Annotated in this window: 55 protein-coding genes and 1 pseudogene (1 of these 56 running past the window's edge); 25 read left to right on the top strand and 31 right to left on the bottom strand. The window is 40.3% G+C overall.

Annotated features, from left to right (window positions below):
- Positions 1 to 522 carry the 5' portion of a transcriptional regulator LldR gene (gene lldR, locus A7P55_RS12590; RefSeq protein ID WP_016653319.1) on the bottom strand. Its footprint begins 231 nt before the window's first position, so 522 of the gene's 753 nt are visible here — the first part of the coding sequence; the start codon lies at positions 520 to 522; the stop codon falls past the left edge of the window.
- Between the two features lie 19 nt (positions 523 to 541).
- On the bottom strand, positions 542 to 2,209 hold the full coding sequence (gene lldP / locus A7P55_RS12585) for an L-lactate permease (protein ID WP_171552349.1): 1,668 nt from the start codon (positions 2,207 to 2,209) through the stop codon (positions 542 to 544).
- A 382-nt stretch (positions 2,210 to 2,591) separates the two neighbouring features.
- Here lldP and A7P55_RS12580 point away from each other — a divergent pair, with 382 nt between their 5' ends.
- Positions 2,592 to 3,962: a phosphomannomutase CpsG gene (locus A7P55_RS12580; protein ID WP_171552348.1), complete on the top strand. Its 1,371-nt coding sequence runs from the start codon at positions 2,592 to 2,594 to the stop codon at positions 3,960 to 3,962.
- 52 nt (positions 3,963 to 4,014) lie between these two features.
- Here the strand turns inward: A7P55_RS12580 and galE are convergent, their stop codons facing one another.
- From galE to rfbB, 15 genes are read right to left on the bottom strand one after another with little or no spacing between them, the layout of a single operon-like run.
- A complete protein-coding gene (galE, locus tag A7P55_RS12575) occupies positions 4,015 to 5,031 on the bottom strand; it encodes a UDP-glucose 4-epimerase GalE (protein ID WP_171552347.1) in 1,017 nt (338 codons plus the stop codon).
- Positions 5,024 to 6,697 (bottom strand): glucose-6-phosphate isomerase, encoded by a 1,674-nt coding sequence (gene pgi, locus A7P55_RS12570; RefSeq protein ID WP_171552437.1) that lies wholly within the window; start codon positions 6,695 to 6,697, stop codon positions 5,024 to 5,026. The genes galE and pgi overlap by 8 nt, the downstream gene beginning before the upstream one ends.
- Positions 6,698 to 6,699: 2 nt before the next feature.
- Positions 6,700 to 7,959 (bottom strand): nucleotide sugar dehydrogenase, encoded by a 1,260-nt coding sequence (locus tag A7P55_RS12565; RefSeq protein ID WP_171552346.1) that lies wholly within the window; start codon positions 7,957 to 7,959, stop codon positions 6,700 to 6,702.
- A gap of 16 nt (positions 7,960 to 7,975) precedes the next feature.
- Entirely contained in the window at positions 7,976 to 8,851 is an 876-nt protein-coding gene (gene galU / locus A7P55_RS12560; RefSeq protein WP_171552345.1) for a UTP--glucose-1-phosphate uridylyltransferase GalU, read from the bottom strand.
- A 32-nt stretch (positions 8,852 to 8,883) separates the two neighbouring features.
- Entirely contained in the window at positions 8,884 to 9,501 is a 618-nt protein-coding gene (locus tag A7P55_RS12555) for a sugar transferase (RefSeq protein ID WP_171552344.1), read from the bottom strand.
- 27 nt (positions 9,502 to 9,528) lie between these two features.
- Entirely contained in the window at positions 9,529 to 10,356 is an 828-nt protein-coding gene (locus A7P55_RS12550) for a glycosyltransferase (RefSeq protein ID WP_171552343.1), read from the bottom strand.
- Positions 10,356 to 11,402, bottom strand: a complete 1,047-nt coding sequence (locus A7P55_RS12545; protein WP_354667323.1) for a glycosyltransferase family 4 protein — start codon at positions 11,400 to 11,402, stop codon at positions 10,356 to 10,358. Before A7P55_RS12545 ends, A7P55_RS12550 begins: the two co-directional genes overlap by 1 nt.
- Positions 11,377 to 12,606, bottom strand: a complete 1,230-nt coding sequence (locus A7P55_RS12540) for a hypothetical protein (RefSeq protein WP_171552342.1) — start codon at positions 12,604 to 12,606, stop codon at positions 11,377 to 11,379. The genes A7P55_RS12545 and A7P55_RS12540 overlap by 26 nt, the downstream gene beginning before the upstream one ends.
- 2 nt (positions 12,607 to 12,608) lie before the next feature.
- Positions 12,609 to 13,265, bottom strand: coding sequence for a glycosyltransferase (locus A7P55_RS12535; RefSeq protein WP_171552341.1), 657 nt, complete (start codon positions 13,263 to 13,265; stop codon positions 12,609 to 12,611).
- Positions 13,262 to 14,107 (bottom strand): glycosyltransferase, encoded by an 846-nt coding sequence (locus A7P55_RS12530; RefSeq protein ID WP_171552340.1) that lies wholly within the window; start codon positions 14,105 to 14,107, stop codon positions 13,262 to 13,264. The genes A7P55_RS12535 and A7P55_RS12530 overlap by 4 nt, the downstream gene beginning before the upstream one ends.
- Before the next feature lie 2 nt (positions 14,108 to 14,109).
- Positions 14,110 to 15,366, bottom strand: coding sequence for an O-antigen translocase (locus A7P55_RS12525; protein WP_171552339.1), 1,257 nt, complete (start codon positions 15,364 to 15,366; stop codon positions 14,110 to 14,112).
- Position 15,367: 1 nt separating this feature from the next.
- Entirely contained in the window at positions 15,368 to 16,486 is a 1,119-nt protein-coding gene (locus tag A7P55_RS12520; RefSeq protein ID WP_171552338.1) for a DegT/DnrJ/EryC1/StrS family aminotransferase, read from the bottom strand.
- The gene (locus tag A7P55_RS12515) at positions 16,483 to 17,340 is read right to left on the bottom strand and encodes a WxcM-like domain-containing protein (RefSeq protein WP_171552337.1); all 858 of its coding nucleotides are present in this window, start codon (positions 17,338 to 17,340) and stop codon (positions 16,483 to 16,485) included. The genes A7P55_RS12520 and A7P55_RS12515 overlap by 4 nt, the downstream gene beginning before the upstream one ends.
- On the bottom strand, positions 17,337 to 18,212 hold the full coding sequence (gene rfbA / locus A7P55_RS12510) for a glucose-1-phosphate thymidylyltransferase RfbA (RefSeq protein ID WP_171552336.1): 876 nt from the start codon (positions 18,210 to 18,212) through the stop codon (positions 17,337 to 17,339). Before rfbA ends, A7P55_RS12515 begins: the two co-directional genes overlap by 4 nt.
- A complete protein-coding gene (rfbB, locus tag A7P55_RS12505; protein ID WP_171552335.1) occupies positions 18,212 to 19,270 on the bottom strand; it encodes a dTDP-glucose 4,6-dehydratase in 1,059 nt (352 codons plus the stop codon). Before rfbB ends, rfbA begins: the two co-directional genes overlap by 1 nt.
- Positions 19,271 to 19,774: 504 nt before the next feature.
- On the opposite strand from rfbB, the gene A7P55_RS12500 reads away from it, so the two are divergent.
- From A7P55_RS12500 to A7P55_RS12485, 4 genes are all read left to right on the top strand, one after another.
- The gene (locus A7P55_RS12500; RefSeq protein ID WP_005319938.1) at positions 19,775 to 20,884 is read left to right on the top strand and encodes a polysaccharide biosynthesis/export family protein; all 1,110 of its coding nucleotides are present in this window, start codon (positions 19,775 to 19,777) and stop codon (positions 20,882 to 20,884) included.
- Between the two features lie 78 nt (positions 20,885 to 20,962).
- Positions 20,963 to 23,089, top strand: a complete 2,127-nt coding sequence (locus A7P55_RS12495; protein WP_171552334.1) for a GNVR domain-containing protein — start codon at positions 20,963 to 20,965, stop codon at positions 23,087 to 23,089.
- 206 nt (positions 23,090 to 23,295) lie between these two features.
- Positions 23,296 to 24,003: an FKBP-type peptidyl-prolyl cis-trans isomerase gene (locus A7P55_RS12490; protein ID WP_004801786.1), complete on the top strand. Its 708-nt coding sequence runs from the start codon at positions 23,296 to 23,298 to the stop codon at positions 24,001 to 24,003.
- A 48-nt stretch (positions 24,004 to 24,051) separates the two neighbouring features.
- Positions 24,052 to 24,735: an FKBP-type peptidyl-prolyl cis-trans isomerase gene (locus tag A7P55_RS12485; protein WP_171552333.1), complete on the top strand. Its 684-nt coding sequence runs from the start codon at positions 24,052 to 24,054 to the stop codon at positions 24,733 to 24,735.
- 47 nt (positions 24,736 to 24,782) lie between these two features.
- Here A7P55_RS12485 and murJ read toward each other — a convergent pair whose 3' ends face one another.
- From murJ to A7P55_RS12465, 4 genes are all read right to left on the bottom strand, one after another.
- Positions 24,783 to 26,333, bottom strand: a complete 1,551-nt coding sequence (gene murJ / locus A7P55_RS12480; protein WP_171552332.1) for a murein biosynthesis integral membrane protein MurJ — start codon at positions 26,331 to 26,333, stop codon at positions 24,783 to 24,785.
- Between the two features lie 82 nt (positions 26,334 to 26,415).
- Positions 26,416 to 26,979: a 1,6-anhydro-N-acetylmuramyl-L-alanine amidase AmpD gene (gene ampD, locus A7P55_RS12475; RefSeq protein ID WP_171552331.1), complete on the bottom strand. Its 564-nt coding sequence runs from the start codon at positions 26,977 to 26,979 to the stop codon at positions 26,416 to 26,418.
- Between the two features lie 61 nt (positions 26,980 to 27,040).
- Positions 27,041 to 27,454, bottom strand: coding sequence for a hypothetical protein (locus tag A7P55_RS12470; RefSeq protein ID WP_171552330.1), 414 nt, complete (start codon positions 27,452 to 27,454; stop codon positions 27,041 to 27,043).
- 56 nt (positions 27,455 to 27,510) lie between these two features.
- Entirely contained in the window at positions 27,511 to 27,807 is a 297-nt protein-coding gene (locus A7P55_RS12465) for a hypothetical protein (protein WP_171552329.1), read from the bottom strand.
- 349 nt (positions 27,808 to 28,156) lie between these two features.
- Here A7P55_RS12465 and nadC point away from each other — a divergent pair, with 349 nt between their 5' ends.
- A complete protein-coding gene (gene nadC, locus A7P55_RS12460; protein WP_171552328.1) occupies positions 28,157 to 29,002 on the top strand; it encodes a carboxylating nicotinate-nucleotide diphosphorylase in 846 nt (281 codons plus the stop codon).
- Here the strand turns inward: nadC and A7P55_RS12455 are convergent.
- Positions 28,999 to 29,190: a hypothetical protein gene (locus A7P55_RS12455; RefSeq protein WP_171552327.1), complete on the bottom strand. Its 192-nt coding sequence runs from the start codon at positions 29,188 to 29,190 to the stop codon at positions 28,999 to 29,001. The genes nadC and A7P55_RS12455 overlap by 4 nt on opposite strands.
- Positions 29,191 to 29,385: 195 nt before the next feature.
- On the opposite strand from A7P55_RS12455, the gene A7P55_RS12450 reads away from it, so the two are divergent.
- Positions 29,386 to 29,625: a hypothetical protein gene (locus tag A7P55_RS12450; protein WP_171552326.1), complete on the top strand. Its 240-nt coding sequence runs from the start codon at positions 29,386 to 29,388 to the stop codon at positions 29,623 to 29,625.
- Positions 29,626 to 29,693: 68 nt separating this feature from the next.
- Here A7P55_RS12450 and A7P55_RS12445 read toward each other — a convergent pair whose 3' ends face one another.
- The 4 genes from A7P55_RS12445 to A7P55_RS12430 all read right to left on the bottom strand — a co-directional run bounded on the left by A7P55_RS12445 (position 29,694) and on the right by A7P55_RS12430 (position 35,212).
- Positions 29,694 to 31,874 (bottom strand): phosphocholine-specific phospholipase C, encoded by a 2,181-nt coding sequence (locus tag A7P55_RS12445; RefSeq protein WP_171552325.1) that lies wholly within the window; start codon positions 31,872 to 31,874, stop codon positions 29,694 to 29,696.
- Between the two features lie 311 nt (positions 31,875 to 32,185).
- Entirely contained in the window at positions 32,186 to 32,902 is a 717-nt protein-coding gene (rph, locus tag A7P55_RS12440) for a ribonuclease PH (RefSeq protein WP_004801766.1), read from the bottom strand.
- Between the two features lie 108 nt (positions 32,903 to 33,010).
- The gene (locus A7P55_RS12435) at positions 33,011 to 34,153 is read right to left on the bottom strand and encodes an acyl-CoA desaturase (RefSeq protein ID WP_171552435.1); all 1,143 of its coding nucleotides are present in this window, start codon (positions 34,151 to 34,153) and stop codon (positions 33,011 to 33,013) included.
- 33 nt (positions 34,154 to 34,186) lie between these two features.
- Positions 34,187 to 35,212: an iron-sulfur cluster-binding domain-containing protein gene (locus A7P55_RS12430; RefSeq protein ID WP_004801763.1), complete on the bottom strand. Its 1,026-nt coding sequence runs from the start codon at positions 35,210 to 35,212 to the stop codon at positions 34,187 to 34,189.
- 313 nt (positions 35,213 to 35,525) lie between these two features.
- On the opposite strand from A7P55_RS12430, the gene A7P55_RS12425 reads away from it, so the two are divergent.
- Positions 35,526 to 36,176 (top strand): TetR family transcriptional regulator, encoded by a 651-nt coding sequence (locus A7P55_RS12425; RefSeq protein WP_004801762.1) that lies wholly within the window; start codon positions 35,526 to 35,528, stop codon positions 36,174 to 36,176.
- 107 nt (positions 36,177 to 36,283) lie between these two features.
- Entirely contained in the window at positions 36,284 to 36,919 is a 636-nt protein-coding gene (locus A7P55_RS12420) for a TetR/AcrR family transcriptional regulator (protein ID WP_004801761.1), read from the top strand.
- Positions 36,920 to 36,971: 52 nt separating this feature from the next.
- Here the strand turns inward: A7P55_RS12420 and A7P55_RS12415 are convergent, their stop codons facing one another.
- Entirely contained in the window at positions 36,972 to 37,592 is a 621-nt protein-coding gene (locus tag A7P55_RS12415) for a thiol:disulfide interchange protein DsbA/DsbL (protein WP_004801760.1), read from the bottom strand.
- Between the two features lie 178 nt (positions 37,593 to 37,770).
- On the opposite strand from A7P55_RS12415, the gene ubiG reads away from it, so the two are divergent.
- The 11 genes from ubiG (at position 37,771) to A7P55_RS12360 (ending at position 47,976) form a co-directional block, all read left to right on the top strand.
- A complete protein-coding gene (gene ubiG, locus A7P55_RS12410) occupies positions 37,771 to 38,487 on the top strand; it encodes a bifunctional 2-polyprenyl-6-hydroxyphenol methylase/3-demethylubiquinol 3-O-methyltransferase UbiG (RefSeq protein ID WP_171552324.1) in 717 nt (238 codons plus the stop codon).
- Complete coding sequence (locus A7P55_RS12405) at positions 38,484 to 39,182, top strand: HAD-IA family hydrolase (RefSeq protein WP_171552323.1); 699 nt, start codon at positions 38,484 to 38,486, stop codon at positions 39,180 to 39,182. Before ubiG ends, A7P55_RS12405 begins: the two co-directional genes overlap by 4 nt.
- A gap of 30 nt (positions 39,183 to 39,212) precedes the next feature.
- Positions 39,213 to 39,959, top strand: coding sequence for a YciK family oxidoreductase (locus A7P55_RS12400; protein ID WP_004656765.1), 747 nt, complete (start codon positions 39,213 to 39,215; stop codon positions 39,957 to 39,959).
- 181 nt (positions 39,960 to 40,140) lie between these two features.
- Positions 40,141 to 40,524, top strand: coding sequence for an RcnB family protein (locus tag A7P55_RS12395; RefSeq protein WP_171552322.1), 384 nt, complete (start codon positions 40,141 to 40,143; stop codon positions 40,522 to 40,524).
- Between the two features lie 112 nt (positions 40,525 to 40,636).
- Positions 40,637 to 41,992 (top strand): amino-acid N-acetyltransferase, encoded by a 1,356-nt coding sequence (gene argA / locus A7P55_RS12390; RefSeq protein ID WP_171552321.1) that lies wholly within the window; start codon positions 40,637 to 40,639, stop codon positions 41,990 to 41,992.
- Positions 41,993 to 42,307: 315 nt separating this feature from the next.
- Positions 42,308 to 43,300: a sulfonate ABC transporter substrate-binding protein gene (locus A7P55_RS12385; RefSeq protein ID WP_171552320.1), complete on the top strand. Its 993-nt coding sequence runs from the start codon at positions 42,308 to 42,310 to the stop codon at positions 43,298 to 43,300.
- A gap of 12 nt (positions 43,301 to 43,312) precedes the next feature.
- Positions 43,313 to 44,299, top strand: a complete 987-nt coding sequence (locus tag A7P55_RS12380) for an aliphatic sulfonate ABC transporter substrate-binding protein (protein WP_171552319.1) — start codon at positions 43,313 to 43,315, stop codon at positions 44,297 to 44,299.
- Between the two features lie 32 nt (positions 44,300 to 44,331).
- Positions 44,332 to 45,507: an FMNH2-dependent alkanesulfonate monooxygenase gene (gene ssuD / locus A7P55_RS12375; protein WP_171552318.1), complete on the top strand. Its 1,176-nt coding sequence runs from the start codon at positions 44,332 to 44,334 to the stop codon at positions 45,505 to 45,507.
- Positions 45,504 to 46,307 carry an aliphatic sulfonate ABC transporter permease SsuC gene (gene ssuC / locus A7P55_RS12370; RefSeq protein WP_171552317.1) on the top strand — a complete coding sequence of 268 codons (804 nt, stop codon included), beginning with the start codon at positions 45,504 to 45,506 and terminating at the stop codon, positions 46,305 to 46,307. Before ssuD ends, ssuC begins: the two co-directional genes overlap by 4 nt.
- Before the next feature lie 13 nt (positions 46,308 to 46,320).
- Complete coding sequence (locus tag A7P55_RS12365; RefSeq protein WP_171552316.1) at positions 46,321 to 47,121, top strand: ATP-binding cassette domain-containing protein; 801 nt, start codon at positions 46,321 to 46,323, stop codon at positions 47,119 to 47,121.
- A gap of 243 nt (positions 47,122 to 47,364) precedes the next feature.
- Complete coding sequence (locus A7P55_RS12360; protein WP_171552315.1) at positions 47,365 to 47,976, top strand: TetR/AcrR family transcriptional regulator; 612 nt, start codon at positions 47,365 to 47,367, stop codon at positions 47,974 to 47,976.
- 254 nt (positions 47,977 to 48,230) lie between these two features.
- On the opposite strand, the gene A7P55_RS12355 is transcribed toward A7P55_RS12360, so the two are convergent.
- The 3 genes from A7P55_RS12355 to A7P55_RS12345 all read right to left on the bottom strand — a co-directional run bounded on the left by A7P55_RS12355 (position 48,231) and on the right by A7P55_RS12345 (position 50,524).
- Positions 48,231 to 48,518, bottom strand: a complete 288-nt coding sequence (locus tag A7P55_RS12355) for a hypothetical protein (RefSeq protein ID WP_171552434.1) — start codon at positions 48,516 to 48,518, stop codon at positions 48,231 to 48,233.
- Positions 48,519 to 48,761: 243 nt separating this feature from the next.
- Entirely contained in the window at positions 48,762 to 49,328 is a 567-nt protein-coding gene (locus tag A7P55_RS12350) for a 5'-nucleosidase (protein WP_171552314.1), read from the bottom strand.
- A gap of 62 nt (positions 49,329 to 49,390) precedes the next feature.
- Positions 49,391 to 50,524, bottom strand: a complete 1,134-nt coding sequence (locus A7P55_RS12345) for a TDT family transporter (protein WP_171552313.1) — start codon at positions 50,522 to 50,524, stop codon at positions 49,391 to 49,393.
- 206 nt (positions 50,525 to 50,730) lie between these two features.
- Here A7P55_RS12345 and ribF point away from each other — a divergent pair, with 206 nt between their 5' ends.
- From ribF to A7P55_RS12320, 5 genes are all read left to right on the top strand, one after another.
- Positions 50,731 to 51,732: a riboflavin biosynthesis protein RibF gene (gene ribF / locus A7P55_RS12340; protein WP_171552312.1), complete on the top strand. Its 1,002-nt coding sequence runs from the start codon at positions 50,731 to 50,733 to the stop codon at positions 51,730 to 51,732.
- A gap of 88 nt (positions 51,733 to 51,820) precedes the next feature.
- Positions 51,821 to 54,658 (top strand): isoleucine--tRNA ligase, encoded by a 2,838-nt coding sequence (gene ileS / locus A7P55_RS12335; RefSeq protein WP_171552311.1) that lies wholly within the window; start codon positions 51,821 to 51,823, stop codon positions 54,656 to 54,658.
- On the top strand, positions 54,651 to 55,193 hold the full coding sequence (gene lspA / locus A7P55_RS12330) for a signal peptidase II (RefSeq protein WP_005186355.1): 543 nt from the start codon (positions 54,651 to 54,653) through the stop codon (positions 55,191 to 55,193). The genes ileS and lspA overlap by 8 nt, the downstream gene beginning before the upstream one ends.
- 1 nt (position 55,194) lies before the next feature.
- Complete coding sequence (locus A7P55_RS12325) at positions 55,195 to 55,677, top strand: peptidylprolyl isomerase (protein WP_005320012.1); 483 nt, start codon at positions 55,195 to 55,197, stop codon at positions 55,675 to 55,677.
- A 107-nt stretch (positions 55,678 to 55,784) separates the two neighbouring features.
- Positions 55,785 to 56,327 (top strand): NAD(P)H-dependent oxidoreductase, encoded by a 543-nt coding sequence (locus tag A7P55_RS12320; RefSeq protein WP_171552310.1) that lies wholly within the window; start codon positions 55,785 to 55,787, stop codon positions 56,325 to 56,327.
- A 217-nt stretch (positions 56,328 to 56,544) separates the two neighbouring features.
- Here the strand turns inward: A7P55_RS12320 and A7P55_RS12315 are convergent.
- Positions 56,545 to 56,852, bottom strand: a pseudogene (locus A7P55_RS12315) (ankyrin repeat domain-containing protein); the annotation flags it as partial.
- Between the last annotated feature and the right edge of the window lie 819 nt (positions 56,853 to 57,671).

Here is a 57,671-nt window from a genome sequence, read left to right as displayed (position 1 = left end):
TTGCAGCAAATCAAACAAGCTGCGCATCATTTGGATCAGCACAATATTGTGTGACGCTTCGGCAATCGCCAGGTGAAATTCAGCATCCGCCACTGCCGCCCGAGCTGAATCGCCTGCATTTTGATAACGGCTGATCTCATCAAAACAATGATGAATTTTGGCACGGTCTTCAGCAGTTGAACGCAATGCGGCGTACCATGCAGTGCCGCCTTCAAGCAACAAACGCGCTTCTTGTACATCAAAACGGTACAACGGATCTTCTTCAATCAAATGACTGATCGGATTGACGATGAGCTGTTGCGGCCATTGCTCAGGCAACTGTTGGATATAGGTCCCATCACCACGGCGGCTACTGAGTACACCTTGGCTATTTAGCTGTTGGATCGCTTCACGTAAGGACGGACGAGATACGCCTAAGCTGGTCGCCAGTTGACGCTCGGCAGGTAAGCGATCACCTTGTTTCATCTGGCGTTGCTCAATGAGCGCCTGTAATTTCATGACCACTTGATCGGAGATTCTCATCACATTTCCTTGATTAGCGTTATGGAATCATCCACGGCACCAGATAAGCCTGAACCGTGACAATGATGCCGACAAAGACAGTAAATATGATGCTATGTTTTACCGTGAAACGAAACAAGTCCGATTCTTTTCCAACCAAACCCACCGCGGCACAGGCAATCGCAATCGATTGCGGTGAAATCATCTTGCCCGTTACGCCCCCACTGGTATTGGCAGCCACCAATAACACTTCTGGAATACCGATTTGCTGTGCCGTAGTCGCTTGCAAAGCCGAGAACAGCGCATTGGATGAGGTATCAGAACCCGTCAGGAAGACACCGAGCCAGCCCAAGAAGGGCGAGAAGAAAGTAAAGGCATGCCCCGTATGCGAGAGTGCCAAAGCCAAGGTCGCAGACAAACCGGAATAATTGGCAATAAAAGCAAAGGCCAATACCATTCCGATCGAATAAATCGGGGTTTTTAACTCATTTAATGTTTCAGCAAAGGTAGTAACCGCGTCACGGGTTTTCATTTTCAGGAATATGATGGTGATGATGGCCGCAATAAAAATAGCCGTACCTGTGGCAGAGAACCAATCAAATTTATAGATCGCTTCATAGGCTGTAGTTTCAGGCACAATCGGCGCCATTTTTTCTACCAGCTTATGCAGATACGGCACTTCAATTTTAAAAATCCAGTCCGCCAAGGCACCATCTTTGGCAAACAGCACTTTAAATGGTTTCACACTCCAAATGGTCACCATCACGGTCAAAATCATAAACGGCGACCATGCTTTGGCAATCTGAGCAATGCTATAACGCTGTTGTGATGAGGCCGCATGGCTGGCTGCTTGTTCATCAGTCATTTCAAAACGGAAAATATGCTTCGGTTTCCAAACACGGAACAACAAGGTCAAACTGACCAATGAGGCAATCGCAGCGGTAATATCAGGCAGTTCGGGTCCCAAAAAGTTCGAGGTCAGATATTGTGCAATGGCAAAGGCACTACCACCGACCAGTACCGCAGGCCAAGTTTCTTTCACGCCACGCCAACCGTCCATGATCGCCATAATCCAGAACAGCACAATGATGGTTAAAAAAGGCAGTTGGCGACCGACCATCTGGCTGATTTCCATAGTATCGACACCAGACACCTGTCCAGCCACAATAATCGGAATACCCATGGCACCAAAGGCCACAGGAGCCGTATTCACAATCAGACAAAGCCCCGCAGCATATAGTGGTTTAAAGCCCAAGCCGACCAATAGGGCTGCTGTAATGGCGACTGGTGCACCAAAGCCTGCCGCACCCTCTAAAAAGGTTCCAAAGGCAAAACCTACCAATAGCATCTGTAATCGCTGATCTTCAGTAATCGACAAAATACTGGAGCGAATCACATCAAACTGCCCTGTTTTGACCGAAATTTTATACAGGAACACCGCTCCGATAATAATCCATGAGATCGGCCATAAACCGTAAAAAAAACCATAAACCGCGGAAGCAAATGCCATCTCAGCTGGCATTTGATAAAAAAACAATGCAATCAGCAAGGCAATCATCACGGTACAAGTCCCCGCAACACTACCTTTCATACGAAAGACCGCCAACGCTAAGAAGAAGAAAATAATCGGGATCAGCGCGACTGCACTAGATAGCCAGATATTATTTAAAGGGTCATATAGTTGTTGCCACACATTTAGCATTCTCATCTCCTTGAAATGCTGGGCGTCATTTTGTTTTTACTTCGATATTTAACGAATCTTCGTAATATTGGTATGACCAATATTGAATAAATCAGCAAACCTTGCTTATTTGTAATCTCCACGCATCTTAATTATATGGATTCTTAGGATCAACCCTGCCACTACAGCAATAATTGGTATTACCAATAATAATTAAAATAAATCAATCCTTTTCTGTTCATGTACGCTTTCGACATTCGACTAAAGTCTGATGAAAATTTTGCAACCAGCATTCAATTTATGTGGCTCAGGTCCTCAATCGCTGAAGATAAAACAATAAATATGACTTTGTAGCGATATCTGTATAATCTGTTCACAACTCAAATCACATCACTATGAATTGAACAATATGACTCAACTGACTTGCTTTAAAGCCTACGATATTCGCGGCAAACTCGGTACAGAACTGAATGAAGAGATTGCCTATAACATTGGTCGTGCCTATGGGCAGATCTATCAACCGAAAACCGTCGTGATTGGTTGTGACATCCGTTTAAGTAGCGAAGGCTTAAAACAGGCCACGATTCGGGGCTTGAATGATGCAGGTATCAATGTGCTTGATTTGGGCATGACTGGTACAGAAGAAGTCTATTTCGCAGCCTTTCATTTGGATGTACAGGGCGGTATTGAAGTGACTGCCAGCCACAATCCAATGGATTACAACGGGATGAAATTGGTGCGTGAAAATGCACGCCCAATCAGTGCAGAAACAGGCTTAAAAGAGATTCAGGCATTGGCTGAATCAGGGCAATTTGTAGACGTCGCACAAAAAGGTACCACCCAACCCTACAATATTTTGCCTGAGTTTATTGAACACCTACTCACCTATATTGATCCACAAAAAATTAAACCGCTTAAACTGGTGGTCAATGCGGGCAATGGTGCAGCAGGTCATGTGATTGATGCCATCGAACAAAAATTCCAGCAACTGAATATTCCAGTTGAGTTCATTAAAATTCACCATGAAGCCGATGGCACTTTCCCGAATGGTATTCCGAACCCAATCCTGATTGAAAACCGAGACAGTACGCGTGATGCCGTACTTCAGCATCAAGCCGATATGGGCATTGCCTGGGATGGCGACTTTGACCGTTGCTTCCTGTTTGATGAAAAAGGGCAATTTATCGAAGGTTATTACATCGTTGGTTTATTGGCACAGGCCTTCCTGATCAAACAATCAGGTGAAAAGATTGTGCATGACCCACGTCTGGTCTGGAATACCTTTGACATCGTCGATCAATACCAAGGCATCGCAGTGCAGTCTAAATCTGGACATGCTTTCATTAAAGATGTCATGCGTGAACACAATGCCGTGTACGGCGGGGAAATGAGCGCACATCACTATTTCCGTGACTTTGCCTATTGCGATAGCGGTATGATTCCATGGTTACTGACCATTGCCCTACTCTCGGAAACAGGTCAATCACTCTCAACACTGGTTGAAAACATGATTGCCAAATTCCCATGTAGTGGTGAAATCAACTTTAAAGTAGCTGATACACAAGCCACTGTACAAAAGATCTTTGATCATTATGCTGATCAAAATCCGCAAGTGGACCGTACTGATGGGGTGAGTCTTGATTTTGGTGCATGGCGCTTAAATGTCCGTGCTTCCAATACCGAGCCTTTACTGCGTTTAAACATTGAAAGCCGTGCCGATCGAAACCCGCAACCGATGCAACATTATGTCGATGAATTAACTGGGTTAATTCAGGGTTAATTCAGCCCAATAAAAAAGGAGCAATATGCTCCTTTTTTTATTGCTGTTCAATTCAGTTAAAGCCGTTGGGATTCTGCTTCTGCCAGTTCCAACTGTCTGCCAACATATCTTCCAAAGTATATTGAGGTTGCCAAGCCAACTCAGCGACAGCACGTGTATTTTCAGCAAATGAGGTGGCGACATCACCTGCACGACGTGGTGCTAATTCAAAAGCAACGGTTACTCCGTTCACTTTTTCAAAGCTTTGAACGAACTGTAAAACTGAACAACCATTGCCTGTCCCAATATTCCAAGCACGACAGCCTTGCGCAGACAACCGATTATTTAAGGCACATAAATGGGCATTGGCCAAATCGACCACATGGATATAATCACGAACACCTGTACCATCGACAGTGTCATAATCATTGCCATAAATGGACAATTTTTCACGACGTCCTACCGCCACTTGTGTTACATAAGGCATGAGATTATTTGGGATTCCCTGCGGGTCTTCACCTATTTGGCCGCTTTTATGTGCGCCCACAGGGTTAAAATAACGAAGTAAAGCAATCGACCAACGCGTGTCTGCTTGTGCAAGTTTTTGCAGCATTTGTTCAACAATCAGCTTGGTATAACCATAATTGTTATTTGGCATTCCTGTTGGCATATCTTCATTCAAAGGCGAAAGATTGGCTTCGTCATAAACCGTGGCAGATGAGCTGAATACCAAACGAAAAACACCTGCTCGCTCCATCGCCTTGACCAGTTGAGCACTGCCAGCAATGTTATTATCAAAATAAGTCAATGGAACCTGTTGGCTTTCACCGACCGCTTTGAGACCTGCAAAATGAATGACCGCATCAATAGAATAGTCCTGAAAGACCTGATCTAACGCATCCTGATTACGAATATCACCTTTTACAAAAACCAAGCTTTTATTGGCGAGTGTCTGTACACGACGTAAAGCTTCTTCCGAACTATTTGAAAGATTATCAAATACAATAACTTCATGACTTGCATTGAGTAGTTCTAAACAGGTATGTGAGCCAATATAACCCGCACCACCTGTGACTAAAATTTTAGCCATCTATTTTTCCTAACAATATTTTCAACAAACCTTGCGTCGATGTATCAAAAGCAGATAAATCATCTTGCTCACGGTTTAAAATCGGTAACAGTTGATTGGCAATCTCTTTACCTTTTTCAACCCCCCATTGATCAAAGGGATTAATATTCCACAATACTGACTGCACAAAAACTTTGTGTTCATACGTCGCAATCAACATCCCTAAACTATAAGGATTCAGCTCTTTGAGTAAAATGGTTGAACTTGGCTGATTGCCTTCATATTGCTTATATGCAGGTAAATCTTCAAGTTCATCTGCTGCCAAAGCTTGATTACCAAAGGCCAATAATCGCGACTGCGCCAAACAATTCGATAAGGCCAGATGATGCTGTTCAACCAAAGCCTCTGCACTTTCAGCATAAGTAAATTGATTGGCATTATAGCGCTTTACCGGTGCAATAAAGTCACAACTCACGGAGTGTGTCCCTTGATGTAACAGCTGATAAAATGCGTGTTGTGCATTGGGTCCAACCTCACCCCACACAATCGGGCAAGTCGCTGTATTCACCTTTTCCCCATTACGCTGGATCGATTTACCATTGGACTCCATTTCAAGCTGCTGCAAATAAGCGGCGAAATATTTGAGTCGACCGTCATAGGGCAACACAGCATGGGTTTGGATTTCAAGGAAGTTATTATTCCACGCCCCTAACAACCCCATCAATACTGGAATATTCTGCTGAAATGGTGCGGTTTGAAAATGTTGATCAATCTCGTGCGCGCCCGCTAACAACTGCTTAAAACCATCAACCCCAATCGTTAGCGCAATCGGCAGACCAATACATGACCACAGTGAATAACGACCACCAACCCAGTCCCATAGCAACAACTGCTTATCAGCGGCAATGCCCCATTCCGTCATTTTTTCAGGTTTGGTCGAGACCCCAATAAAATGATTCTGCAGAATTTTTTCATTCTGTCCAAGCGACTTTTCTAACCATTGACGAACCGTTTGTGCATTCGACAAGGTATCAATGGTGCCAAATGACTTCGAGGAAATAATAAATAATGTCGTTTCTGGGCGCAGCTGATGTAGCAGGTCAGACAGTTGACTACCATCCATAGTCGAGACAAAGTGCACATCTAAAGGCTTTGTACTCGTCACCTTAAAATCGGACAACGCATGTGTCACCATTAAAGGACCTAAGTCAGAGCCTCCGACACCAATATTGACTACATCCTGAATGACTTCACCGGTTGCGCCACGATATTGTCCAGCATGGATTTTATCCACCAAAGCATACATCCGCTCTAGCTGTTGCTGTACCTGTTGATTCTCCTGAGGAAAATCTGGACTCGATTGCGGCAAGCGTAGAGCCCAATGCATTGCTGCACGATGCTCGGTATAGTTAATTTGTTCCGAAGAAAATAATGTCTTAATCCATTGTTTTAAATCTTGTGCCTGAGCTAAGTCGACCAAGCCATTTAAAATAGTTTGATCAATACGATGTTTACTAAAATCGAGAACAACTTGATCATGTTCAACTGAGAACCGTTTAAAGCGTGAGGGATCTGCTGCAAATAAAGTCTTGAGATGAACCTCTTTAATTTGCTTTTGCAAAGATGATAAATGCTCAAGCACTGACGCTGGTGCCTTAACGGCAAAAGGCTGAATTTGCTTGATCATCATTAACGCCCCACGCCCATATATGCGAAACCTTGTAATTTCACATAGTCTGGATCATAAATATTGCGACCATCCAATATCAAAGGATGTGCCATCAGTTGTTCGAACTGTTTAAAGTCCGGACTCCAGTATTGTTTCCATGCAGTTAACACACATAAACCGTGCACATTTTTCACCGCATCATACTGATCATCACAGAGGACTAAATCGTCACGCTGCCCATACATCTGTTCAATTTCATCCAAAGCCTGCGGATCATGTAGATGAACCGTCACCCCTTGTGCCCACAGTGCCGCAAGCATTTGGTGGATAGGTGATTGCTGAATACTTGAGGTATTTTCTTTAAACGAAGCCCCCCAAATTGCAACGGACTTACCCTTTAAATCACCATGATAATAGTTCCAAAACTTACGGAACAGGATTTCTTTTTGTTGCTCATTAATTTCCCATACTTGTGCAAGCAATTGGCTTTTAACGCCTGTATTTGCAACGGTATTAGAGAGGGTCAGAATATCATGAGAAAAATTTTCACCGCCGAAACCAGCACCAGGGGCTAAGTAAGCTGAACCAATACGGTTATCCGCCGCCATACCCTGACGTACTGATGCAATATCAATCCCGAGTTTCTCAGCAACCACAGCCAGGTCATTGATATAGCTAATTCTTGTCGCCAACATGCCTGAAATACTGAGCTTGGTAAATTCAGCATCTAAAATTGGCATAAACAAATATTGCTGTGCCAAAGGAAAAAGAGGCCTTAGCAATTCTTTCACTTTGCTCTGAACGTCAACTTGCGTACATCCTACAATCATTTGTTTTGCTTGAGTTAAACTCTGTAAAGCATTTCCTTCTTGAATCGTATCTGGTAAATAAACCCAGTCATCTTCGGAAAGGATTTGCTTAAAGTGCTCAGTCCCCTGCAAGCCAAAGGTTGAAGCATTGATCATCAGTTTTGGATGAATAATCGGACGCTGTTTTAACGACTGAAGCAGTTGAAAAACTTGTTGTTCTTGTGTTTGATTAAAACTAAATAAATAAGCATCTATATCTAAAGGAATAGCGTCCAAATCACGATAACTGAGAAAACCACTGTTTAACTGTTGTTCCAGTAAGCGACTAACATTTTCATCATGAAATGAGTACTGCTGATCAGCGGAATTATCATTGAGATGTGAGCACCAATACACAAAGTGCCCAGATTCAGACAATAATGCAGACATCACGCCTGCATATAATGTATTGCCAAAGATTGCAACTTTCATAACCACATGCCCTAAACTACAGGGCTAATTCTTGAATTAAGCCCTTAAAATCTGCGCCCAATTTGGGATGCTCAATACCATAGTGTAATACCGCTTTCAGGTATCCAAGCTTACTGCCACAATCGAAAGTCTGCCCTTTCATACGATACGCTTCAACAGCTTCTGCTTGCTGTAATGCTGCGATGGCATCAGTGAGCTGAATTTCATTTCCAGCTCCACGTGGAGTATTTTCTAAAAGCGCCATAATCTGTGCTGGTAAAATATAACGACCAACCACAGATAAGTTCGAAGGTGCTGCACCCACCGCAGGTTTTTCAACGATTCCCTGCATCACAACGCTTTCACCTTCATTCAGTGAAACCGCGACATCCACAATACCATATTGATCAACCAAATGATCAGGTACTGCTTCAACCATAATCTGTGCTGCTTGAGATGTCTCAAAGCGCTGGATCATCAGAGACAAGTCATTCTCAGAGACTTGATTCTTGACTAAAACGTCAGGTAATAATACGGCAAAGGCTTCATTACCCACGATATCTTTTGCACAAAGTACAGCATGTCCAAGGCCTAAAGGCTGCGGCTGACGTACGCTCACAACGCTAACATGCTTAGGTAAAATATCAGTAATTTCTTTGAGTAGATCAAATTTCTTTTTTTGTTCTAAAGTTGTTTCTAACTCGAAATTACGATCAAAATAATTCTCAATCGAGGCTTTAGAAGAATGTGTGACCAAAATAATTTGTTCAATCCCAGCTTCAACTGCTTCACGTACCACATATTCAATGGCTGGACGATCAACAACAGTCACCATTTCCTTTGGAATAGATTTGCTTGCTGGTAAGAATCGTGTACCTAAACCTGCGACAGGTAAAATTGCTTTCTTGATCATTACATTACTACTTCATTGATTTAGATAGATCTTCAAGAGTTAATTTTATCTTGTTCTTGTAAATTATTCCCCTTAAATAAAGAGGGGCCAACATGTCCAGGCGCATTAATCCCTTCACGTTTCAACATAACACCTAATGTTTTCCACATGATTTTAAAATCAACGAAGGTATTATGATGATCGACATACCAAACATCACATTTAAAGCGGTCTTCATAATCTAATTCATTACGACCACTCACTTGCGCTAAGCCAGTCATCCCAGGTTTTACATTCAAACGACGAGCTTGCTCAGGTGAATAAAGTTCAACAAATTCTTTTAACATTGGTCGAGGCCCAACGACACTCATATCGCCTTTTAACACATTAAATAGCTGCGGCATTTCATCCAAGCTTGTAGAGCGCAATTTTTGTCCAAATGGTGTAATCCGCTGCTCATCAGGTAAAGCGTTTCCCTCGGAATCTGTAGCATCTTTCATCGAGCGAAACTTAATCATTTTAAATAGCTTACCGTCTTTACCAGGGCGTTCCTGATAAAAAAAGATAGGAGCGCCTAAATTCTTCCGGACCTTATAAGCAACGAGAATAAATATTGGAGAAAGTAATAAAATTGCTACAGATGCAACAACTATATCAACAAGCCTTTTCATTGTTTGAAACCCATATATCAAAATAATTTAGACTTTCTTCCTAAGAAAATTATTATAAATTTTCCCCAACATCGTGGATGGTAGTAGTCGAAACACTGACCGTAACAAAAAAACTATATTAGCATGAATTGGATCTTGTAACTTCAACTCTTTTTTTAAATCCAACAACTTTTTTTCACTTTTAATATATTCCAAGCCTTTACGTCGAGCATGCATTCCATTTCCCACACGAGCAAATAAAATTACATCGGGTAAATTAGCAACTTTACAACCTGCACCAATGACACGTAACCAAAGATTATAATCTTCCATAAATAAATGATGTTGGTAAGCTCCAAGTACAGTAATGACATCATGTCGATACGCAACAGTCATATGATTAAATGGACAGCGATTTTGTGCAAAAGCCTTAATTTCATTATGATTCTCAGGCACAGCTTTTAATACGTGAGCGTCTGAAACATCTTGATTAAACTCTAAAATCTGTCCACCAAATAAAACCACATCAGGGTTTTCTTTAATAAAAGCAACCTGCTTAGAAAAACGATCTGGAGTACAGATATCATCCGTATCCATACGGAAAACCCATTCATTCGTACAATGCTTTAAGCCTTCATTTAAAGCCTTACCTAAACCGACATTTTCTGCCAAAGTAACTATTTTTAAAATATTACCGAGTTTCTGCTGCCAATGTTCTACAGATTTCGTAAGACTTTCTCCAATAGGACCATCCAAAACCAATACTATTTCAGTAGGTTTTAAAGTCTGTTGATCCCAAATACTTTCAAAGCATTTTTCCAAATACTCAACTTTTTCCTTATGATATAAAGATAATAATATAGAAAAATTTATCATTAGTTTTCAACTACCTTTATCCACTCTTTAATAACTGTACGCTGGGAATAAACTAAGGCATGTTCCTTTGCTCGCTTAGAGAATTGTTCACGTAATGTACTTGAGTCCATCAAACTAAGTATTGCCTGTGCTAACTCTTGAACATTGTTATTTTCAACTAAATAACCTGTAACATTATTCTCTATAATTTCAGATGGCCCATGAGGGCAATTATAAGACACTATTGGCAAACCTAAAGATTGAGCCTCTATCAATACCATAGGAAGTCCTTCAAAACGTGAAGACATTACATAAAATGACGCTGAACAATAAATCTCTTCAACATTAGTTATCTCACCTCTTAAAAAAACATTCGTTAATTTTTTTTCATTAATAAGATTTTCTAATTTATTCTTATCTTCTCCTTTACCATAAATAGATAAAGTCCATTCTTTCTTCTGATTTAAAACCAACTCCCAAGCTTTCAAGAGATCTTCAAAATTTTTTTGATAGGTAAGTCTACCTATTGCAATAATATTTTTGGAATCAGAGTTATATACTGAATTAACATCTTCAACATCAAAAGGAGAAATATTATTAATTTTTACAATATTATTATGAAACCCTTTATATGATAGCGCATCATTATTTGTAAGAGTAACGACTTGATCAATATTTTTATATAATTTTTTGGATAAAAATCTTACCCATTGTGGTCTAATAGAAAAAGCAACATGCTCCAGTGAAACTAATCTTGAACCTTTAATATCTAACATACTACATAAAAGAGAAAGCCTGCCCATATTATGAACAATAATTGTATCTGGTTTATTAATTTTAATATAGCTATTTAGTCCCATAAAAAAATTTAAATATCCACCACCAATAGCTAGCACATTAACATTGTCATTTAAAAAATATGCACCATCTTCCTTTTTTGCATCTCTATTTATTACGCAAACAGAATAATCCAATTCCTCAGAAAAAGTATTAGCCATTAAGCAGGCTACTCGCTCCAGCCCAGACTTGTTTTTTAAAGAGTTAATAACAAACAGTATTTTTTTCACTCTCGCACCTTTTCATAGAATTACATGCATATACCAACAACATCAACAAAGAAATAAAAACAGTAATACCTTTAGCCAACAAAGCTAACAATAAAACTAAAAGTGCTATTTTAAATTTAAGATCAACAAAGGAAGATTTTATTTTAAAGATCAAATATATATTAAAGATCAAAAAAACACCAAGACCTAGCAAACCATTAGCAAAGATCACCCTAAAATAACCAACATCAGTGTTCATATAATAACCATTTTTCAAGTTATACATATTATCCCCAACAATCCAAGTTTTATAACTTTCAGGAAATATTGAAAACATATTTAATAGTGTATTAAATGAGTTATTAGCATCCGAATTCCCATCACCCAAAAACAAACCAAAACCAAATCTAATCAATTGAAAATCAACAAATTTTTCTCCGTAAACAAAATATAAAATTACGGCAATAGATAACAAGAATAACCCTGAAAAAAATATTTTGACTTGATTTATAGAAAAACTAGAAAACAACAATAAACACCCAATAGCAAATCCGACTAAAGTTGTTCTCGCACTCATCATTCCAATAATTGCTATCATAAAGTAAACAAACAACCAAAATATTATATGCTTTTTTTCATATTTTATAATTTGACTTAAACAAACCAATATAAAACAATTAATAATTCCTGACGCAAAAAAGGAACGACCAACCCCGACAATTCGCTCAAGTTTCAAGTCATCAAGCCTAGATAAATCCGATAAATTGTTATAAATAATTGAATAAAATATTTTCTCAAAAGCAGGATAAAAGCTAATCAATGCAGACAAAATCAGTTGAATTAACACAGCAATTGCACTAAGTTTAATTACTCGAACGAAATCTAACTGAGCATCACCTATCCTAAAAACACCAATTAAAGCTAAAAGCTGAAAATAAACAAATAAATAAACCTCATAATAGTAACTATAATCAAGATTATTATTAAACAAAGCAGACAAAGTGCTTATAAAAAAACCAAAAAATAAAAACAAAAATATATAAAAATCAATTTTTCTAAATTTATCAAATGAATTAAAAACAAAAAGCAGGCCAAAAAGAGAGAATAAAAAAATCAAGAAACCAAATTTAAAAAAGATAGCAATATTAAATATATATATAAACAAAAAAAACACCCACATAAAACCAACAAGGTATTTTTTATTCAATTGAAGCAAAGCACTCAAAGCTACAACCCCTTTAATATTCTTTTTAATTTATTAATTATTCTTTCTAAATAATTAAATTTCCACGAATATCCCCAGTGATGTATACCATAAGTATCTTCCTTAATATGCACATACATCAACTGCTTTACAGGTTTATCTGGATCAAATGGATTATAGGGGTAAAATGAATTCTGAGACAAAACTATATCTCTTTCTTTAGAAACTTTATTGTATACACTACCAAGAACATAGGGCATAGTTTTATACACACTACTATTAACATCATAAAAATCTAATACTAATTTTAATATTTGATGCCCCTTAATACAACCAATCACCCCACAGCTCACTTTATCTTGATCAGAATCTTCATAAGCTGCAAAAAAATCATTATTAAGTAAAGTCGAAATATCTTTAATCAATTCCATATCAGTATCTAAATATACTCCACCATATTCATATAAAGCATGACAACGAACATAATCAGCAACAAAAGCATATTTCTTATCTTTTAATGCTTTTTTCACAAAATCATGTTCTAAAGGTGAGTTATCTTCATTCCAAAGAATAAACTCCCAATCAGGTAGATATCTATGCCAACTTTTGATACATTCTTCTATTAAAGGGGACATAGGGTTTTTACCAAACCAGCAATAATGAATAATCTTAGGAATCATAATATACCATTCAATTTTCTAATTAATTTTCCACTTAAGGCTTTTAACACCATAATAGGATACAAAAAAAACATATTTAGTATTGCAAACAAATATATTTCTATCAAAAGCTGATTATATTCTCTCTCATGTGATTTAAAATGATCAGCAATTTGCAATTTACCAATAATCATTATATTTTTTTTCTTTGAAAGATTATCCTCATGCAATCTATACTTCGTAAAAGTATAGTTTAAGTGTATACAATACCCACCTTTTTCTAGGACTTTCAAATAAATATACCAATCTTCAATGATAAATTTTTCATTAAAACCATTCACATTCTTTATATCTTTTAGTCTAAGCATCTGTGTAGGGGCTGGTAAATATTCTGTATACTTAAACAAGTCTTTAAAAAAATATTTTTTTTCTTTTTTTATTATTTCCCCACACTCTTCATTCTGATCATTAATTAAAATCATATTACCAAAAACACCTTTGCAAGCGTCATCAGCTTCAAGAATAGGAACTTGCACCATCAGCTTTTCAGCTAATAGCATATCATCTGAAGCAATGGCTGAAAAATACTTACCATGACACCATTCCAATGCTTCATTTAAAGTCGCACTTAAACCACGATTTGCTCGATATCTGAACTCAAATCTAGTAAACCGTTCTTCACAAACAGATAACATCTCTTCTATTTTTTCTATAGAATTATCTTTAGAGCCATCATCAATAATAATTAGCTCAATATTCTGATAAGTCTGATTAATCACACTTTGAATACAATCCTGAACATACTGTGCATGGTTATAGCAAGGGATGACAACAGAAACTAAAGGCTGGCTTTTTGATTGCATCTCTATATAACTCTCATCCGCAAATGTTTAAACACAAAAATACTCATTACCCCCCAATAGACTGCATAATTTATTAGATGCGCAATAGAAACTCCTTCAAAACCAAACATCTGGGTACAGATATAAGTCAAAAGAATTGAACTTATTGCAAACATAATTTCTGTCGTTACAAACAGTTTAATCATTGCTTTGCTTAACATCAAATAAGCAAGTATCCAACTTCCAATCTTTAGGGCATCTCCGATCATTTGCCATAAAAATAGATCAGCCATAGGCAGGAATTTTTCACTGAATAATACAACAATAACCCAATCTTTCAATAGATAAGCTAGCCCCCCTCCTAAAATAGCGAGTGGGAATATAAACTTATAACCTAAATAGACTTCTTTTTTTATTTCAACAAGGGTTTTTAATTCTGATAATTTAGGTAAGTAATAGACACCTAAGGTTGTTGTTACCAGCATTAGATATGCAGCACTTAAACGAATCATCGCTTCCCAATAACCCGCATAGTCCGCACCAAAAGTCTGACTTAGATATGTTCTAATCGCTATTTGGGAAAGTGGTACACAAATTGCGCTGACTAGAGCCATTAATGCAAATGACATAAACTTATGTGCAATATCAGAATCGATTCGCCCAAACAAGTAAGAAATTTTAAACCAATCTGCTTTATAGCAAAGATACAGAGTGACAAAAAAAGCAAGAGATTGATAAACAGACAATGCAGCCAATGCACCATACAAATGATATTTGACTGCAAGGGCTGTCGTTATTACTAAAGATACTAGACTACCAGCTATATTTGCCAATACTAACTTTAGTATTTCCTTTTTTCCATTTAATATCGCCAAAAACAGAGTATTAAAATTAAAAAAAACTAGAAAAATGGCAAACCAAATGAATACCGATTGGTATTCTAGGCTATGAAAAATATAAAGAGACAATTGCTGCTGAAAAATAATAATGAGTAATGCAAAAAGCACGCTTAGAATAAAAACTATGCTCCCTGCGTTTTGCCAAATTTTTTTCTGCTTTTGCTTATCTTCATAATATTCTGCTGTATATTTTGTGACAGCAGTATTAATCATACTTCCTGAAAAGGTTGTAATCATTTGAATAAAATTTTGAAACTGGCCAATCATAGCATAGCCAGAAGGGCCAACATAAATCGCTAAGATTTTATTCAAAATAAATAAAGTAGCTGTTTTAATTAAAACAGCTACTCCATTTAAAGCACTTGTTTTCAGCAGATTCATATCAAAGACTAAACGTGTTACAGACTTCAACTATATGCTGAGCATCTTTTATATTTAAGACAGGACTCATTGGTAAACTAAGGACTGTCTCATGTATTTTCTCAGATATTGGGAAACTTAGATTATTCCACTCACGATAAGCTTGTTGTTTATGTGGCGGAATTGGGTAGTGAATTAAAGTCTGTATACCGTGTGCTGCTAAATGCTGCTGTAAAGCTTCTCTATGAAGAGTGCGAATGACAAACAAGTGCCAGACATGTTGTTGATCTTCAATTGCTTTCAATTCAATCTTAGGGAGTTCAATCAGAGGATTACTAATTCCCTCTAAGTAAACCTGTGCAACTTCACGACGATGCACAATTTCTTCATCTAAATACTTAAGCTTAATATCAAGCATAGCCGCCTGAATTTCGTCTAAGCGACTATTTACACCCTGCACTAGATTCTTATATTTTTCATGCGACCCATAATTACGCAGAGCCCTAAGCATATTTGCTAGCTCTGTATCATTGGTCGTGATCGCACCTGCATCGCCTAAAGCACCCAGATTTTTGCCAGGATAAAAGCTAAATCCAGATGCATCCCCCCAATTTCCAGCCTTTTTACCATCAATTGTAGCGCCATGGCTTTGTGCAGAGTCTTCTAAAACCAATAAACTATATTTTTCAGCAATTGCCATAATTTCAGGCATTGCCGCAAGTTGGCCATATAAATGAACGGGTAAAATAACCTTGGTCTTATTTGTAATAACAGCTTCAATTTTTGCTGGATCAAGATTAAAGGTATCGGGATCTGGCTCAACAAGTACAGGGACAAGTTGATTGGCACTAATCGCTAAAATACTTGCAATATAAGTATTCGAAGGCACAATGACTTCATCACCATCTTGTAATTTGCCAAGCTCTTTCCAAGCTCTCAAAGTTAAAATAAGTGCATCTAAACCATTGGCAACGCCAATCGCATATCGTGTACCACAATATACAGCAAAATTCTGTTCAAACTGATCAAGTTCAGTGCCACCAATATACCAGCCAGAATCAATCACACGAGTACAAGCATTAATCAGTTGTTCACGATATTGCTGATTGATATTTTTTAGATCTAAGAAAGGGGTTGTCATTCTACATAACCTTTAATGATAGCTGGATTTCCTACGACAATCGCATTTTCTGGAACATCTTTGGTCACAACAGCACCTGCACCAATCAGTGCATTTTTTCCAATACGGATACCAGGTAAGATGGTTGCATTCGCACCAATACTGGCACCTTGCTCTACAATCGTTTGAGCAAAACTTTCTGGATATTGTTTAGAACGTGGTTTTTTATCGTTAGTAAAAGCCACACAAGGGCCAATAAACACATTATCTTCTAAGGTTATACCATCCCAGATATAAACCCCTGATTTTACAGTGACATTATTGCCAATATGCACATCATTTTCAATTAAAGTATGAGCACAAATATTACACCCTGCACCAATTACGGCATCCTTCAAGATGACGCTATATTGCCAGACTCGAGTATTTTGACCAATATTTTTAGAGTGTACATCAGATAATGGGTGAATGAATGGTCTGTTTACAACAGTTAAGAAGTCATCATAATTACGAATATAATCGCTTTCATCATAATGCTCACTTGCCAACACCAACAAAATGCAATCTTCCGAAAAATCATGCATTTCATGCCACACAAGTGGGGGAATCATCAGCCCTTTATTTACCTGATCCATCCATACTTCTTGTTTTTCAGAACCATTGTCCATAATCATTCTGCATTTGCCTTTTATACAGAACGCAACCTGATGTAGCTCTTTATGTGCATGAAAACCGCGTGGGACATCTGGCTTGGCATCAAAAATATAATAGATACGATTCACTTTAAAAGGAATATTTTTGCTCGCCTCAGCAACAACTAGGCCACCACGCTCATCACCTAAATTTGGTAAGTCAATCCAATCAATTAATTTCATATTTCATTCACCAAAGAAATCAAATATTGGCCATAATCATTTTTACTCATGCTTTGGCCAATTGCTAAAATTTGATCTTTGCTTAGCCAACCATTATTAAAAGCAATTTCTTCTAAACATGCCACTTTATAGCCTTGCCGCTTTTCAATGGTTTCTACAAATTGTGCTGCCTCAAGTAGGCTTTCATGTGTGCCTGTGTCGAGCCAAGCAAACCCTCGACCGAGTAACTCGACATTTAAGTCACCACGCTCTAGGTATATTTGATTGACTGTCGTGATTTCTAATTCACCGCGCTCAGATGGTTTGACTTGTTTTGCAATCTCGACAACATCATTATCATAGAAATAAAGTCCTGTCACCGCAAAATGTGATTTTGGATTTTTCGGCTTTTCTTCTAATGAAACAGCACGTTTTTGCTCGTCAAACTCAACCACACCAAAACGCTCTGGATCTTTCACCTGATAGCCAAAGACCGTTGCCCCTTTTTGGCGTGCAACTGCCTGACGAAGCATTGGTGTAAAACCTTGTCCATAAAAAATATTATCGCCAAGCACTAAGCACACATTACTCGTACCAATAAACGCTTCACCAATAATAAAAGCCTGAGCTAAACCATCTGGACTTGGCTGAACGGCATAACTCAACTCAACACCAAATTGCGAACCGTCACCCAATAGTCGTTTAAAGCCATCAATATCATCTGGGGTACTGATAATTAAAACTTCGCGAATACCCGCTAACATCAAGACTGACAAAGGGTAATACACCATCGGTTTATCGTAAATCGGCAGTAACTGCTTAGATACACCCTTGGTAATTGGATATAAGCGTGTACCTGAACCACCCGCAAGAATAATACCTTTCGTCGACATTAGACATTTACCCCTAATCTTTCACCTTGATAACTGCCATCTTGTACACGGCGACACCATTCTAAATTATTTAAATACCATTCAACGGTTTTACGGATACCCGTTTCAAAAGTTTCCTGAGGTTTCCAGCCAAGTTCGCGCTCTATTTTTGATGCATCAATCGCATAGCGTAGATCATGTCCGGGACGATCCTTTACAAAAGTAATTAAACTTTCATAAGCTTGAGCATTAGCCTGTGGTCTTAATTCATCTAGAATTTTGCAAATGGTTTTAACTACTTCAATATTCTGCTTTTCGTTATGTCCACCAATATTGTAGGTTTCACCAATCACACCTTGAGTAACGACTTGATAAAGTGCTCTAGCGTGGTCTTCAACGAACAACCAGTCACGGATCTGATCACCCTTTCCATAGATCGGCAATGCTTTACCATCTAAAGCATTTAAAATGACTAAAGGAATTAACTTTTCTGGGAAGTGATAAGGACCATAATTATTAGAACAATTGGTGACAATGGTCGGTAAGCCATAGGTACGTTGCCAAGCTCGAACTAAATGATCTGAACTCGCCTTACTTGCTGAATAGGGAGAGCTTGGCGCATAAGGTGTTGTTTCAGTAAATAAGTCTGTTGTACCCTCTAGATCACCATAGACCTCATCTGTTGAGATATGGTGAAAACGAAAGCTTGCTTTTTTATTGTTATCTAATGCCTGCCAGTAGTTACGTGTCACCTCTAATAAGGTATAGGTCCCTACAATATTGGTCTGAATAAATGCACTTGGTCCATCGATTGAACGATCAACATGCGACTCAGCCGCCAAATGCATGACTACATCAGGTTGAAATTGTTGAAAAATCTTCTCTAGCTTTGACGCATCACAAATATCAATTTGTTGAAACTGATAGCGCTGATCCTCATCAATTTCTTTTAAGGATTCTAAATTTCCAGCGTAGGTCAATTTATCTATATTTAAAACGGTATCTTTCGTTGTTTTTATAATATGGCGTACTACAGCAGAACCAATAAATCCAGCGCCACCAGTTAATAATATTTTCATATTTTTCCACTATACTACATCGAGTAGACTCTATCTAAACTTGATATCTTCACACAAAACTTAAAGTATCTATGAACAATCCTATAAAATCTTTCGCAAAATATCGGCTAAGACACTAGGCTGCTTATTTCGAACTTCATCCTATTTCACTGAAAAAAATGAGGAAATAAGGCTTAAAACACTTCAAATTAGTACGGAGAATACAACTCGGCATAATATAACAAATTTCATCAATTTGTTAGCGCTTCATTCTATTTTATTTAAATGATCTTCTAATTAATTTAAATTTATTTACGAATAGCTTTTCGTTAAATACTGAACTAAATCAAATTACTCTATAAAGTGAATTTTTTATATCAAATAATTCAACACTCCCACAAAAAGAATATTATGTTTTTTTAATCTTTTGGGATAAAATCATCGCGATTTAGCATCCATTGTCCACTGATGATCCATACACGACAATAGGTATTGATTAAAAATAAGATTATCTAAGGGTTTCATGTGAAGTATTACCAACTTTTTTCAATTCTTACACTTAGTATTAGCGCTGTAAGTTGTGCAATCACTTCAGGTCTTCAAACACATGACTTACCTGAAAATGGAGACTTTACAACGGAACAAGGCGTTAATCTTACGATTGTACAACTCACCCAAGAAAACTTAGCTTTATATAACCTAGCCTCTACATCATTGCTACCACAAGACAAGCTATCGACATTATTTCGCCAAACTCCCACCCAATATCGTTTAAGTGCAAATGATGTCTTATCAATCCAGTTATGGGCCTACCCTGAAATTACTCCCCCTCTAAATAATATTAATAATATGCAATCTGCCCAAGCAAGTGGCTATGCAATTGACATAAATGGCAATGTACAACTCCCCCTAATTGGCCAAGTTCATGTTGCAGGAAAAACCCTTGCAGAAACTAATCGATATCTACGGTCTCAGTTTGCAAAATATTTGAAAACACCTGATGTTATTGTTAGGATTTTATCCTACGAAGGCAATCGTTACTTTGTAAATGGGCAAGTCATGAAAAGCGGGCAATATACGCTGAATGATCAGCCAATTAGCTTGTATACGGCACTCAGTATGGCTGGAGGAGTCAATCCTGAAACAGGGGATAACACATCTATACAGTTAATTCGTAAAGGGATTACTTATAATTTAAATTTAGTTGCTTTAGAACAAAGTGGTTTATCTCTCCACAAATTAATAATTCAACCTAATGATACGATTTTTGTAAATACCAAACAAAACCAAAAACTTTATATCATGGGTGAATCAAGTAAAAGCCAGGCGCTTCCCTTACGTGATCAAGGGATGACCTTAAGTGATGTACTTGGTGAGAGTGAAGGTATTAACCCATATACAGCAAGTGCTGCGCGTATTTATGTAATGCGTACAAACCTCAATACTCAGCACTCGACTATTTATCAACTAAATTTGAGTAGCTTAGGGAATCTTGCTTTAGCCAATCAATTCGCTATGCAGAAAAATGATATTGTTTATATTGATGCAACAGGCTTGACGCGCTGGCAGCGTATGGTTAATCAAATTATACCATTCTCTAACGCACTTTATAGTTTTGATCAGTTAGGTAAATAATATGACCTTTTCAATCTAACCATTTAGATCTCCAAGAATCTGCAAGCGTTTTCCCAAATTTTAAATAGTTGTTCCCTTATGAATCAAAATACACAACTGACTGATGACACGATTGACCTTAGAGAATTATTTTTCGCTCTTATTGCACAATGGAAACTTATTGTTTTCTGTACAATATTCACCCTAATTTGTGCTAGTATTTATCTTAAAACTGCAGAAAAAACTTACGCTGTTGATGCAAAAATTCAAATTATTGATAACAAACAAAATGGCTTAGCAGGTCTAAACTCACAGCTTGCATCTTTAGGTAGTTTAGCTGGCGTAAATATTGGTGGTCTTGGCGGTCAACAATCGATCCAGGCAGAAATCGAAATCTTGCAATCTCGCTCTATTTTAGCAAAAACGATTCAAGATCTAAATCTAGATATCCAAATCCAACCAGATCAAGGCTTTGCTCAGAAGCTTTTAAGCGCAGATCAATTTCACACCAACTATCTTACAGATCAAGTACAAGTTAGAAATCATAAAACTGAGTTCTCTATTCGCCAATTTGACATTCCAAAAAAATATCTAGATCAAGACCTACTTTTAAGCTTCCATGAGAAAAACTTTAGCCTTACGTCAGAAAAGACTGGGCTAGAAGTATACAAAGGATCCCTAAATCAAAAAGCAAATTCTACTTCCCTTAGTTCAGCTTGGAAAATTAGTATTTCAAGCCAACATCCTCTAGAAGGTCAGTATATTGTTCAAAAACAATCAACACTTGCAGCAGTCAAAGCTATTTTATTAAGTTTAAAAGTGGCTGAACTTACCAAGCAAACAGGGATTATCACTATCAATTATGATGGAGCAGACAAAGCGCACATCATAAAAGTGCTAAATCACATCTTGGAAATTTATCAAAAGCAAAACTTAGCGACAAAATCAGCAGAAAAAGAAAAAACATTAGCCTTTTTAAACCAGCAACTGCCACAACTGAAACAAGAGCTAACAGAGGCAGAGCAAAAGTTTAATACGTTCCGAGAAACTCATGGGACCATTGATATTCAGCAAGAAGCTGGGCTTTATTTAAAGCAGAGTGTTGAGTTGGAAACACAAAAAATTCAGCTAGAGCAGAAGCAGGCACAATTGGCTGCTCAATACACAGCACAACACCCAATGATGCAAGAAATTAATACCCAAATTGCTGTATTCAATAAAAAAATTAATGAGTTGAACAGTGCATTAAAAAAATTGCCCAATACACAAAGCCAGTATTTGCAATACTATCGCGATGTACAAGTACAAACGCAGCTGTATACCAATTTATTAGGAACATACCAGTCTTTAAGCTTGGCTAAAGCAGGCGAAACAGGAAATACTCGTGTTTTAGATTACCCTGTAGAACCAACGAAACCAATCAAACCTCGTAAGCTAATCGTGTTAATCCTCTCGATTTTTGTGGGTGGATTTATTGGTGTATTGATCGCCTTAGTTCGCAATATGTTACAAACTGGCGTACGTCATCGTGATGAAATTGAACAGGCTGTCGGCATTAATACTTATATTGAATTACCTAAAGCGAAACATAAAACTGCTCCTGAGTTACACGCACTCAAGACATTTATCCCGACTTTACGTTTTAAGTTACAGCAAAAACAACATAACGTTGCACTCATAACAAGTGTTACACCTAATCAAAATCAAGGTGTGATTGCTCAACATTTGGCACTTTATCTCAGTCAAGCTGGGCAGAAAGTTTTAGTCATTGATAGCGACCTTTATCGTGGTGAACTTGACCAACTTTTTAAGAGCACTTCAAAAGTGGGCCTAGCTGAATATTTACGCGGACAAGCCAATCTAGATCAAATTATCGTGAATACAACTTATCCGAATTTGAGTTTAATTGGTCGTGGACAAAGCAATGATGAAGCTTCTATTAGCTCACATCAATCAATTTTTGCACAGTTAATGCAACAGATCAGCAATCAATATGACTACATTTTGATCAGCTCTGCACCCGTACTTGCAACCTCTGATAGTTTAAACCTTGCTCAATTTACAGGTTTTAATCTCTGTTTAGTCCAATACGGCCAGACACAACTGAAAGATATTGAACTCGCAAAATCTTATTTTGTGAATGCTGGACTTGAGATTGATGGTCTTATTCTCGATCAGATCCCGAGCTATCAAATTAATCAGTATCAATATCAGACCAGCAAATAATTGCTCTAATATTGAATAAAAGGAACCAGAGGGTTATAAATTCTCTGGTTTTTTTATTTCAACAAGAATGCTCATTGATTTCACAAATGACTCAATCCTCATACAAAAAATCCATGCATTTTTGCTGTTTATTATTCAATGCCTAAGCCTATACATGCTAAGATCAACGGCATATTTTTTATTAAAATCTCGCTTTGGGACATCTCATGAGTAAAGCTTTACCTTTCGTTGTCGCAGCTGTTTTAGGCGGTGCAGCGCTCGTTCCTATTTACTACGCTACTAAAAATCCAACCACTGAGTTTGGCGCCAAGGCTGACAAAAATGCAGCACCTGTGGCAAAAATCAGTTATGCATTAGGTTACGAAGTCGCAAAACAAACCCCACCTGAATTAGAAACCAGTGCATTTATTACTGGCTTCCGTGACGGACATGCACAAAAACCAGCAGCCTACACAGAAGAAGAGTTACAAGCGGCTTATGTCGAGTTCCAAAAAGAACTACAACAAAAGCAAGCGAATGAGACCAAAAAAGTCGAAGCGACCAACAACAGCTTTTTAGCAGAAAATGCGAAAAAAGAAGGTGTGAAAACCACCGCTTCAGGCTTGCAATATAAAATCACTAAAGAAGGTACAGGTAAACAGCCTGCCGCGACTTCTGTTGTGAAAGTTCACTACAAAGGTCAACTTGCTGATGGTAAAGTCTTTGATAGCTCTTATGACCGTGGCGAGCCAATTGAGTTCCCGCTGAATCAAGTGATTCCAGGCTGGACTGAAGGTTTACAGCTGATGAAAGAAGGTGGTAAAGCAACACTTTATATTCCTGCAAACTTAGGTTACGGTGAACAAGGTGTTCCTGGTTCGATCCCACCGAATAGCACATTAATTTTTGATGTAGAATTAATCGCTGTTAAGTAAATGATCTTAAGGAGAGCCTGTGCTCTCCTTTATTTTTTGGAAGAAATAATGAAAAGATTAGGTCTCATTTTAATTGCAACAACCATCGGAACAGTGCAGGCTGCACCCATTACACTAAAAAGCCCACAAAAAGATCAACTCGGGTATAGCTACGGTTATTTCATGGGCAGAGGCAATGCCGAAACCTTAAAAGATTTGAATATTGAAACCTTCGCACAAGGCTTACAAGAAGCTGTTCAAGGTAAAACGGCATCATTGACCGACGAAGAAATGACCAACGTTCTAAATCAATATAAAAAACGCTTAGAAGCCAAGCAACTAATTGAGTTCCAAGAACAAGCACAAAAAAATGATCAGATAGGTAAAGCCTTTTTAGCAGAAAATAGCAAGAAAGCAGATATCGTGACTACGAAATCAGGCCTACAGTACCAAGTACTACAACAAGGACAAGGTAAATCACCAAAAGCGACATCAACGGTTAAAGTAAACTATGAAGGACGCTTGCTCGATGGAACTGTGTTCGACAGTTCGATTGCACGCAACCATCCACTTGAGTTCAAACTCAGCCAAGTGATTGCAGGTTGGACCGAAGGTGTACAAACCATGAAAGCAGGTGGCAAAAGTCGTTTCTTTATTCCCGCAAATCTTGCCTATGGTGATGTCGGTTCGGGCGATGCAATTGGTCCTAATAGTACGTTGATTTTTGATATTGAGCTGCTCGAAGTTCAATAATAAAAAACCCTCCATTCGGAGGGTTTAATTTTTTTCAATCCATGACTTTAAGCTTTTAAATGCCTTGGTCGGAAACCTGTAGCCAACAATGCTACAGCATAGGCAACAACACCGGTGACACATAAACCAATCACTTCAGCAATACGTAGCCATTGAGAAATATCGCTTTGGTACCAGGTTAAACCATACCAAAGTGCTGCAATCATGGCGATATTGGCAACCGCATATTGCAGTGCCAGTTTTTTCCAATGTGCCCCAAAACGATAGATATTACGTTTATGCAAATAGAAATACAGCATACCCGCATTGACCAAAGCCGAGCCTGAAGATGCTAGTGCGAGCGCCATATGCTCGGCATGCCAATTGATCAACTTAAACAAGCCAATAAAGACTACGTTTAGAATCGCATTGGCTGCCACGGCCATTAAGCCAACACGAACTGGGGTTTTAGTATCCTGTTGTGCATAGAAGCCTGGCGCAAATACTTTGATCAACATAAATGAGATGACCCCTGCACTCATACATTGCAGTGCTAAGGCAGTCATTCGTGTATCTTCCACGGTAAATTCACCACGTTGGAACAAGGCCTGAATAATCGGGGTCGAGAGCATAAATAATGCAATACTCGCAGGAATCCCCACCAGCATAATAATCTTGGCAGCCCAATCAATCATGCCTCTAAATTTGGCTTGATCTTGCTCTGCATGACGTGCGGAAAGTGAAGGTAAAATTACTGTACCAATAGCGACACCAATTAAGCCCAGTGGTAACTCAGTCATGCGTTCAGCACTGTATAACCATGATACTGAACCATCTTGCATGAATGATGCCCAAATGGTGTTCAGCAATAAGTTAATCTGAGTCACTGACACCCCAAACAAGGCAGGCAGCATCAGTTTTAAAATACGATCCACCCCTTCATGTTTGAAGTCTACTTTAGGTGGAATCAGTAAATTCTTTTTCCATAATTCGGGGATCTGGATCGCCAACTGTAAAACACCCGCGGCGACCACCGCCCAGCCCAAAGCCATAATTGGCTCTGCCATATACGGGGTTAACCACCACGCCCCTGCAATCATCGCCACATTGAGTAATACAGGAGAAAATGCAGGTGAAGCAAATGAACCATAGCTGTTTAAGATACTGCTGGCAAAAGCCGTCAATGACATAAACATTAAGTAGGGAATGGTCAGGCGAAACATATCGACCGCGAGCTCAAATTTTTCAGGATCGTTATGGAAACCAGGTGCATACAGATAAATAATCGCTGGGGCAGCCACCATAGCGACAAAGGTCAATAACGACATGGCCGTGAGCAAACAGCCAAACACCCGACTAATTAAAATCTGGACTTCGGCATGGGCACGACTGGTCTTATATTCGGTCAAAACAGGAATGAAAGCCTGAGAAAAAGCCCCTTCCGCAAATAAGCGTCGGAAAAAGTTGGGAATACGAAAGGCAACAACGAAGGTATCGAAGTCCTTGCCTGCACCAAATACATTGAGCAGTACCACATCACGTACCAACCCCAACACTCGAGATAACATCGTCATTGCACTGACAATTACAGTCGATCGCCACAATGCCATCGCATTCACCTACGGCTTATCTTTTAAAAAGCGTTATTGTAATGAAAGTCCGAATAGATTTCGTTATGAAATCTTAAATCTGGTCATATTTTTAGCGTGTTTTTTGTTTAGACAGCAAATTTCGAAATAATTGCCAATCAAAATATAAACCTGGATCGGTTTTACGTTTTGGCGCAATGTCAGAGTGGCCTGCAATATGATTTTGAATTTTTGGATAAGCTTGACCTAAAGTATTCACAACTTCAACCAATGCCTGATATTGTTCAGGCTCAAAAGGTAAATCGTCACTCCCTTCTAGCTCAATCCCAATCGAATAATCGTTGCATTCTTTCAACGCTAAATAGCTAGAACGGCCTGCATGCCACGAACGATCATTAAAATTCACAAACTGAATCACTTCGCCTGTACGCAAAATCAGCAGATGAGTAGAAACTTGCATTCCTTCAATGGTTTGGAAATAAGGATGGATAGACCAATCCAGTTGATTCTGAAAGAATTGCTGAATATAGCCCCCACCAAACTGTGAAGGTGGCAAACTAATATTATGAATAACAATTAGTTGAATCTCGGTATCGGCAGGGCGTGCATTAAAATTCGGCGATGAAATTTGTGTTGCACCATGTAATCTTCCATCTTGGATTTTAAATTGTTGCATTCTGAGTCTGACCCACTCACAGTTTTATGTTTCCTATATAACATAACTCAGATGAATAGCGTTATTGTAACCTATAAGAATCAGCCAACGCTTCTGCATCAGAAAGGGCATGATGTGGAACTTGAGAGGGAAATCCCATTTTTCCTGTCCATAACTCTAAAGTGAGTGGCGGCGTAACCATTGCTCGTCCTGCCTCAAGCACAAGACTACGAGTGAACAATGATAAATCTTCTACCCAATCTGCAATCACATGAATTGCGTCATACTCATTCAAAAATAAACTTAATTTATTTTGAAATTCGGTGAGTGAGATCGGTGCTTGAGCAAGTAGAGGCATCACATTTTCAGCCACCCAAGCTAAAGGTTGAGGACAGTCCAATACTTCATAAAAAGAGTGGCCCTCTTCATCGACCAATGCCAATGAAATCAGTTCACCACCAAAACCGTTAAATTCACAATCTAAAAATAAGTTCATATCTTTTCTTTATTAATTAGCTAGCCCCAAAACATAAGTCAAGGGGCTAATATAATTTATATACCTAGCTGTTCAGCGGTCTCTTTCGCTTCCAAGATTTCAGCATAACTAAAGAATTTTTGTGAAATATTTTTTTGCATATAACCATCAGGATTTTCCTTATCAGGCATATGACTTCCACCATGATAACTTGCCCGAAACTCGCCTTGAATTGTGTAAATTACATATCTTGGCTGAATACCTTTCTTTCCTGTTTCACCAAATTTCAACTGGTCATTTGATGACCCCATATTGTGTAATACTTTCTCAAGATATATTGAGCCTAACTTATAAATAGGATCGCCCCAAATCATCATTTTCTCCTTTAATTTAGTTTTCAAGATGAAATAAAATCAATGTAAAAACGCTATTAATTTTGGTTTTCATATATATGAATACAAACGAGAGAGCGAGAAGTTAAGCTCAAAATGTAATTTTTTGTAATTAAACATCTAATACATTGATATTAAATAAGTTAAATTTCATAAAAACCACCAAATTTGATCACTTATTGTTTGTATTTTTTAAGCATTTTCGTGAACTAATTTTAATTTTCACGTTATATTTACACTTTCATTCTATCCTTTGATGACATACCCTTTTTTATCAAGACAATGTAAGATAAACCCCACGTTTTTTAGTCAAACATACACTGGAACTGGTATGAGTATCCCTCAATCTTTGCTTGAACAATCTATTCAAATCAATATTCAACAAGCATTACAGGAAGATATTGGGGATGGCGATATCACCGCCCTGCTCACACCAGCCGATGAACAAGCCACAGCGACCATTATTAGCCGTGAAGAGATGGTGCTGGCAGGTCAACCTTGGGTCAATGCCTTGATCCAAGCCTATGACAGCTCAGTGCAAGTGACTTGGTTAAAACAGGAAGGTGATGTAGTTGCGGCAAATGAAGCGTTTTTAAAACTGGCAGGTTCAGCACGTAGTTTGCTCACTGTAGAGCGTCCTGCGCTGAATTTCATCCAAACGCTGTCTGCGGTTGCAACTAAAACAGCAAGTTATGTTCAACAACTCGAGGGGCTACACACCAAACTGCTCGATACTCGTAAAACCTTGCCGGGCCTACGCATTGCACAAAAATATGCGGTTGCTGTTGGTGGTGGACAAAATCACCGTTTAGGTTTGTTTGATGCATTCTTAATTAAAGAAAATCACATCATGGCTGCGGGTGGAATTGCTCAAGCGATTCACAAAGCGCATGACATCGCACCGGGTAAACCAGTTGAAGTTGAAGTCGAAACTTGGGATGAACTCAATCAAGCACTTGAAGCAGGTGCGGATATTGTGATGCTGGATAACTTTAGCCAGCAGCAGATGATTGATGCAGTCAAGCATGTCGCAGGGCGTTGTAAATTAGAGGCTTCAGGTAACATTACCATCGACAATTTACGTGAAGTAGCCACCACGGGTGTGGATTACATTTCAATGGGCGTATTGACCAAAGATGTGCGCGCGGTTGATTTATCGATGCGTTTTAACGCTTAAGCCTGATCAAGGTCTTTTTCTTGCTTTACAGGCTGTTGCTGGGCAACAGTCTCTGTCTGAATCAACTGATTCGTTGCAACTCGCTCACTCCACGCTGATTTGGCTTCGGTTGAATCAGTCGGTCGTGGATCCGCCGCCATCAAAACAAAAGTCACTGCGGTCAGTAACACCAGAAAAACTTGTAACATCGTTATCCCCTAAAAATGCTTAATTTCAATTTGTGTTCAATCTATCAAAGCAACATGAGCCAAATCTGAGGGCTTTGTTACAACATGCAAATGCTCAGTGAGCTATTTGTTGACGATGATGTATTTGTGTCTACTTTCATTTCAATCTATGTAAGCTTAAAATGCTAAGCAGCTCAATTTATTAAAATAATAAGTGTGGATACCGTATTCGAAGCTGTGTTTCATGTGCTGTTTAAGCTGTTCCGTTTTCTCATCATTGACCTGATTTTTGAGATTATTATTGAAGGTGTAATTCGTAGCATTGGCTATGGGGTGGTTCGTTGCTATCACCTTGGACAACGGGTAGATTTTGACAGTACTGAAGTATTTGTCGTCGGTTTTATCACGCTGCTCATGTTGATTTTTCTGTGTATCTACTGGTTTTTACTACGATAATTTTCAGCCTATAAAAAGCAGCCTAAGCATTCACTTAAACTGCTAATTTAACTTGTGTATTAAAAGCTTTAGCTGCCCGAAAAGCCCATATACGGATCAGAAATTGAGTCCTCATTGGTTTCAATACGACCCGCAAAACGACGACTATAACTCGGATCATTTTCAATCGTGACGCTAAAATCGTACCAACCACCAAACTCAGTCATGTCCCAACTGAGTTCTTTTTCAGTCGCAGCCGTTTCAATTTGCCAGCTCTTATTTGGTAAGTAGGCATTGGCTTTGACCACCAGTTTTGCTGTTTGTGTAGCATCATTGCGGACTTTTAGGAAAATCTTTGGATCACACTCCTCCATACAAACACGAACTTCTGGAAGTGCTTGAATTTGTGCGGTTTGAGTTAGATTACCCGTAAAGCTGCGATGGAAACCATTCGGTCCCAATACCCATAGATCGTATTGATTGTCTTTACTTTGCCAAACATCATCTAGTTGCTTACCTGCTTCCACCATATAACGACGTGGAACTGCTTCTAAATTCAATTTGTCATAGACATGGAACACGGCCGCATGCGTGCCTGTATTTGAGAACATTAATTTCACGGTTTTAGCCACAACATCGACTTTGGCACTGCTATGCAAGACATAAGGCAGTGCACGCGATGGACGAATCCCCATGTCCTGAACTGGATCGGTCTGACTGAGCGGACGGCTGACCTGAGATAAACTCTCCTGTGCTTTACGAATCGCATCGGCCTCAGCTTTGCTCTTCTTACCGGATAAATCTGGCATAGGGAGTAAATTAGGGGTTTTAAAATTAAATGCCGAGGTTAAATCACCACATACTGCACGACGATAGGGACTGATATTCGGCTCTTTCACATCAAAACATTGTTCCAAGAAGCGAATTACTGAAGAATGGTCAAACACTTGGGAATTGACCCAACCACCACGACTCCACGGAGAAATGATATACATCGGCACACGAATCCCCGGCCCATAGACCCCAACACCATTACTCACTTTAGGATCGGTAAAATTCGGTTGTCCATTCGAAGCCTTGGCATGCGTCGCATATTCATAAGACATCTGTTCTTTGCTGAGCGTCGATTTGCCATATACCGTGCCTGATGCATCCATTGAAGGTGCGCTTGGTGAAGGTACATGGTCAAAGAAACCATCATTTTCGTCAAAATTGATCAAGAAAACGGTTTGGCTCCACAGCTCAGGACGCTCAGTCAGCGCATTGAGAACTTCTTGGATATACCATGCTCCCTGCACTGGGCTTGATGGCCCTGGATGCTCACTATAAGTTGCGGGTGCGACCAACCAACTGACTTGCGGTAATTGTCCTTTGGCAATGTCTTGTTTAAATGTCCCTAAAAAACCACCATCTGGCATGGTATTGGCGATGCCTTTGTACAAAGGTTGACTGGCATCAATTGCTGGATCATAAGCTGGGCAAATGGTGCTGTTATTGACAGGTTTACCTGATAACTCATTGGCACGACGATACTTTTTAAATCCTGCTAATGGATTATCAGTAAAGTTATCAGGCATGTTTTGATACACCTTCCAGCTGACCCCTGCTTGCTGTAAACGCTCAGGATAAGTGGTCCAGTCATAACCTGTGGTCGATGGGCCAATCGCATCCAAATCATTGACGACACTGGCAACATTGGCCCCTGTTGGACCATTGGTACCAGTCCAGATAAACATACGATTTGAGTTGGTTCCCGTATGCATCGCGCAGTGGTAAGCATCACACAGAGTAAAGGCATTGGCCAAAGCAAACTGAAATTCAACTTCTTGTTGCTTGTAATAGCCCATCGATTGCGGTTGTTTGTATTGTACCCAACTGCCCATACGACCATGATCCCAAGCATATTGTCCATCGGTCCATGAGTGCGGTGTACCGCTGACACGTTGTGCATTGCCGCGGCTGCTGTCTAAGTGATATGGATAGACCTTATTCTTATTGGCATCATACTGTTCCCAGACTTTACGACCTTGGCTTAAAGGAATGGTAAAACGGTCACCAAAACCACGTACACCTTTCAAAGTACCAAAGTAGTTGTCAAAAGAACGATTCTCTTGGGTCAAGATCACCACATGTTTGACATCTTTGATGGTGCCTGTTTCTACCTTGGCATCAATCGCAAGTGCCTTCTGAATACTCATTGGGAAACTGGTGAGCGCTGCTGTACCAAACAAGGCTTTGGTTGAATTTAATAAAAAATCACGACGATTCATTGGTTTATTTCCTTATTGTTATTGTTTATGGCGCGCAGTGAATTTTGCAGGTAGATGTTGGCGGCTTTGGACTTGGCGTAGGATTATTATTATCGCCATCACTGTCGTTACAGGCACTGAGTAACAAGCAACTGCTGCTGAGCAACGCTAAAAGGAAATTTCGCATTTGACTATCCGTTAAATATCAGTGCAGATAGTCAATACAATCTAAATGACAATTGAATGATGATTTGATCGCAATTCAATGACAAAAAATGGATAAAAAAAAGGCGGTCTAAAAAAACCAGACCGCCCGCACTATCAACTGGAGCTTACCAACCGAGTGCCTGCTGTTGCTTCTGAATCAATTCCGCGATTCCTTTTTCTGCAAGCTCTAACATGGCATTGCACTGCTGGCGCGTAAACGGCTTGTCTTCTGCCGTTCCTTGAATTTCAATAAATTCGCCAGCCTGTGTCATCACCACGTTTAAATCGGTTTGGCAATTTGAATCTTCTTCGTAGCATAAATCGAGTAAAACTTCGTCTTGATACATCCCGACTGAAATTGCTGCGACTAAGCTTTTTAATGGATCCTGTTTAATTTTTTTATTGCTAAGCAATACATTCATCGCATCAACCAAAGCCACTGCTGCGCCTGTAATTGCTGCTGTACGTGTGCCGCCATCCGCTTGAATCACATCACAGTCAATCGTAATGGTGTTCTCGCCTAATTTCTTCAAATCCACCATGGCACGTAAGCTACGACCAATTAAACGCTGGATTTCTTGGGTACGACCTGTTTGCTTACCGCGTGCCGCCTCACGATCACTGCGCGTATGCGTTGAGCGCGGTAACATGCCATATTCAGCCGTCACCCAACCTTGCCCCTGACCTTTCAAGAAACGAGGTACTGAGTTCTCAATGCTTGCGGTACACAACACTTTAGTATGACCAAACTCAACCAAAACTGAGCCTTCTGCGTAACGAGTAAAGTTACGGGTAATTTTGACCTCACGTAATTGGTCTAATGTTCTTTGGTCAATACGCATAACGATTCCTTAAAACTATGGCACAAATATCATTGCGCCATAGTATATCTCAATTACACGTGCTTCCAGTTTTACTTATTCGTTACAATTCACAGAATTAGTCATCGCTTAAGCAAACTTAAACTTCGATTTGAAATTCGTCCAAGTTTGAGCCACTTGTGCAGCCATATCATTCGGCAAAGAACATCTTGCTAAACGAACCCAAACCGTCCAGAACTGCTTCATAAAGTTAGCTTCGTTGTAGTTCACGCCATACTCAGCACATAAAGCTCTGATTTGTGGTGCAACTTGCTCATAACGATTGGCAGGCATATCTGGGAACAAATGATGCTCAATCTGATGGCTCAAATTACCACTCATAAAGTGCATCCATTTACCACCGGTAAAGTTACTTGAACCACGAATCTGACGCAGATACCACTGTGCTTTGGTCTCATTCTCAGTATTATCTGCTTCAAAGGTTTCCGCATCTTCAGTAAAGTGACCATTAAAAATCACCGCTGACGACCATAAATTACGCATGATGTTTGCAACTGCATTTCCAGCCAATACTGGAATAAAGTTAATCGTTGCAATTGCAGGAAAAAACACATAATCCTTTAACACCTGACGCGTCGCTTTTTTACGGAAATCAGATGCATCCGCCCAAACCTGTTTCCAGGTTTTGGTTTTATAGACCAAAGCATCTTCCAAATGCAGGTTTTGTACCCCGACATACCATTGGAAAAAGAACATCAACTGTAAAGCCAACGGAATATTGGCCAAATGACGCACTTCCCATTTTTGATCTTCTGTCACCCTTAAAATGCCATAACCGACATCATGGTCTTTACCGACAATATTGGTATAAGTGTGATGCATATAATTATGGGTATAGCGCCAGTCATTGCCTGAACAGGTATTATCCCAATCGTAGTCTTCGCCACGCAAGCTAGGGTCATTGAGCCAGTCAAACTGACCATGCATCACATTATGGCCCAACTCCATGTTCTCTACGATTTTAGACACACCCAGTATGGCGGTCCCCAGCAACCATACGGGTGGGATCCAGCCACCGAACATCAACATACCGCGTGATGCGATTTCGGTATAACGTACGAAATTACGCACTTTGTAGATATATTTTGAATCCTGCTCACCGAGATTTTGCATCACGTCTAAACGTATTTGCTCGACACGGCGACCAAACTCTTCGACTTGTTCAGGAGTTAAATGCGCTGACTTTGATACGGTTTTAAATTCTAATGCCATATTCATTGTACTAATCCTCAAATATCTTTGTTTTTATAGGTCAATCGTGACTGGGCTTAAGGCCTGGCTCACACATAACTTGATTGGACGATTCGGTTGATCATCAATTTCGCCTGTGATCACGTTCTGGGTCACACCACTGACTTTGGTACAGCTACAGCGGTTACAGACACCCATACGACAACCATGTTGTGGACGTAAACCTGCTTGTTCTGCACTACTGAGTAGATTGGTCGTTGCAATAAAATTCTGTTGCGCACGACGGAAACTAATCGGTTGAGCTGCACTTGAATGCTCAATCTGGATCGGTTGGAAAAACTCTTGATGAAAATTTCCAGCTGCATCCTGTTGTGTATAAATGTCTTGCGCTTGGCGCATCATGCTGTGGTGACCACACGCATAAGCTTGCATCTCTTTAAAATTTGGGACCAATTTCTCTAACAATGCTGCATCTAAATGCTGTTTTTGCTCTGCGGTATTAAAGAAATGATAATGCAACTGTGGATATTGCTCAGCCAAGGCCAAAATGTCCTGATGCAATACTTCTGCACGGTTAAAATAAACCACATGAATCTGTTCAAGCTGCTGTTGTAGCGCTTGTTGCAATAAAGAATAAATCGCGGTAATCCCTGAACCCGAAGCAATCAGTAATGCAGGTTGCTGACCTTGATGTAAGACGAAGTCACCTTGTGCCTGTGAGATCTCGAAACGATCGCCTACGCACAATTGTTGTGCTGCTTTCGAAACCACACCTTGAACTTTAATCCCAAGACGAATTTCGCCCTGTGGCGTAACATCAATAATTGAGTAACTGCGTTGTTGATATACCCCATTGATCATCAAGGTAATCAAAACACTATGACCTGCTTGGACTTGGCTAAAATCAAAATTATGATTTGGCTTTATCGTCAATAACACCATATCCGAGCTGAGTGGCTGTACGGCGGTTACTTCTGCAAGAATGCGTTTCCAAGCAAAGGTTGGCTTTATTTTTTGCAAAATAAAATCAACAAAATCTTCTCGAATCCAATGTGGCTGATAACTTAACTCTGCGTTCATACGTTCCTCGTTTTGTATCTGGCTATTTATTTTGAGTGAACAAATGTTCGTGTAGTGAACATGTGTACACTATATTTATTTGTGTTCACTGAGTCAACACTTGTTCACTAATTTTTTGAATATTTTTTATACTTTTTAATAAGCCATTTAAAATAAGGAAAAAATAAAAAAATTTACGCAGGCTTTAAGCTCATACCTAGCAAGCATTGATCAGTGAAAGATCAAAAACATTGGCATTTAGCAATGGACAAGGACTAAAAAGTTTCTGTTTTTTTTGCTAGACTCTGCTGTACGGTTTCAACGAGTCTTATTCATGTCGATTAGAGATGAACGAAAACAACAGAGTCGGCAGGCTCTACTAGATGCAGCACTTCATCTCAGCACTGCTGGGCGCTCATTTAGTAGTATTAGTTTGCGTGAAGTTGCTCGCGAGGTTGGTTTAGTTCCAACAGCGTTCTATCGTCATTTCCAAGATATGGACACACTGGGCCAAGAACTGGTTGATCAAGTCTCTTTACATCTAAAAAGCTTGATTCATCAATTAGGGCAAAGCTATTTGAAACACAGTGGCAGTGCCAAAACCCGTACCAGTATTGAACTTTTTGTACAGGCCGTGAATCATAGTCCGCAACAATGGCAGTTTATGATTGCAGAACGTTGGGGGGGCTCAGAAACAGTCCGCATTGCGATTGCACGTGAAATTGAGTTTCTGATTGAAGACCTCGCCATTGATCTATGCAAACTCGAAACCTTCAAACACATTAAAGAAGCCAAAGACTTGCAAGTCTTATCTACGATTTTGATTAATATGTCGTTTACATGGGCAATGACGTGGATCAATTTACCCAAACAATTCACGATTGATCATCTACTCGAACAACAAAACTTATTTATCGACAATGCAGCGACTCAAGTCCGTTTACTCTTCAGTGGTATTTCTAACTGGGAACCACAAAACGCTTGACCTGATCCAAACCAAAGTTTGATATATAAAAGCATTGCTTAGCGTTATGATGCATTAGACACTAATGCAAACGCAGTCTAGAACACTATGAGGAGCTTATAAGCATCATGAATCCTGATCGTCATACTCAGTTCTTAATTCGTAAAGAAAAAATTTTGCAGGTTGCGGAAAAGCTATTATTAGAAAACAACCAAGAAATGACCTTAGATGAACTGGTTGCGGAACTGGATATTGCCAAAGGTACGTTATATAAACATTTCCGGAGCAAGAATGAACTGTTACTGGAACTGATTATTCAAAATGAAAAAGAAATTTTAAAAATTTCAGACAAATACAACACCGATGTCAAAGAATATGCACCACGTTATATGCTTTATCATTTAACCTCGCCGAGTCGTACCATTCTGCTGCATCAGTTGGAAGAACACTTGACCATGACGGAGTCGAAGTTAAAGCACTTGTTTGATGAACTGTACGCGATTCGTCAGCAACGCATTGTTTCATTAAAAGATATGACAGAAAAATATTTAAAATCACAGAATTACGATATGTCGATTCGTGATTACCTGTCTTATATCTGGTCTCTAACCTACGGTGCAGCATTGTTATTAAACTCTAGCTATTACCAGCGCTCGATTGGTTCTCGTGAGAAGTTGATTAATCTGTATGTCAATCAAGCTTTGTCGCTACCGACACAGAAAGTTCAGATCGATTTAAAAGATCTACAGATAGACCAAAACTAAATGAAAAAAAGGACTGTCGATACAGTCCTTTTTTATTGCAGATCGACGTAAATTATTTTGCTTTACGTTCTTTTTCTAATAAATAATCAACCACTTGGGTCACTTTTCCGTCTTCACCCTGAACCACATATTTACCATTCACGACCACGGCAGGAACACCCGTTAACTGGTACTGCTGCGCCAATTTATTCGACTCAGCAATTTTCGCCGTAATTGGGAATGAATTAAACATGCTGTTAAATTTCTGCTCAGGTACACCATAACGCGCAAAGAATTTTGCTTGAGAGGCTTGGTCAAAAATTTGCTGACCGCCATCATGAATGGCATGGAACAATGGAATATGGGTCTTCTTACGCACACCCAGTGCTTCTGAAACGTAGTAACCACGTGCACCTTGTTCCCAGACTTTATTCATCGCCGCAGGGGTCCGTAAGAAATAGACGTCTTTTGGAATTTGCTTTAACCATGTTTGCATATGTGGTTCAAGCTTGAAGCAGTGCGGGCAGCCATACCAGAAGAACTCACGTACTTCGAGTTGTCCAGCAGGTGCTGAAGTTTTGCCTGGGTTGGCAATCACGGTATAGTCTTTACCGGCCACAAAATCTGCTGCCATCGCATTCATTGAGAATGCCAACGCAACTGCACTTAAACCACCTAATACTAACTTTTTCATTGGCTTTGCTTTTCCTCTAAGCATTTTTCGTAAGTTTATATGCTAAATATAAAACAAACACGAGCAATTCGTTTTGCTTCTGTGAAGTTTTTTATTGGATTTATCGCTTTTTTTACCAGAATCGCTACACTACCAACAGATTAAACCGAAATAATCATCCTAATATAGAGGTGACACCATGTCGCAATTGAATGTTGACCCGCAAGAAATCGCAAAATTTGAAGCATTGGCTGCCAAATGGTGGGATCAACATTCAGAATTCCGCCCGCTGCATCAAATCAATCCCTTACGTTTAAACTGGGTGGATGAACGTGTTGGTGGCTTGGCGGGTAAAAAAGTACTTGATGTCGGCTGTGGTGGTGGCATCTTGGCTGAAAGCATGGCACGTCGTGGAGCCGATGTCCTTGGCATCGATATGGGCGAAGCACCCCTTGCTGTGGGTCGCTTGCACGCACAACAAGACAATGTACAAAACATTGAATATCGTCAAATCCCCGTTGAACAATTGGCACTAGAACAAGCAGGTCAATACGATGTAGTGACCTGTATGGAAATGATGGAGCACGTGCCTGATCCAGCGTCAATCGTGAAAGCTTGCCAAAGCTTAGTTAAACCAGGCGGTCATGTGTTCTTCTCGACCATTAACCGTAATCCTAAATCGTATTTATTTGCAATTATTGGCGCGGAATACGTACTACGTTTATTGCCTAAAGGTACGCATGATTATCATAAATTCATTCGCCCTTCAGAAATGGCACATGATATTCGCAATGCTGGCTTAACGCTGAAAGAAATGACAGGCTTGCACTACAACCCAATCACCAAACACTATTGGTTAGCACCCAATGTTGACGTCAATTACATGGTGCATACCACCAATGCAGGTGCCGAATGAAAGCGGTTTTATTTGATCTAGATGGCACATTAATTGACACTGCCGCAGATTTCATTCGTATCATTCAACAAATGTGCCGCGATGAACAACGCCCTGTAGTGGATGCAGATACCATTCGTACTCAAGTATCGGAAGGTGCGCGTGCCATGGTGAAGCTGGTTTATCCTGAATTAGAGGTCACAGACCCCGTGTTTTTGGCACATCGCCAACGTTTTTTAGATGTATATGGTGACAATATTGTGGTCGATACCGACCTGTTTGTCGGCATGTACCCATTACTTGAAGAACTGGAAGCACATCAAATTCCATGGGGCATTGTCACCAACAAACCTCGTGGTCTAAGTGAGTCGCTATTGGCAAAATTGGATCTGACTGAACGTTGCTCAGTCTTGGTTTGCCCGGAAGATGTCAGCAAAACTAAACCTGATCCAGAACCGATGTATTTGGCTGCAAAGCAACTCGAGCTTGATGCGAAAGAGATTATCTATGTCGGTGATCATCCACGCGATATTGACGCAGGTCGTCATGCCGATATGTATACCATTTTGGCTGCTTACGGTTATCTGCCTGTCGAATCACGCGATGATCTTGCTGCTTGGCAAGCCGATGCCATTATTCAAACCATTCCTGAACTGCATCAGCTGATCAAACAGAAAATCACTGTATTGTCAGAAAATCAGGGTATGATGAATTAAATTTTTAAGATAAGAATAGGAGGCATAACAATGAAATACTCAGAATATCAACCTCGTCCAGATTTATTGAAAGATCGTATTATCCTGATCACAGGTGCTGGTGATGGGATTGGTCGCGCTGCTGCGATGAGTTATGCCCTGCATGGTGCAACCGTTGTATTACATGGTCGCACCTTGAATAAACTTGAAGTCATTTATGATGAAATTGAAGGCTTAGGCGCACCACAACCAGCAATTTTGCCGCTACAACTGTCAACAGCATCAACCCATGATTACGAGCTGTTGGTGAGTACGCTAGAGCAACAGTTTGGTCGTTTGGATGGTATCTTGCATAATGCAGGAATGTTGGGTGATCGGGTTGAACTGGCTCATTATCCTGTCGATGTTTGGGATGATGTACTCGCAGTAAATTTACGTGCACCGTTTGCCCTCACTCAAGCCTTGTTGCCTTTACTAGAAAAATCTGAACATGCCTCAGTGGTGTTTACCAGTTCGAGTGTCGGCCGTGAAGCACGTGCACTTTGGGGTGCCTATTCAGTGTCTAAAGTTGCTACTGAGGCCATGAGCAAAATCTTTGCAGCAGAAAATACCTACCCAAACATTCGGTTTAACTGCATCAATCCAGGCGGGACCCGTACCGCGATGCGTGCTAAAGCCTACCCAGAGGAAGATCCAAAAGTCTTGCCAACACCTGACAGCATTATGCCCGCCTATCTGTACCTCATGGGCGATGACAGTTTAGATATGAATGGCCAAAGTATTGACGCTCAAGCTTAATTTCATCCTGACAATAATTCTAAATAACATTGGACACTGGCGTTAAAACTGCTTTTTTCAGAGAAATGTGTGAAAAATCTTCATTGTTTTAAAGGAATAATGAATCGATCTTCACAGTTTCTCTGCATTTTTAACGTACAGTAGTTCACATGAGAGACATCCGAAGTCCATAAGGTGCATCATGAAAAAATTTTTCATTATCTTGGTTTTAGGTTCGACAACCCTGTTCAGTAGTCTGGGGACTTTTGCAGGTCCACATGATCGCGATGATGATTCGCGTGGTGGCGGCTGGCAAAATGGTCGTGGCTTTGATCGTCCAGATGGTGAAAATCGTCAACGTGAACGTCGCATGCGTGAAGAGCGTGGTGTCGAGCGTTTAAAACAGCATCGTTGGCAGGAAGGCTATGTGATGCCGCAGCACTATCGTGGTAACGGCTATAAAGTCGATTATAAAGACAGTAATCTGCCGCGCCCGGGTCGTAACGAACAGTGGTACAAGATCAATAATGACTATATTTTAGTCAACTCAGATGATAACAGTATCATTCGAATTATGAGTTTCTAAGCCCACTTTTGCTCACTCGACTCAATAAAGTTGAATGCTAGATTTAGGAATAGATTTATCTTTTGATTTTTTTCGTTAAAATCAGATCTAGTGCTGCATATCTGAGATCAACATGGCGAAGCAAATGACTGAAAATTCACATAGTACAACAAAAGATTATGTGCATTGGTTTCGCCACTCCGCACCTTATATCAATGCACACCGTGATAAAACTTTCGTTTTGATGTTCTCTGGTGAAGCAGTCCAACACGAAAATTTCCAACACATCATCCACGATATTGCGCTGCTACATTCTTTGGGCATCCGTCTCATCTTGGTCTATGGCGCACGTCCGCAAATTAATCAAAATTTGCTTGAACGCAATATCGAAACACCCTTCCATCAAAGCCGTCGCATTACCACACGCGAATCCTTACGCGGTGTCATGAATGCGGTGGGTTCCATTCGTCTAGAAATTGAAGCTCTCCTCTCCATGGGCTTGGCCAATTCACCGATGTATGGCGCTCGCATTGATGTGGTCTCTGGCAATTTCGTCACCGCCAAACCCTATGGGATTCGCGATGGCATCGACTTCCAACTAACAGGTGAAGTCCGTTCCATTGATACCGATGCCATCCAACGTCATTTAGACAATCACAATATTGTTTTACTTGGACCAACCGGTTATTCAACCACAGGTGAAGTATTTAATTTACTGGCTGAAGACGTCGCCACCAAAACAGCGACAGCCTTAAAAGCAGATAAACTGATCTTCTTGGGTGAAAAACAAGGCTTGATGAATGCGCAGCAACAGTTATTACGTGAATTAAGTCCACACCAGCTTGAACCCTATATTCAACAAAACCAACAACAATACCCAGAATTTGCATTACACCTCAAACAAGCGCAGCAAGCCTCTTTATCTGGCGTACATCGCGTACATTTGATTTCTTATGCCTATGACGGCGCACTGATTGAGGAACTATTCACTCGCGATGGTATTGGTACCTTGATCACCGATGCGCACTATGAAGAAGTTCGTATTGCCAATATTCACGATGTCGGTGGCTTGATTAATCTGCTGCGTCCGCTGGAACAGGAAGGGATTCTGGTGTATCGCTCTCGCGAACGCCTTGAAAGTGAAATTGAACATTTTGCAGTGATTGAACGCGACGGTATGATTTTAGCTTGTGCAGCACTGTATCCGATTCCCGCAGGAGCAGATGAAATTCGTTCTGCTGAAATTGCCTGCGTCGCAGTGGATTCAAGCTATCGAAAATCCAATCGTGGCAGCCAAATTTTGCAATTCTTGGAAAGCAGAGCCAAACAGCAAGGGATTCAGCGCCTGTTTGTGCTGACCACTCGAACCGCACACTGGTTCTTAGAGCAAGGTTTTAGCCCTGCCAGCGTGGATGATTTACCCAATGCGCGCCAAGCATTGTATAACTATCAACGTAATTCTCTCGTGTTTAAAAAAGCATTACGCTAATCACAGCTCACATTGCAGGAGATATTTTTATTTTTGATAAAGATATCTCCGCTTCATCATTATCTCTGCTTAAGTGAATATGAAGAATAAATTCACCAACAGATAAAATAAAAAATAATTCAATAAAAACAATATCTTGTTCAAATTAAAATATTCAACACTTATTCAATTCACAGATAAGATTATGCAATTTTCTATTTTGCACTTTTCAGCATAAGCAAAGCCCGATTACTTATTTTTTATGCAATAAAAAAAGTTTTAGTTTAGTTGCTCATCTTATTTAAATCTTTTGATTTGTCGGGGAGCACAACCAACATGACCATTTCAATCCATCGTTCATGGGCAACATATAGCATCATCGCAGCAAGTCTTGCCAGCCTGATGGGTGTTGCAGGTTGTGCAAAAAAACCAGAGCAGCAAGAGACCACAAAACAAGAAACCACAACATTAAATATCGGCTTTCAAAAGTATGGCATCCTGCCGATTCTCAAAGCAAAAGGTGAATTAGAAAAAAATCTTGCTGCTCAAGGTATCAATGTTAAGTGGGTTGAATTCCCCGCAGGTCCACAGCTGTTAGAAGGTTTAAATGTCGGCAGTGTGGTCTTTGGTGAGGCAGGTGAAGCACCGCCAATCTTTGCTCAAGCAGCCAATCCTAACTTGGTGTATGTCGCCAACCAACCGCCTGCACCAACAGCAGAAGCGTTAATTGTACAAAAAGATTCACCAATTCAATCGATCCAAGATCTGAAAGGTAAACGAGTTGCGCTGAATAAAGGCTCAAATGTTCATTACCTGTTACTCAAACTATTAGAAGCAAACAATCTCAGCTTAAACGATATTCAACCTGTTTACCTACCACCGTCAGATGCACGCGCAGCATTTGAGAAAGGTGCAGTCGATGCTTGGGTGATTTGGGATCCTTTCTTCGCCGCAGCTGAACACCAAATACATGCCCGTGTGATCGCTACGGGTGAACACTTAGTCAGCAATCATCAATTCTATTTGGCCGACCGCCAATTTGCTGAAAGTCACCCTCAGGTTTTAACGACCTTGGTTACCACGCTCAATCAAACCACGGATTGGGTCAAAGCACATCCAGACGATGCAGCCAAATTACTTGAAAAACCAACAGGGCTCGAGTTTGATGTTTTAAAAAGTTCCATTTCACGCATGGGCTTCGGGGTTCAACCGATCTCTGACAAAGTCGCAAAAGAGCAGCAATATGTCGCTGATGCCTTCTTTGCGCAGAAACTGATTCCGAAGCAGCTTGTGATCCAAGATGCCGTATTAAAGAACGATGTTAAATAATTGAGGATCACCATGAAGTTGCTATCTAAAGTTTCTGTTTTGGGGTTGCTGATCTCTACATTTTCACTGAGTGGTTGCCAGAAGCCAGAGCAGAGTACGGAAAAGACAACTTCAGCAACTGAAAATACGGCGGTCAAAACCCTATCCATTGGCTTCCAGAAATCATCACTCAATTTATTGGTGGCCAGACAACAACAGTTGTTTGAGCAAGCCTTCCCGAATGCAAAAATTGAATGGCGTGAATTTCCCGCTGGCCCGCAAATGTTAGAAGCACTTGCCGTTGGAGCTGTCGATTTTGGTTATGTCGGCAATACCCCACCGATCTTTGCTCAAGCCGCAGCTAAACCATTGAGCTATGTGGCTTATGAAGTGGTTGCACCAACAGGACAAGCTGTACTGGTCCATGCCAACGATAAAATCAGCAGCCTTCAAGACTTAAAAGGCAAACGTGTCGCAGTTCAAAAAGGCTCCAGTGCGCACGAACTACTCGCCAAAACCCTGCAAAAAGCAGGGCTATCTTGGCAAGACATTCAACCGATCTGGTTACCTCCTGCCGATGCACGCGCAGCCTTTGACAAACAGGCCGTAGATGCATGGGCAATTTGGGAACCCTACCTAGGTACAGCAGAACTGCAAGGCCATACCAAAACCTTGGTTGATGGCTCTGCATTTCCAACCACTTATTCTTTTTATATTGGTAATCCTGATTTTATTCAAAAGCATCCTGATTCTGCGCCAAAGCTGATTAAGAGCATCAACATTGCGGATCAGTGGATTGTGCAGCACCAAGATCAGGCACTACAGATTTATGCACAAAGTACAGGGCTGAGTCTTCCTGTGGCGCAACGTGTTTTAGACAAACGACCAAAACCATCGCCTGTGCACATCCTCACAGCTGAGGTCATACAGAGTCAGCAACAAATCGCCGATTTATTTAAACAAGAGCAGCTCATTCCTGTGCAAATTGATATTCAGCACAGTGTCTGGTCTGCCCAATAAACATTGATTTCATTTTCATAAGGAACATCGACATGAATATTTTCTGGTTTATCCCCACTCATGGTGACAGTCGTTATTTAGGCACCAGCAAGGGTGCTCGTCAGGTCGATCATGCTTATATGAAACAGATTGCAGTTGCCGTGGATAATCTGGGTTATGCAGGCGTACTCATTCCAACAGGACGCTCTTGTGAAGATCCTTGGATTACGGCAGCCAGTTTAATTGATGCAACCACTCAACTTAAGTTTCTAGTCGCACTTCGCCCTGGGCTGACCACACCAGCATTGGCTGCACGCATGGCAGCAACTTTTGATCGTCTCTCCAACGGTCGTATTCTGCTCAACCTTGTCACAGGTGGCGATGAACAAGAATTAAAAGGTGATGGACTCTATGAAGATCATAGTACCCGTTATCAAACGGCATCTGAATATGTCAAAATTTGGCGTGAAATTCTCACTCGCTCACATACCGGCGAAGCGTTTAGCTTTCACGGCGAACGTCTCAGTGTGGATGATGCCAAACTGCTGTATCCACCCGTACAAAAACCTTATCCACCGCTTTGGTTCGGCGGCTCATCAGAAGCTGCAACCGAGCTTGCTGCTGAGCAAGTTGATACCTATCTCACTTGGGGTGAACCTCCTGCTGCAGTGAAAGAAAAGATTGAATATTTACGCACCAAATCCGCAGCCAAAGGTCGTAGCCTGAATTATGGCATTCGCTTACATGTGATTGTGCGTGAGACCAATGAGCAGGCTTGGGCCGCTGCGGATGAACTGATTCAATACTTAGATGATGCAACGATTGCCGCAGCACAGAAAAAATTTGCACAAATGGACTCAGTCGGTCAGCAACGTATGGCTGCATTACATGGTGGTCGTAAAGATCAACTTGAAGTATCACCGAACCTATGGGCGGGCATCGGCTTAGTCCGTGGTGGCGCAGGAACCGCTCTAGTGGGTGACCCAGAAACCGTTGCTGCACGAATTCAAGAATATGCGGATTTGGGGATTGATACCTTTATTTTCTCAGGTTACCCACATTTGGAAGAATCAATCCGTTTTGCCGAACTGGTGTTCCCTTTACTGCCACTCAAAACCCGTGAAAAACTGGCACAACCGCATTTAACTGGGCCTTTCGGAGAAATCATTGCCAATAACTATGTCCCTGAGACCAAGGAAGCAAAAACCTTGATCAAGGAGGACGCATGAGTGCAAAACCTTTTTTGAATGATGTTTCACGTGGAACACAAAAAATAGGCAAAGGTCTGCTGCCTTGGCTTTTCCCGATTTTATTAATTTTAATTTGGCAGGCAGCTTCAAGTTCAGGCGTATTGCAAAGCAGAGTATTGCCTGCCCCAACTGCTGTCGTAAGTGCCTTCTGGCACTTACTGATCAGTGGTGAACTTTGGCAACATGTAAAAGTCAGTGCTGGTCGTGCCCTACTTGGTTTACTGGTTGGTGGTGGTTTAGGTCTGATTTTAGGTCTATTAAATGGTTCATCTCGTATTGCATCGACTTTACTGGATACCACCTTACAAATGATCCGTAATATCCCTGCACTGGCCCTGATTCCACTGGTGATTTTATGGTTTGGGATTGATGAAACTGCCAAGCTATTTTTAGTAGCAGTTGGTGTGTTTTTCCCAATGTACATCAACACTTATCATGGTATCCGCTCGGTTGACCCACAATTGATCGAGATGGGAAAAAGTTACGGACTTAATCGTTGGCAACTCTATAAAGACATTATTTTACCCGGTGCAATGCCCTCGATTTTAGTTGGGCTACGTTTCTCTTTAGGTCTGGTTTGGGTACTGTTAATCGTGGCTGAAACCATTTCTGCGCAAGCAGGAATTGGCTATATGACCATGAATGCACGAGAATTTTTACAAACTGATCTCGTCTTGGTCGGGATTTTACTGTATGCCCTACTCGGAAAATTAGCAGATGTATTGGCTCAAGTATTGGAACGTTATCTACTGCGCTGGCATGCAGGTTATCAAAAATAATAAGGGTATAAAGATGAGTAACTTAAATTTAAACTTCTACGATAACAACCTGATTCAGCCCGTTACTGAACCAGAAACTGTAAGCTCGCCAGACAATGGTGCTCATATTCTGATTGAGCAACTGTATAAATTTTATGGTGAGATCAAAGTTCTTGAAGACCTTGATCTGAATATCCAAGCGGGTGAGTTTGTCGCGATCGTTGGCCGTAGTGGCTGTGGTAAAAGCACCCTGCTCCGTTTGATTGCCCAACTCGAAAAAGCCAGTTATGGCGAAATCAAGTTCCAATCTGCTCGCAATTTCCGTGAAGGCATTACCAACCACGATATTCGTGTCATGTTCCAAGATCCACGCCTGTTACCATGGAAAAGCATTATACAAAATGTACAATTGGGTTTGCCTAAAAATCAGCATCGGCTTGCAGAAGCATTGTTAGAGAAAGTTGGGCTAAAAGACAAAGCCACACAATGGCCAGCTCAGCTCTCAGGTGGACAACGGCAACGCGCTGCGCTAGCGCGGGCGCTTTCCCATACACCCCGTATTTTGCTGTTAGATGAACCACTCGGCGCATTAGATGCACTGACCCGTTTGGAAATGCAGAACCTGATTGAACGCCTTTGGAAAGAACAAGGTTTTACCGCGATTCTGGTTACGCATGATGTTAGTGAAGCTGTGCAATTGGCTGATCGAATTATTCTTTTGGATCAAGGGCATATCGCCCATAGTTTTCAGGTCAATCTACCACGTCCACGTAAAAAAAGTATTGCATTCGCTCAACTCGAGCAACAAGTCCTCGATGCGGTTTTAGCCACCTAAAGCCGCATTCATTTGCACTAAAATGTGACCAAAATAATAAAAAATTAGCGCTCTTTTTCCCTGATCAGAAAAAAATTATTTACAAAATATGTATACATTTTTTTAGATTTCAATAATTATCAAATACATCGTTAGCATTGGCCTAAAAAGTATATTTTTTTCGATAAAAAAATTGCGCAATTGTGCACAAATCCGACAATTTATCTTACAATGTCAATGACATTTTTTGAATCAAGCTCGCAGATGGAACAGAAGAAAAGTACACAAAAGCGCAATCAACTGCTGAATGCTGCCCTAGATGTTTTTTCCGTCTATGGGTTTAGTGGTGCCAGCCTCGATGAGATTGCACAGCTCGCAAATATGCACAAATCGAATATTTTCTATTACTATGAAAATAAAGAATCGCTTTATGTCGAAGTGCTCACCACTGTGTTGCAAAAGTGGCTTGCACCCTTACAAACCTTAGAGTCTGAGCTTGAGCCCACTGAAGCCCTCACTCACTATTTGATTCAAAAAATTGAAAGCTCACGTGATCAACCGAAAGCGTCACGTTTATTTGCTCTTGAGATTATTCAAGGTGCCCCGCATATTTTACCGATCTTAAAAGGGCCTTTGAAAAAGCTATTTAAGCGTAAAACCAAGGTGATTCAAACTTGGCAAGAACAAGGCAAATTGTCGGCAGAGGTCGATCCAGAACTATTGATTCTCAACATTTGGGCGATCACGCAAAATTACGCTGATTTTTCGACGCAAATGGAAATGGTCACAGGTAAAACCCTACGCAATCGTAGTATGTACCAGCGTACCATTGAACATACTGTCCATTTGATGTTGTACGGCGTATTGCCTCGTTAAATTTTCGTCTAAAAGGCTAAATTTTAGCGATTGGCGCACACTTAAAAAGCGACTGCGTGAGTCGCTTTTTTTATTCAGTACATGAGAATGTTATCAAATTTACTGGGATAAATGATGGAACAATGATCAATAAACCTATATAGAGCATAAAGAGTCACGAAAACCCGCTTCAGTGTATAAGACATTGATATTAAATATATTTTTATCATACGTATTATGTTGATTTTAGATTTTTCTAACTTAATCATCTAACCTTAAATAGTAAAAACTTCTACTCCATTCACGGCAATCTTTAAGCTCCTAATCGTAAGCCATGGCCAAATACGAACATTTAACACAATTTTATGCTGTTCAATGTCGAAAGAGAAAGATGGAATAAACCAAGGCTGACTTGTCCCACCAGCTACTGCATTTCCATCAAGCGCAACATATTCATACCCAGCCCCTCGCCCATGATATTCCACATGGTAAGAATTGCCATCTATGGTGAGCAAAAATTTTCTATAAAGCCATTTTTTCTCTAACAGTTTGCAAACAATCATCGCCACACTCAATAATACTATTTCAATTTCTGTGTACAGAGAAACCTAATACTCTACCATTAAAAAATGACTAATTATTGAAAATAAGAAATTCTAAAATATTAATTCTCAAGAAAAAGTGTAGCTATAACTTAGTCGATATCGAATCAATTTAATATAATGACTGTATATGCCAATTTAAAATAAAACAATTATTTAATTTCAATAGCTTAACCATAAAACCACAACATTAGATCTTCTCATTTAAAAATGCGCTTGATACAACGCCAATAATTTTTGTGCGCCAAGCAACAGATTCTCTTCCCAATCTAGATGCGCAGTATCATTGGCACCATCAGTAATATATTTCACTGAAATTAAACGTACCCCGAGCTTTTGACACACTTTGGCTAAGGCATAGGCCTCCATATCGACGAGGTTACAACTAACTTTTGGGATGCCTGTTTCAAAAGAATCACCTGTGCCACAGATCCCTTTGGGCAAAAGCTCAAAATGGGGCTGGATATGGATCTCTGCTGGAATTTCATCATCCATCGGAGTGACCCCAACTGCAAAACCTAAAGGAGACACATCCATATCGCGTTGTACAAAAGTAATCACCTCAACCAAACTATGCGCATCAAAGTGCGAACTGCCTGCACTGCCTAAATTGATCAGCGTTTTGCATCCCGTCTTTTGAATCACTTCAAATGCCTTGAATGCTGCATTAATTTTGCCGATGCCACTGTAATGAACGTCAATACCAGCTTGCTCAAATAGACCTTTAGATTCATTCGGCAAAGCCATAATCAGAGCAATATCAGCATTCATAAAAAGACTCGTTCAAATCAAAATAGAGACACAAAAAAGGTGTGCTTCGGCACACCTCAATATTATTGCATCTTCTGCTGTAAGGCGACCAAACAGGGAGAGAAAAATAATTGACCGCTATAGGCCCCTGCCAACGTTTTCTTCATCACCAATGCCCATAGGCCAACCAACAACAGACTTAAAACCACCACCACATACTGTAAGAACTCGATATGTAACTGATGTGCCAAGTTAAAGATCGCCAAGATAAATACACCGAATGGGAAAGTCAGTCCCCACCAACCCAAGTTAAATGGAATGCCAGTACGCATATGGCGCAGTGTGGTCAAAATCGCAATCCCAAACCACCATAGGCCAAAACCTAATAACACCAAACTTGCCACAATACCCAAGGCTGGAAGTAAGGTCGCTAAACCTTCGAAATCCATCGCCTGCATGATACGTGGCGCTTGTTCACCCAGTAATAATAACGCTAATGCCCCTGTTCCAATCGGCCCTAAACATAACCAGCTAGAAATCGCGACTTCTTTCTCAGGTAATTGATGCAAAGCCAGACGTAGCATCAAAATCGTTAAGATCGCAAAAGCAGGTAATACAGAAATGCCCCACAATACATAGCCTGTGATCAAGATGGTTAACGCATGCTGATCTGCTACTAAATGTTGCAATAGCAGCCCCGCAGAGCTGGCAGCGACTTCACAGGCCACAATCGGGAGTAACCACACCGCAGTCATCCTTTGTAGCTGATGATCTTGGCAGCTAAACATACAAAATGGCACTACCCATGCAATCACGACAGCCAGAAACACATCCAGATACCAGAGATAAGTGGCAATTTGAACGGCTATATCGCCATATAAATGAATACCGAAACTGAGAAAACCATTGGCAATCGTCGCTAAGCCCATCGGAATAGCACCGAGGAATAAGCTCATATTGGGATGGCTAAAAATCTGTTTTGCTTCTGTCGGAAATAAAATCCAGCGTAAGATATAAAGCACACTAAAAGTGCTAAATAACAGAATATTAAACTGCCATAATTTGGTCGCAAGCATAAATAAGATTGATGAAGCGAAAGGCAGCTGTGCTAAAATCATCGCCACCACACCTGTTCCCATGGTTGCAGTAAACCAGTTCGGGGTAAAATGGCGAATCACATCGGTGCTCTGTTCTAGCTGATAAAACGGCTTTTTCATCTCTTTCTCAATATCAAGCGACTATGCAGCTATTTTAGGTTAATCCATAAATAAGAAAAATTGATTTATTTTTATTTAATGAATCAGTTTAATTGATATAAAGCTTCTAAATATTGAAAATTTCCTGTGTAAAAACACAACAACAAGACGAAACGCTGAGAATATGGCAATATATAGCCTTTGCAAAATCACTGTATTTAACGCCCATGAAGTTGCTTCGTCTCAACGCATTATCGCCAGATTTTCAGTTACCCCCAACTGCGGTAACGATTGGCAATTTTGATGGTGTCCATCTCGGCCATCAAGCGATGATTGCTCAACTCAAAACGTTGGCTGAAGCGCAAGGTTTAAAAACATTGGTGATGATTTTTGAGCCACAACCACTTGAATTCTTTAAAGGTTATGATGCACCGCCACGCATCAGCTCGCTCAGAGAAAAAGTCGAATATTTAACTGAGCTCGGTTTGGACTACATTGCAGTTGCGAAATTTGACCAATATTTTAGAAGTCTAAATGCCACAGAATTTGCCGACCTACTCAAATTAAAACTCAATGCGCAAAGCTTGGTACTCGGTGATGATTTTCATTTTGGTAAAGACCGCCAAGGTAACAGTGAATTCTTGCGTGACTACGGCTTTGACGTGACCAATTTAAATACCGTGGCTTTAAATAATGAACGTGTCAGTTCAACCCGTATTCGTCAGGTCCTTCAAGAAGGTGACTTGGCATTAGCGGCCAAACTATTGGGTCGTCCGTATAGCATTACAGGCCGAGTGCAATATGGCGATCAGATTGGTCGCACCCTTGATTTTCCGACCATTAATGTGCGTTTAAACCGCCATAAACCCTGTTTAAACGGCATTTATGCAGTGGATGTGGTGTGTGAAAATGCATCATTGAATGCAAAAGTAAAACATCCAGATCCTGCCCTGAACGGGATTGCAGGCTATCAAGCTGACAGTTTGTTTGGTGCAGGTCATGTGGGGACGCGCCCAGCCATCAAACAAGACCAGCCAGAATGGCGATTAGAGGTACATTTCCCTGATGTTTCTGCTAATCTGTATGGCTTATTGATGCGGGTAACCTTTCTTCACTATTTGCATGGTGAACTGAATTACCCTTCGCTTGAAGCCCTCAAAGCCGGAATTGATGATGATGTGCAACAGTTACGAGACTATCGTACTAACACAGCTGAATTTCCTTTTTAAATTTAATTAGTAGGATTTGTTAATACTTCACAAATCCTAAAGTAATACATGTCAGTTTACAAACTGATCAAACTGGAAGAAAACTTGCATGAGCGATAAGCAAACTCCTGAAAATGCAGTGGATTATAAAGCCACACTCAATTTGCCAGCGACTGAATTTGCCATGAAGGCAAACTTGGCTGTGCGTGAAGCCAAATGGTTAGAAGAGTGGTATGCCGACAACATTTATCAGCAGATTCGTGAAGCGCGTATTGGCAAGGAAAAATATGTACTGCATGACGGCCCTCCATATGCCAATGGTCAAATCCATTTAGGCCATGCCGTCAATAAAGTCTTAAAAGACATTATTATTAAAAGCCGCGTTTTAGATGGCTTCGATGCACCGTATGTACCAGGTTGGGACTGTCACGGCCTGCCAATCGAACTGAAAGTCGAAGAAAAAGTCGGTAAAGTGGGCGTTAAAGTTGATGCCTCAACTTTCCGTAAAGCTTGTCGTGAATATGCCTACACCCAAGTCGAACTACAAAAGAAAGATTTTGTACGTATGGGCGTGTTCGGTGACTGGGACAATCCGTACCTGACCATGAACTTCAAGCAAGAAGCGGATATCGTGCGTGCCTTGGGTGCCATTGCTAAAGCAGGCCATATCGAACCGGGTCTAAAACCAGTGAACTGGTGTATGGACTGTGGTTCATCATTGGCTGAAGCTGAAGTTGAATACGAAGACAAAAAATCAGATGCGATTGATGTTGGTTTCACGGTTGTTGATCTTAAAGATCTCAGCACACGCTTAAATGTTGATGTTCAAGATGCCACGGATATCGTGATCTGGACCACTACACCATGGACCTTGCCTGCCAACCAAGCAGTCGCGCTGCACGCTGATATCGACTATCAATTGGTTCAAGTCACGACTGACCGTGGTACGCAAAACTTTATTCTTGCCAAAGACTTGGTTGAATCAGCAATCGAACGCTACAAACTGGAAAATCCAGTGGTACTCGCTGATTTCAAAGGCGCTGCAATTGAGAACCTTCTTTTGCAACATCCACTGTTGGCAGATCGTCAAGTGCCTGTAATTTTAGGCGAGCACGTGATTGCAACCAGCGGTACAGGTGCCGTTCACACTGCACCTGGCCATGGTGTGGACGATTATAAAGTCGGTTTGCTGTATCAATTAAAAGTTGAAAACCCTGTCGGTGGTAATGGTGTTTATTTACCAACATCACCAATTTTTGCAGGGGAACACATCTATAAAGCCAATCCTCAAATCATTGAGGCATTGGGTGCAGTTGGTCGTCTATGGGCACATCAGCCAATCAAACACAGCTATCCACATTGCTGGCGCCATAAAACCCCAATTATCTTCCGTGCGACGCCACAATGGTTTATCAGCATGGATACCAATGGTCTACGCCAAAATGCCTTGAATGCGATTGAAAACGACATCGAATTTGTGCCTGATTGGGGACAAAGCCGTATTCAGTCCATGATTGAAGGTCGTCCAGACTGGTGTATCTCACGTCAACGGACTTGGGGTGTGCCAATCCCATTCTTTGTACACAAAGATACCAATGCATTGCACCCACGTACACCTGAATTAATCGAAGAAGTGGCAAAACTGATCGAGCAAGAAGGCATTGATGGTTGGTATAACCGTGAAGCGAGTGAGTTCATTGGTGCTGATGCGGAACAATATAATGCAGTGCGCGATACTCTGGACGTTTGGTTTGACTCAGGCACAACACACTACGCTGTGCTTCGTGAACGTGATGATTTACAAGATCCAGCAGACCTCTATCTTGAAGGTTCAGATCAGCATCGTGGCTGGTTCCAATCTTCATTGCTGACTTCAATTGCAATCAATGAACGTGCGCCATATAAAGGCCTACTCACCCACGGTTTCGTAGTGGATGAGAAAGGCCGTAAGATGTCTAAGTCATTAGGCAACATCATTACCCCACAAGACATTATCAAAGATATGGGGGCTGATGGCTTACGTTTCTGGATCGCATCTGCTGACTATCGTTACGAAATGACAGCTGGTAAAGAAATCTTTAGCCGCGCATCAGATGGTTATCGTCGTATTCGTAATACCTTACGTTTCTTGTTGGCAAACTTGAATGGCTTCAAACCATCAACAGATGCTTTACCAGTCGACCAGTTGATTGCATTGGATCAATACATCTTGCAACGCGCTGCTGAAGTTCAAAAAACCATTCAGCAAGCCTATGAAGAAATGAACTTCCATATTGTGACCAATGCATTGACCAGCTTCTGTATCAATGACTTAGGTGGCTTCTATCTCGACATCATCAAAGATCGTCAGTACACCACCAAAGCAGACTCACAAGCTCGTCATTCTGCACAAACTGCGTTGTATCATATCGTACAAGCTTTTGTTCGTTGGATGTCACCAATCCTCAGCTTTACAGCACAGGAAGCTTGGCCATTGATTCCAGAACAGACTGGAAAATATGTATTTACCGCTGAATGGTATGACATTCCAACCGCATCAACAGCAAACTTACTGTCTGAAGCAGATTGGCAAACATTGATTAGCGTAAAATCAGCAGTAAATAAACAGATTGAAGCAGCACGTAACGCTAAACTCATCGGCAGTAACTTATCTGCAAAAGTTGAACTTTGGGCAGATGAAGCATTACAGACATTGTTAAACCAATTGGCTGATGAATTACGTTTTGTCTTGATCACGTCTCAAGTCATCGTTCACCCTTATGCTGAACAAGGTGAAAGCACGGATCTTGCAGGATTACGTGTCCACGTCTCCGCAGCAGATGGTGAAAAATGTGTACGTTGCTGGCATGTACTGCCAGATGTAAATGCACATGTTGGCCATCCTGGTTTATGCGCTCGTTGTATTATCAACGTCACTGGCAGTGGCGAAGTGAGAAAATATGCATAATTCTGTGCAAACTAGCCCAACAAAAAAAGGCTTATTCCAATTTTACCCGCACAACGTACTATGGCTTGGACTTTCAGTCCTTGCCATTGTGTTGGATCAATGGACCAAATGGATTGCAAGTTCGCATTTAAACTATGCGGACCCTGTTCCCGTCCTGCCTTTTTTAAATTGGACACTGCTGCATAATTATGGCGCAGCATTCAGCTTTTTATCTGATGCAGGTGGCTGGCAACGCTACTTCTTTACCTCATTAGCAGGTTTTGTTTCGGTGATTTTTGTTTTCTGGCTGATGCGTATGCCGAAAAAAATGATTGTATTACCGATGGCAATTGCGTTGATTCTCGGTGGTGCAATTGGCAATTTAATTGATCGTGTCAGCTTGGGCTATGTGGTCGATTTTATTCATGTTTATTATCAAAACAGCCATTTCCCAGCCTTCAACCTTGCGGATAGCTCAATTACCCTAGGCACGATTTTACTGCTGATTGATACCTTCTTCCTTGAGAAGAAACGCAACCAAAACGCGGATGCATAAGATGAACGAAATTATCCAACCAAACGAAGAAATCCGTATTCAAGATGGCTCAAAAGTCGACTTACATTTTTCTGTCTCGGTTGAAAATGGTGTTGAAATCGACAATACCCGTGGTCGTGAAGAGCCTGTCAGCCTCGTGATTGGTGATGGTAACCTGTTACCAGGGTTTGAAAAGGCTTTATTTGGTTTACGTGCAGGTGACCGTCGTACTGTACATTTACCACCTGAAGATGCTTTTGGACCTTGGAATGCAGAAAATATCCAAATCTTCGATACGGTTAAATTTGAACAACGCCCAATCGTGGGTCATATGATTGAGTTTGAAGACAAGGCTAAAGCTACACTGTTTGGCGTTGTAAAATCGGTCAATGATGACACCACTGAAATCGATTTTAATCATCCACTGGCAGGCAAAAATATTACTTTTGAAGTGGAAATCTTCAAAGTCACCCCAGCAGGCCAGCAAGGCATCAAATTGATGTAACAAAAAAGCTCTCAAATGAGAGCTTTTTTTTATGCTAAAGAAAAGTATAAGATCATTTAAAGGCATTCATTTTTAAAATCAAAGCAATAACACAAAGGAATTTAAACATGCTGATTTATATTATTGTTGGTAGTGTTCGCGAAGGGCGTACAGCGATCAAGGTCGCTAATTGGGTACAACAAGCAACGACTAAACTCACCTTAAAAGATATTCAAACCGAAGTTGTTGATCTTAAAGAATGGGACTTACCGCTCTTTGCAGGTTCTCATCCACCTGCGACAGGCATCTATGATCAGCCGAAACAACAGCAATGGGCAGATAAAATTGCGCAGGCACAGGCCTTTATCTTCATTAGCCCTGAATACAACCATGGCTATAGTCCAGCACTGAAGAATGCCTTGGATTATGTGGGTAAAGAATGGCAAGGCAAACCTGCAGCCTTTATCGGCTATGGTTCAACCAATGGCTCCCGTTCAATCAGTCAAATTCGCCAAGTAACTTCAAGCTTAGGAATTATTGATCCCAATGCGGTGATTGAAATTCGCGACATCTTTAAACGCAATAAAGACGAGAGCTTTGAAGCCAATGAGTTTGAAGTGAAGGGATTAACAGCGCTGATTAGCAAACTACAGAAATATAATATCGCCTAATTGTACGTCTAGGCGTACGTTAATTAGGTCGATTTACGTCTGTTTCACTTCCGACTTGATCGCTAATATATAAAGCATAGAGATACAGGAAGTCTCATTGAGAATAAGAACACACACAGGACGTGGTCGTTAATAGGATATCAACGACATAAACTGAATATGAAGAAGCCCCGTCAGGATGATGGGGCTTCTTTTTATCTTTATTCTTATAAGTGATTTAAAGGCTTTGTAGATATGCAACCACTTCGGCGTGTTCCGCCATGTCAGCAAGCTGTAACACCGTATATTCGCTTTTATATGCCACATTTGCACCTTTTACTCACCAACAACTTCACTACGGCCAAATGATCGTTCTCAGCAGCAGCCTGTAGCATACTATAGCCTTCGTCATCGGTTTAGTTAGAGTCTATCCCCTCAGCCAATAACTGTTCAACTTGTTCTACATCTCCTAGAAATGTCCAATATAAGTTTAGGAAGATGTAGTTCTTCACCATCTTCAGGAAGTGGATAGAAAGAATTAAGCTTCCTAAGGAAGGCCCCTTAAAATCTAAATTTGATTAAAAATATGATACTTAAAGTAGCAGTAAAATTGCGCATCTATGCATAGTTTCATGAAATCAGACAGAAGTTTAATTCAACTGAGATAACGATTTTGAGCCACCTCAACTTTATCGAAAACAGTTTATTTAGTTAATCCTGACTCACAACCTTTTTGAACTGGTTGTTATACTACCTTTCTACTAGTATTAAACTGAATTAGTTTTATTTAAATAGGTCTTTAATTCTATTTTTGATTGATCGAATGATTTGAGGATGATTTTTGTCAAGAAACACATATATGGTAATCAATGGCAAAGTTACACTTAGAACGTCGAATGTGGTTTGAAAAGTACAAGTGAAGTTCTGGATTATGTTAGCTAGTCTATTAAAAAGCGTACTTATAGTTTGTCTTTCTGGCTCAGATAAGGGCTCATATAAGAAATATGTAAATATGCCAGCAATGATAACTGCTAGCAATATAGGTGGGCTATAAAGCTCCATTAGAAATGATCTAATATAATTATCACTTCTAAGTTTAGCTATTACTAAGATTAATATCATTGACCAAATAATAGAGTAAATAAAGGATGAGTCTATGCATTCCATTTTTTGAATTCCTTAAGCATTCAATCCACCTCATTGTTTTTCAATACTTATCTTTATAAATAGAATAACCTTTCAACACTCATAAAAGTTAACCAATCAGGCCAACATTTCTAACACATTATGTTTTTTATTCTTACTTTTCCTCCGCGCATAAAAAACACCCCCAACCGTTAGGTTGGGGGTGTTTAGATTTAAAAG

The organism is Acinetobacter sp. Ac_5812, assembly GCF_013072695.1.
In the GTDB taxonomy this organism is placed as follows: Bacteria; Pseudomonadota; Gammaproteobacteria; order Pseudomonadales; family Moraxellaceae; genus Acinetobacter.
This window is presented reverse-complemented; position numbering and strand designations above follow the sequence as displayed.

Bases quoted from the DNA above. Each gene is read 5' to 3' on its own strand.
- lldP (WP_171552349.1), bottom strand. From the start codon at position 2,209: ATGAGAATGCTAAATGTGTGGCAACAACTATATGACCCTTTAAATAAT.
- A7P55_RS12580 (WP_171552348.1), top strand. From the start codon at position 2,592: ATGACTCAACTGACTTGCTTTAAAGCCTACGATATTCGCGGCAAACTC.
- galE (WP_171552347.1), bottom strand. From the start codon at position 5,031: ATGGCTAAAATTTTAGTCACAGGTGGTGCGGGTTATATTGGCTCACAT.
- pgi (WP_171552437.1), bottom strand. From the start codon at position 6,697: ATGATCAAGCAAATTCAGCCTTTTGCCGTTAAGGCACCAGCGTCAGTG.
- A7P55_RS12565 (WP_171552346.1), bottom strand. From the start codon at position 7,959: ATGAAAGTTGCAATCTTTGGCAATACATTATATGCAGGCGTGATGTCT.
- galU (WP_171552345.1), bottom strand. From the start codon at position 8,851: ATGATCAAGAAAGCAATTTTACCTGTCGCAGGTTTAGGTACACGATTC.
- A7P55_RS12555 (WP_171552344.1), bottom strand. From the start codon at position 9,501: ATGAAAAGGCTTGTTGATATAGTTGTTGCATCTGTAGCAATTTTATTA.
- A7P55_RS12550 (WP_171552343.1), bottom strand. From the start codon at position 10,356: ATGATAAATTTTTCTATATTATTATCTTTATATCATAAGGAAAAAGTT.
- A7P55_RS12535 (WP_171552341.1), bottom strand. From the start codon at position 13,265: ATGATTCCTAAGATTATTCATTATTGCTGGTTTGGTAAAAACCCTATG.
- A7P55_RS12530 (WP_171552340.1), bottom strand. From the start codon at position 14,107: ATGCAATCAAAAAGCCAGCCTTTAGTTTCTGTTGTCATCCCTTGCTAT.
- A7P55_RS12525 (WP_171552339.1), bottom strand. From the start codon at position 15,366: ATGAATCTGCTGAAAACAAGTGCTTTAAATGGAGTAGCTGTTTTAATT.
- A7P55_RS12520 (WP_171552338.1), bottom strand. From the start codon at position 16,486: ATGACAACCCCTTTCTTAGATCTAAAAAATATCAATCAGCAATATCGT.
- A7P55_RS12515 (WP_171552337.1), bottom strand. From the start codon at position 17,340: ATGAAATTAATTGATTGGATTGACTTACCAAATTTAGGTGATGAGCGT.
- rfbA (WP_171552336.1), bottom strand. From the start codon at position 18,212: ATGTCGACGAAAGGTATTATTCTTGCGGGTGGTTCAGGTACACGCTTA.
- rfbB (WP_171552335.1), bottom strand. From the start codon at position 19,270: ATGAAAATATTATTAACTGGTGGCGCTGGATTTATTGGTTCTGCTGTA.
- A7P55_RS12495 (WP_171552334.1), top strand. From the start codon at position 20,963: ATGAATCAAAATACACAACTGACTGATGACACGATTGACCTTAGAGAA.
- A7P55_RS12490 (WP_004801786.1), top strand. From the start codon at position 23,296: ATGAGTAAAGCTTTACCTTTCGTTGTCGCAGCTGTTTTAGGCGGTGCA.
- A7P55_RS12485 (WP_171552333.1), top strand. From the start codon at position 24,052: ATGAAAAGATTAGGTCTCATTTTAATTGCAACAACCATCGGAACAGTG.
- ampD (WP_171552331.1), bottom strand. From the start codon at position 26,979: ATGCAACAATTTAAAATCCAAGATGGAAGATTACATGGTGCAACACAA.
- A7P55_RS12470 (WP_171552330.1), bottom strand. From the start codon at position 27,454: ATGAACTTATTTTTAGATTGTGAATTTAACGGTTTTGGTGGTGAACTG.
- A7P55_RS12465 (WP_171552329.1), bottom strand. From the start codon at position 27,807: ATGATTTGGGGCGATCCTATTTATAAGTTAGGCTCAATATATCTTGAG.
- nadC (WP_171552328.1), top strand. From the start codon at position 28,157: ATGAGTATCCCTCAATCTTTGCTTGAACAATCTATTCAAATCAATATT.
- A7P55_RS12455 (WP_171552327.1), bottom strand. From the start codon at position 29,190: ATGTTACAAGTTTTTCTGGTGTTACTGACCGCAGTGACTTTTGTTTTG.
- A7P55_RS12445 (WP_171552325.1), bottom strand. From the start codon at position 31,874: ATGAATCGTCGTGATTTTTTATTAAATTCAACCAAAGCCTTGTTTGGT.
- rph (WP_004801766.1), bottom strand. From the start codon at position 32,902: ATGCGTATTGACCAAAGAACATTAGACCAATTACGTGAGGTCAAAATT.
- A7P55_RS12435 (WP_171552435.1), bottom strand. From the start codon at position 34,153: ATGGCATTAGAATTTAAAACCGTATCAAAGTCAGCGCATTTAACTCCT.
- A7P55_RS12430 (WP_004801763.1), bottom strand. From the start codon at position 35,212: ATGAACGCAGAGTTAAGTTATCAGCCACATTGGATTCGAGAAGATTTT.
- A7P55_RS12425 (WP_004801762.1), top strand. From the start codon at position 35,526: ATGTCGATTAGAGATGAACGAAAACAACAGAGTCGGCAGGCTCTACTA.
- A7P55_RS12420 (WP_004801761.1), top strand. From the start codon at position 36,284: ATGAATCCTGATCGTCATACTCAGTTCTTAATTCGTAAAGAAAAAATT.
- A7P55_RS12415 (WP_004801760.1), bottom strand. From the start codon at position 37,592: ATGAAAAAGTTAGTATTAGGTGGTTTAAGTGCAGTTGCGTTGGCATTC.
- ubiG (WP_171552324.1), top strand. From the start codon at position 37,771: ATGTCGCAATTGAATGTTGACCCGCAAGAAATCGCAAAATTTGAAGCA.
- A7P55_RS12405 (WP_171552323.1), top strand. From the start codon at position 38,484: ATGAAAGCGGTTTTATTTGATCTAGATGGCACATTAATTGACACTGCC.
- A7P55_RS12400 (WP_004656765.1), top strand. From the start codon at position 39,213: ATGAAATACTCAGAATATCAACCTCGTCCAGATTTATTGAAAGATCGT.
- A7P55_RS12395 (WP_171552322.1), top strand. From the start codon at position 40,141: ATGAAAAAATTTTTCATTATCTTGGTTTTAGGTTCGACAACCCTGTTC.
- argA (WP_171552321.1), top strand. From the start codon at position 40,637: ATGGCGAAGCAAATGACTGAAAATTCACATAGTACAACAAAAGATTAT.
- A7P55_RS12385 (WP_171552320.1), top strand. From the start codon at position 42,308: ATGACCATTTCAATCCATCGTTCATGGGCAACATATAGCATCATCGCA.
- A7P55_RS12380 (WP_171552319.1), top strand. From the start codon at position 43,313: ATGAAGTTGCTATCTAAAGTTTCTGTTTTGGGGTTGCTGATCTCTACA.
- ssuD (WP_171552318.1), top strand. From the start codon at position 44,332: ATGAATATTTTCTGGTTTATCCCCACTCATGGTGACAGTCGTTATTTA.
- ssuC (WP_171552317.1), top strand. From the start codon at position 45,504: ATGAGTGCAAAACCTTTTTTGAATGATGTTTCACGTGGAACACAAAAA.
- A7P55_RS12365 (WP_171552316.1), top strand. From the start codon at position 46,321: ATGAGTAACTTAAATTTAAACTTCTACGATAACAACCTGATTCAGCCC.
- A7P55_RS12360 (WP_171552315.1), top strand. From the start codon at position 47,365: ATGGAACAGAAGAAAAGTACACAAAAGCGCAATCAACTGCTGAATGCT.
- A7P55_RS12355 (WP_171552434.1), bottom strand. From the start codon at position 48,518: ATGATTGTTTGCAAACTGTTAGAGAAAAAATGGCTTTATAGAAAATTT.
- A7P55_RS12350 (WP_171552314.1), bottom strand. From the start codon at position 49,328: ATGAATGCTGATATTGCTCTGATTATGGCTTTGCCGAATGAATCTAAA.
- A7P55_RS12345 (WP_171552313.1), bottom strand. From the start codon at position 50,524: ATGAAAAAGCCGTTTTATCAGCTAGAACAGAGCACCGATGTGATTCGC.
- ribF (WP_171552312.1), top strand. From the start codon at position 50,731: ATGAAGTTGCTTCGTCTCAACGCATTATCGCCAGATTTTCAGTTACCC.
- ileS (WP_171552311.1), top strand. From the start codon at position 51,821: ATGAGCGATAAGCAAACTCCTGAAAATGCAGTGGATTATAAAGCCACA.
- lspA (WP_005186355.1), top strand. From the start codon at position 54,651: ATGCATAATTCTGTGCAAACTAGCCCAACAAAAAAAGGCTTATTCCAA.
- A7P55_RS12325 (WP_005320012.1), top strand. From the start codon at position 55,195: ATGAACGAAATTATCCAACCAAACGAAGAAATCCGTATTCAAGATGGC.
- A7P55_RS12320 (WP_171552310.1), top strand. From the start codon at position 55,785: ATGCTGATTTATATTATTGTTGGTAGTGTTCGCGAAGGGCGTACAGCG.